Annotated in this window: 58 protein-coding genes (1 of these 58 running past the window's edge); 27 read left to right on the top strand and 31 right to left on the bottom strand. The window is 66.9% G+C overall.

Features of this window, described 5'->3' with window-relative positions; all coding sequences use genetic code 11:
• Nucleotides 1–250: 250 nt before the first annotated feature.
• Complete coding sequence (locus tag WJU27_RS15980) at nucleotides 251–1,042, bottom strand: hypothetical protein (RefSeq protein WP_341422720.1); 792 nt, start codon at nucleotides 1,040–1,042, stop codon at nucleotides 251–253.
• Between the two features lie 288 nt (nucleotides 1,043–1,330).
• On the opposite strand from WJU27_RS15980, the gene proC reads away from it, so the two are divergent.
• Complete coding sequence (gene proC, locus WJU27_RS15985; protein WP_296807758.1) at nucleotides 1,331–2,143, top strand: pyrroline-5-carboxylate reductase; 813 nt, start codon at nucleotides 1,331–1,333, stop codon at nucleotides 2,141–2,143.
• A 52-nt stretch (nucleotides 2,144–2,195) separates the two neighbouring features.
• Nucleotides 2,196–2,762: a YggT family protein gene (locus WJU27_RS15990; protein ID WP_020162964.1), complete on the top strand. Its 567-nt coding sequence runs from the start codon at nucleotides 2,196–2,198 to the stop codon at nucleotides 2,760–2,762.
• A gap of 28 nt (nucleotides 2,763–2,790) precedes the next feature.
• Here the strand turns inward: WJU27_RS15990 and WJU27_RS15995 are convergent, their stop codons facing one another.
• From WJU27_RS15995 to metG, 4 genes are all read right to left on the bottom strand, one after another.
• Nucleotides 2,791–3,837 (bottom strand): hypothetical protein, encoded by a 1,047-nt coding sequence (locus WJU27_RS15995; protein ID WP_341422721.1) that lies wholly within the window; start codon nucleotides 3,835–3,837, stop codon nucleotides 2,791–2,793.
• Between the two features lie 325 nt (nucleotides 3,838–4,162).
• Nucleotides 4,163–4,609 (bottom strand): hypothetical protein, encoded by a 447-nt coding sequence (locus tag WJU27_RS16000; RefSeq protein ID WP_341422722.1) that lies wholly within the window; start codon nucleotides 4,607–4,609, stop codon nucleotides 4,163–4,165.
• A gap of 146 nt (nucleotides 4,610–4,755) precedes the next feature.
• Nucleotides 4,756–5,049 carry an acylphosphatase gene (locus WJU27_RS16005; protein WP_020162961.1) on the bottom strand — a complete coding sequence of 98 codons (294 nt, stop codon included), beginning with the start codon at nucleotides 5,047–5,049 and terminating at the stop codon, nucleotides 4,756–4,758.
• A 13-nt stretch (nucleotides 5,050–5,062) separates the two neighbouring features.
• On the bottom strand, nucleotides 5,063–7,213 hold the full coding sequence (gene metG, locus WJU27_RS16010; protein ID WP_341422723.1) for a methionine--tRNA ligase: 2,151 nt from the start codon (nucleotides 7,211–7,213) through the stop codon (nucleotides 5,063–5,065).
• Nucleotides 7,214–7,383: 170 nt separating this feature from the next.
• Between metG and apbC the strand changes: the two genes are divergently transcribed.
• Together apbC and WJU27_RS16020 are read left to right on the top strand one after the other, a co-directional pair.
• Nucleotides 7,384–8,472: an iron-sulfur cluster carrier protein ApbC gene (apbC, locus tag WJU27_RS16015; protein WP_341422724.1), complete on the top strand. Its 1,089-nt coding sequence runs from the start codon at nucleotides 7,384–7,386 to the stop codon at nucleotides 8,470–8,472.
• A 38-nt stretch (nucleotides 8,473–8,510) separates the two neighbouring features.
• Nucleotides 8,511–8,816 (top strand): hypothetical protein, encoded by a 306-nt coding sequence (locus WJU27_RS16020; protein WP_341422725.1) that lies wholly within the window; start codon nucleotides 8,511–8,513, stop codon nucleotides 8,814–8,816.
• Nucleotides 8,817–8,822: 6 nt separating this feature from the next.
• Here WJU27_RS16020 and WJU27_RS16025 read toward each other — a convergent pair whose 3' ends face one another.
• From WJU27_RS16025 to WJU27_RS16075, 11 genes are all read right to left on the bottom strand, one after another.
• Nucleotides 8,823–9,449, bottom strand: a complete 627-nt coding sequence (locus WJU27_RS16025) for a class I SAM-dependent methyltransferase (RefSeq protein WP_341422726.1) — start codon at nucleotides 9,447–9,449, stop codon at nucleotides 8,823–8,825.
• On the bottom strand, nucleotides 9,446–9,931 hold the full coding sequence (locus WJU27_RS16030; RefSeq protein WP_341422727.1) for a thioredoxin fold domain-containing protein: 486 nt from the start codon (nucleotides 9,929–9,931) through the stop codon (nucleotides 9,446–9,448). The genes WJU27_RS16025 and WJU27_RS16030 overlap by 4 nt, the downstream gene beginning before the upstream one ends.
• Entirely contained in the window at nucleotides 9,928–10,809 is an 882-nt protein-coding gene (locus WJU27_RS16035) for an MBL fold metallo-hydrolase (RefSeq protein ID WP_341422728.1), read from the bottom strand. Before WJU27_RS16035 ends, WJU27_RS16030 begins: the two co-directional genes overlap by 4 nt.
• Before the next feature lie 95 nt (nucleotides 10,810–10,904).
• Nucleotides 10,905–12,629 (bottom strand): thiosulfohydrolase SoxB, encoded by a 1,725-nt coding sequence (gene soxB / locus WJU27_RS16040; protein ID WP_341422729.1) that lies wholly within the window; start codon nucleotides 12,627–12,629, stop codon nucleotides 10,905–10,907.
• Nucleotides 12,630–12,636: 7 nt separating this feature from the next.
• Nucleotides 12,637–13,275, bottom strand: coding sequence for a sulfur oxidation c-type cytochrome SoxX (gene soxX / locus WJU27_RS16045; protein ID WP_341422730.1), 639 nt, complete (start codon nucleotides 13,273–13,275; stop codon nucleotides 12,637–12,639).
• Between the two features lie 11 nt (nucleotides 13,276–13,286).
• Nucleotides 13,287–14,102, bottom strand: a complete 816-nt coding sequence (gene soxA / locus WJU27_RS16050; protein ID WP_020162953.1) for a sulfur oxidation c-type cytochrome SoxA — start codon at nucleotides 14,100–14,102, stop codon at nucleotides 13,287–13,289.
• A gap of 112 nt (nucleotides 14,103–14,214) precedes the next feature.
• Nucleotides 14,215–14,529 carry a thiosulfate oxidation carrier complex protein SoxZ gene (soxZ, locus tag WJU27_RS16055; RefSeq protein WP_020162952.1) on the bottom strand — a complete coding sequence of 105 codons (315 nt, stop codon included), beginning with the start codon at nucleotides 14,527–14,529 and terminating at the stop codon, nucleotides 14,215–14,217.
• A gap of 43 nt (nucleotides 14,530–14,572) precedes the next feature.
• Nucleotides 14,573–15,040 carry a thiosulfate oxidation carrier protein SoxY gene (gene soxY / locus WJU27_RS16060; protein WP_020162951.1) on the bottom strand — a complete coding sequence of 156 codons (468 nt, stop codon included), beginning with the start codon at nucleotides 15,038–15,040 and terminating at the stop codon, nucleotides 14,573–14,575.
• A gap of 11 nt (nucleotides 15,041–15,051) precedes the next feature.
• A complete protein-coding gene (locus WJU27_RS16065; protein WP_020162950.1) occupies nucleotides 15,052–16,071 on the bottom strand; it encodes a c-type cytochrome in 1,020 nt (339 codons plus the stop codon).
• Nucleotides 16,055–17,386, bottom strand: a complete 1,332-nt coding sequence (gene soxC, locus WJU27_RS16070) for a sulfite dehydrogenase (RefSeq protein ID WP_341422731.1) — start codon at nucleotides 17,384–17,386, stop codon at nucleotides 16,055–16,057. Before soxC ends, WJU27_RS16065 begins: the two co-directional genes overlap by 17 nt.
• Nucleotides 17,387–17,399: 13 nt before the next feature.
• On the bottom strand, nucleotides 17,400–17,777 hold the full coding sequence (locus WJU27_RS16075) for an ArsR/SmtB family transcription factor (protein ID WP_019915880.1): 378 nt from the start codon (nucleotides 17,775–17,777) through the stop codon (nucleotides 17,400–17,402).
• A 187-nt stretch (nucleotides 17,778–17,964) separates the two neighbouring features.
• Here WJU27_RS16075 and WJU27_RS16080 point away from each other — a divergent pair, with 187 nt between their 5' ends.
• The 6 genes from WJU27_RS16080 (at nucleotide 17,965) to WJU27_RS16105 (ending at nucleotide 22,367) form a co-directional block, all read left to right on the top strand.
• The gene (locus WJU27_RS16080) at nucleotides 17,965–18,285 is read left to right on the top strand and encodes a c-type cytochrome (protein ID WP_020162948.1); all 321 of its coding nucleotides are present in this window, start codon (nucleotides 17,965–17,967) and stop codon (nucleotides 18,283–18,285) included.
• Nucleotides 18,282–19,553, top strand: a complete 1,272-nt coding sequence (locus tag WJU27_RS16085; protein ID WP_020162947.1) for an NAD(P)/FAD-dependent oxidoreductase — start codon at nucleotides 18,282–18,284, stop codon at nucleotides 19,551–19,553. Before WJU27_RS16080 ends, WJU27_RS16085 begins: the two co-directional genes overlap by 4 nt.
• A gap of 247 nt (nucleotides 19,554–19,800) precedes the next feature.
• Nucleotides 19,801–20,397 (top strand): OmpW/AlkL family protein, encoded by a 597-nt coding sequence (locus tag WJU27_RS16090; RefSeq protein WP_341422732.1) that lies wholly within the window; start codon nucleotides 19,801–19,803, stop codon nucleotides 20,395–20,397.
• Nucleotides 20,398–20,412: 15 nt separating this feature from the next.
• On the top strand, nucleotides 20,413–20,670 hold the full coding sequence (locus tag WJU27_RS16095; RefSeq protein ID WP_341422733.1) for a sulfurtransferase TusA family protein: 258 nt from the start codon (nucleotides 20,413–20,415) through the stop codon (nucleotides 20,668–20,670).
• A 24-nt stretch (nucleotides 20,671–20,694) separates the two neighbouring features.
• Complete coding sequence (locus WJU27_RS16100; RefSeq protein ID WP_341422734.1) at nucleotides 20,695–21,828, top strand: NAD(P)/FAD-dependent oxidoreductase; 1,134 nt, start codon at nucleotides 20,695–20,697, stop codon at nucleotides 21,826–21,828.
• A complete protein-coding gene (locus tag WJU27_RS16105) occupies nucleotides 21,825–22,367 on the top strand; it encodes a hypothetical protein (protein ID WP_341422735.1) in 543 nt (180 codons plus the stop codon). Before WJU27_RS16100 ends, WJU27_RS16105 begins: the two co-directional genes overlap by 4 nt.
• A 2-nt stretch (nucleotides 22,368–22,369) precedes the next feature.
• Here the strand turns inward: WJU27_RS16105 and WJU27_RS16110 are convergent, their stop codons facing one another.
• The 3 genes from WJU27_RS16110 to WJU27_RS16120 all read right to left on the bottom strand — a co-directional run bounded on the left by WJU27_RS16110 (nucleotide 22,370) and on the right by WJU27_RS16120 (nucleotide 25,272).
• Nucleotides 22,370–22,975 carry a TetR/AcrR family transcriptional regulator gene (locus tag WJU27_RS16110; RefSeq protein ID WP_341422736.1) on the bottom strand — a complete coding sequence of 202 codons (606 nt, stop codon included), beginning with the start codon at nucleotides 22,973–22,975 and terminating at the stop codon, nucleotides 22,370–22,372.
• A gap of 301 nt (nucleotides 22,976–23,276) precedes the next feature.
• Entirely contained in the window at nucleotides 23,277–23,999 is a 723-nt protein-coding gene (locus tag WJU27_RS16115) for a response regulator transcription factor (RefSeq protein ID WP_341422737.1), read from the bottom strand.
• Nucleotides 23,965–25,272 (bottom strand): two-component system sensor histidine kinase NtrB, encoded by a 1,308-nt coding sequence (locus WJU27_RS16120; RefSeq protein WP_341422738.1) that lies wholly within the window; start codon nucleotides 25,270–25,272, stop codon nucleotides 23,965–23,967. Before WJU27_RS16120 ends, WJU27_RS16115 begins: the two co-directional genes overlap by 35 nt.
• A 355-nt stretch (nucleotides 25,273–25,627) precedes the next feature.
• On the opposite strand from WJU27_RS16120, the gene WJU27_RS16125 reads away from it, so the two are divergent.
• From WJU27_RS16125 to WJU27_RS16150, 6 genes are all read left to right on the top strand, one after another.
• A complete protein-coding gene (locus WJU27_RS16125) occupies nucleotides 25,628–26,959 on the top strand; it encodes a selenium-binding protein SBP56-related protein (RefSeq protein WP_341422739.1) in 1,332 nt (443 codons plus the stop codon).
• A gap of 14 nt (nucleotides 26,960–26,973) precedes the next feature.
• On the top strand, nucleotides 26,974–27,675 hold the full coding sequence (locus WJU27_RS16130) for an SCO family protein (RefSeq protein ID WP_341422740.1): 702 nt from the start codon (nucleotides 26,974–26,976) through the stop codon (nucleotides 27,673–27,675).
• Entirely contained in the window at nucleotides 27,632–28,858 is a 1,227-nt protein-coding gene (locus WJU27_RS16135; RefSeq protein WP_341422741.1) for a cytochrome-c peroxidase, read from the top strand. The genes WJU27_RS16130 and WJU27_RS16135 overlap by 44 nt, the downstream gene beginning before the upstream one ends.
• 123 nt (nucleotides 28,859–28,981) lie before the next feature.
• Nucleotides 28,982–29,548, top strand: a complete 567-nt coding sequence (gene dcd, locus WJU27_RS16140) for a dCTP deaminase (protein WP_019915891.1) — start codon at nucleotides 28,982–28,984, stop codon at nucleotides 29,546–29,548.
• Nucleotides 29,549–29,742: 194 nt separating this feature from the next.
• A complete protein-coding gene (locus tag WJU27_RS16145) occupies nucleotides 29,743–30,408 on the top strand; it encodes a PEP-CTERM sorting domain-containing protein (protein WP_341422742.1) in 666 nt (221 codons plus the stop codon).
• Between the two features lie 160 nt (nucleotides 30,409–30,568).
• Nucleotides 30,569–32,821, top strand: coding sequence for an arginine/lysine/ornithine decarboxylase (locus WJU27_RS16150; RefSeq protein WP_341422743.1), 2,253 nt, complete (start codon nucleotides 30,569–30,571; stop codon nucleotides 32,819–32,821).
• A gap of 41 nt (nucleotides 32,822–32,862) precedes the next feature.
• Here the strand turns inward: WJU27_RS16150 and WJU27_RS16155 are convergent, their stop codons facing one another.
• Both WJU27_RS16155 and WJU27_RS16160 read right to left on the bottom strand, forming a co-directional pair.
• Nucleotides 32,863–33,366 carry a dihydrofolate reductase gene (locus WJU27_RS16155; protein WP_341422744.1) on the bottom strand — a complete coding sequence of 168 codons (504 nt, stop codon included), beginning with the start codon at nucleotides 33,364–33,366 and terminating at the stop codon, nucleotides 32,863–32,865.
• Nucleotides 33,363–34,157, bottom strand: coding sequence for a thymidylate synthase (locus tag WJU27_RS16160; RefSeq protein WP_020162935.1), 795 nt, complete (start codon nucleotides 34,155–34,157; stop codon nucleotides 33,363–33,365). Before WJU27_RS16160 ends, WJU27_RS16155 begins: the two co-directional genes overlap by 4 nt.
• A gap of 156 nt (nucleotides 34,158–34,313) precedes the next feature.
• On the opposite strand from WJU27_RS16160, the gene WJU27_RS16165 reads away from it, so the two are divergent.
• The gene (locus WJU27_RS16165) at nucleotides 34,314–35,783 is read left to right on the top strand and encodes a hypothetical protein (RefSeq protein WP_020162934.1); all 1,470 of its coding nucleotides are present in this window, start codon (nucleotides 34,314–34,316) and stop codon (nucleotides 35,781–35,783) included.
• 17 nt (nucleotides 35,784–35,800) lie between these two features.
• Here WJU27_RS16165 and WJU27_RS16170 read toward each other — a convergent pair whose 3' ends face one another.
• Together WJU27_RS16170 and WJU27_RS16175 are read right to left on the bottom strand one after the other, a co-directional pair.
• The gene (locus WJU27_RS16170; protein ID WP_020162933.1) at nucleotides 35,801–36,379 is read right to left on the bottom strand and encodes a YqiA/YcfP family alpha/beta fold hydrolase; all 579 of its coding nucleotides are present in this window, start codon (nucleotides 36,377–36,379) and stop codon (nucleotides 35,801–35,803) included.
• The gene (locus WJU27_RS16175) at nucleotides 36,379–37,200 is read right to left on the bottom strand and encodes an undecaprenyl-diphosphate phosphatase (RefSeq protein WP_020162932.1); all 822 of its coding nucleotides are present in this window, start codon (nucleotides 37,198–37,200) and stop codon (nucleotides 36,379–36,381) included. Before WJU27_RS16175 ends, WJU27_RS16170 begins: the two co-directional genes overlap by 1 nt.
• Nucleotides 37,201–37,406: 206 nt before the next feature.
• On the opposite strand from WJU27_RS16175, the gene WJU27_RS16180 reads away from it, so the two are divergent.
• From WJU27_RS16180 to mtgA, 3 genes are read left to right on the top strand one after another with little or no spacing between them, the layout of a single operon-like run.
• Entirely contained in the window at nucleotides 37,407–38,282 is an 876-nt protein-coding gene (locus WJU27_RS16180; protein WP_341422793.1) for an energy transducer TonB, read from the top strand.
• 6 nt (nucleotides 38,283–38,288) lie between these two features.
• A complete protein-coding gene (aroE, locus tag WJU27_RS16185; RefSeq protein ID WP_341422745.1) occupies nucleotides 38,289–39,122 on the top strand; it encodes a shikimate dehydrogenase in 834 nt (277 codons plus the stop codon).
• A 13-nt stretch (nucleotides 39,123–39,135) separates the two neighbouring features.
• Nucleotides 39,136–39,828 carry a monofunctional biosynthetic peptidoglycan transglycosylase gene (gene mtgA, locus WJU27_RS16190; RefSeq protein WP_341422746.1) on the top strand — a complete coding sequence of 231 codons (693 nt, stop codon included), beginning with the start codon at nucleotides 39,136–39,138 and terminating at the stop codon, nucleotides 39,826–39,828.
• Between the two features lie 7 nt (nucleotides 39,829–39,835).
• Here mtgA and WJU27_RS16195 read toward each other — a convergent pair whose 3' ends face one another.
• A complete protein-coding gene (locus WJU27_RS16195; protein WP_020162928.1) occupies nucleotides 39,836–40,846 on the bottom strand; it encodes a serine/threonine protein kinase in 1,011 nt (336 codons plus the stop codon).
• Nucleotides 40,847–40,909: 63 nt separating this feature from the next.
• Between WJU27_RS16195 and queE the strand changes: the two genes are divergently transcribed.
• The 3 genes from queE (at nucleotide 40,910) to WJU27_RS16210 (ending at nucleotide 44,062) form a co-directional block, all read left to right on the top strand.
• Nucleotides 40,910–41,539 (top strand): 7-carboxy-7-deazaguanine synthase, encoded by a 630-nt coding sequence (gene queE, locus WJU27_RS16200; RefSeq protein WP_296807686.1) that lies wholly within the window; start codon nucleotides 40,910–40,912, stop codon nucleotides 41,537–41,539.
• Between the two features lie 75 nt (nucleotides 41,540–41,614).
• Complete coding sequence (locus WJU27_RS16205) at nucleotides 41,615–41,980, top strand: 6-pyruvoyl trahydropterin synthase family protein (RefSeq protein WP_020162926.1); 366 nt, start codon at nucleotides 41,615–41,617, stop codon at nucleotides 41,978–41,980.
• A gap of 27 nt (nucleotides 41,981–42,007) precedes the next feature.
• Complete coding sequence (locus WJU27_RS16210; RefSeq protein ID WP_341422747.1) at nucleotides 42,008–44,062, top strand: transglycosylase domain-containing protein; 2,055 nt, start codon at nucleotides 42,008–42,010, stop codon at nucleotides 44,060–44,062.
• Here WJU27_RS16210 and WJU27_RS16215 read toward each other — a convergent pair.
• Genes WJU27_RS16215 through WJU27_RS16235 form a run of 5 tightly spaced genes read right to left on the bottom strand, consistent with a single transcriptional unit; the run spans nucleotide 44,007 to nucleotide 47,759 of the window.
• Entirely contained in the window at nucleotides 44,007–45,293 is a 1,287-nt protein-coding gene (locus WJU27_RS16215; RefSeq protein WP_341422748.1) for a dihydroorotase, read from the bottom strand. The genes WJU27_RS16210 and WJU27_RS16215 overlap by 56 nt on opposite strands.
• Nucleotides 45,290–46,258 (bottom strand): aspartate carbamoyltransferase catalytic subunit, encoded by a 969-nt coding sequence (locus WJU27_RS16220; protein ID WP_341422749.1) that lies wholly within the window; start codon nucleotides 46,256–46,258, stop codon nucleotides 45,290–45,292. Before WJU27_RS16220 ends, WJU27_RS16215 begins: the two co-directional genes overlap by 4 nt.
• Before the next feature lie 2 nt (nucleotides 46,259–46,260).
• Nucleotides 46,261–46,758 carry a bifunctional pyr operon transcriptional regulator/uracil phosphoribosyltransferase PyrR gene (pyrR, locus tag WJU27_RS16225; RefSeq protein WP_341422750.1) on the bottom strand — a complete coding sequence of 166 codons (498 nt, stop codon included), beginning with the start codon at nucleotides 46,756–46,758 and terminating at the stop codon, nucleotides 46,261–46,263.
• The gene (gene ruvX / locus WJU27_RS16230; RefSeq protein WP_341422751.1) at nucleotides 46,745–47,188 is read right to left on the bottom strand and encodes a Holliday junction resolvase RuvX; all 444 of its coding nucleotides are present in this window, start codon (nucleotides 47,186–47,188) and stop codon (nucleotides 46,745–46,747) included. Before ruvX ends, pyrR begins: the two co-directional genes overlap by 14 nt.
• On the bottom strand, nucleotides 47,181–47,759 hold the full coding sequence (locus WJU27_RS16235) for a YqgE/AlgH family protein (protein WP_020162921.1): 579 nt from the start codon (nucleotides 47,757–47,759) through the stop codon (nucleotides 47,181–47,183). Before WJU27_RS16235 ends, ruvX begins: the two co-directional genes overlap by 8 nt.
• 87 nt (nucleotides 47,760–47,846) lie before the next feature.
• On the opposite strand from WJU27_RS16235, the gene WJU27_RS16240 reads away from it, so the two are divergent.
• Nucleotides 47,847–49,304 carry a cryptochrome/photolyase family protein gene (locus WJU27_RS16240; RefSeq protein ID WP_341422752.1) on the top strand — a complete coding sequence of 486 codons (1,458 nt, stop codon included), beginning with the start codon at nucleotides 47,847–47,849 and terminating at the stop codon, nucleotides 49,302–49,304.
• Here WJU27_RS16240 and WJU27_RS16245 read toward each other — a convergent pair whose 3' ends face one another.
• Nucleotides 49,305–50,081, bottom strand: a complete 777-nt coding sequence (locus tag WJU27_RS16245; RefSeq protein ID WP_341422753.1) for a BPSS1780 family membrane protein — start codon at nucleotides 50,079–50,081, stop codon at nucleotides 49,305–49,307.
• Nucleotides 50,082–50,252: 171 nt separating this feature from the next.
• Between WJU27_RS16245 and WJU27_RS16250 the strand changes: the two genes are divergently transcribed.
• The 3 genes from WJU27_RS16250 (at nucleotide 50,253) to WJU27_RS16260 (ending at nucleotide 52,200) form a co-directional block, all read left to right on the top strand.
• Nucleotides 50,253–50,609, top strand: coding sequence for a hypothetical protein (locus WJU27_RS16250; protein ID WP_029143462.1), 357 nt, complete (start codon nucleotides 50,253–50,255; stop codon nucleotides 50,607–50,609).
• 71 nt (nucleotides 50,610–50,680) lie between these two features.
• Complete coding sequence (locus tag WJU27_RS16255) at nucleotides 50,681–51,190, top strand: acyl-CoA thioesterase (protein ID WP_020162917.1); 510 nt, start codon at nucleotides 50,681–50,683, stop codon at nucleotides 51,188–51,190.
• Between the two features lie 71 nt (nucleotides 51,191–51,261).
• A complete protein-coding gene (locus tag WJU27_RS16260; RefSeq protein WP_341422754.1) occupies nucleotides 51,262–52,200 on the top strand; it encodes an MBL fold metallo-hydrolase in 939 nt (312 codons plus the stop codon).
• 57 nt (nucleotides 52,201–52,257) lie between these two features.
• Here the strand turns inward: WJU27_RS16260 and WJU27_RS16265 are convergent, their stop codons facing one another.
• Nucleotides 52,258–54,266: the 3' portion of a DNA topoisomerase III gene (locus WJU27_RS16265; RefSeq protein WP_020162915.1), read on the bottom strand. It continues 622 nt past the right edge of the window; the window shows 2,009 of its 2,631 coding nt (coding positions 623–2,631); the start codon falls outside the window, past its right edge; its stop codon occupies nucleotides 52,258–52,260.

Here is a 54,266-nt window from a genome sequence, read left to right on the forward strand (position 1 = left end):
CAGGAGCGGTCTTCTGACCGCGACTGCGGCCCGTGACCTCGCGCAGTGCTCCATTAAACCGCCGCGTCGCGGTCAGAAGACCGCTCCTACAAAACCTCGGCTCCGATGACGGATCGCGAGCGATCCTTGCGGAAGCGGCCTTGGCCGCAACAGGACCGCGGCGAGCCGCAGGCCTCGACCCTGTCGATCATCGCGGGCAAGCTCGCGCCCACCGCTCACGGCAGTACCCGCAGGCCTGCCGCATCTCCGCTCAGCCTTTCGGCCCCACGCCAAAGAAGCTACGAAAACGGTCCCAGCGGCGCTTGATCCAGGCCCGGGGGGTGTCCTGCACGTAGTAGGTGAGCATGATGGACACACGCTCGCCGTCGGCTTCGGTGGTCTGACGCACGCTGTGCCAGCTCTCCTTCTCGACGACGGCGAAGGCGTAGCCGCTGGCCGGCATGAAATCCATTGCCACGGTCCGCTCAGCGTCCGGCCCGCTCCTGCCGTGGTGGAACACGGTGCCGAGGTGGCGCTGCGCGCCGTCGCCGGGAAGATAGAACTGCACCGTAATCGCCTTGGCCGGAACGTCGGCGTGAATGCCGATGCGGTAGCCCGGCTGATCACGGACCAGGATGGGAATCGGGTAGAAATCCAGCTGGTCGATGGAGCGGCCGAAACGGCCTTCGAGCGAACGCCGGAACTTCCGCTTGAACGCCTCCTGCAATGCGCCGGAGCGCAGCGTGCGCGATACGGCGGTCCACATTGCGCGCTGTTCGGCCGGCAAGCGCCACAGCTGTTCCGGATACAGGTACATGCGCAGTCGCGCGCTGCTGCCGTCGGCGCGCATTGCGTCCTTGTGACGCAGGTCGTGAAAGCGTTCGCGCGCCGGCATCGACGCAAGCAGCCGGGCGTAGAAGTCGGGGGAGAACACGTCGCGCATGTAAGCATGTTCACAAGGGACGATCGCGAGCGCGCTGTCGTGGACGGCCGCGAGCATTCGTTCATCAGGCCCTTCGCTTGAAGCGTCGGCTACTGGTGTGACTGCACTCCGGATATGCATGGGACAAGGCCCTCAACACAGGGACAAGTTAAAAAGCATAGCGCGGTTGTGGCCCGCAGGCACGGGCATAGCCCCCGGGGGAGCGGTCACGGTCAGCAGACGTCCGTCTCCGCGACACTCGCGAACTGCGCCGCGCCGGCCGGACTATCCGTACAAGAACGCGGCTGGGCGGCTTCGCACACGACGAACCACTTCGCGCATCGCACACATCCACGTCGGCAAGGCGTGCGCGGTTACCATAGCGCCCTGCGACCCGACGTGCGGGTCAACTTTCTGTGGGGCAGTCTGATGCGGATCACTTTCATCGGCGGCGGCAATATGGCCAGTGCGCTGATCGGCGGCATGTTGAAACGCGGCGCCATTGCCGCCGACATCGCCGTGGTCGAACTCCAGGCCGACGGCCGCGACCGGCTGGCGCGCGAATTCGGTGTGCGTGCGGTCGAGGCGCTGGATGCCAGTGCGGCAGGCTGTGACCTCATGGTGCTGGCGGTCAAGCCGCAGCAGATGCGCGAAGTATGCGCCAGCATCGCGCCCTTGATCGACGGGCAGACCGTGCTCAGCATCGCCGCCGGCCTGCGCGCGAGCGACATCGGGCGCTGGCTCGGTGGCCGCGCGCGCATGGTGCGTGCGATGCCGAATACGCCAGCACTGATCGGTCGCGGCGTGACCGGTCTGTATGCCGATGCCTCGGTCGGCGCTGCCGAGCGTGCCCGCGCCGAAGAACTGCTGTCGGCGGTCGGTCGTACGGTGTGGGTGGACGACGAGAAGCTGATCGACGCGGTCACCGCGGTATCCGGCAGCGGCCCGGCCTACGTGTTCTATTTCATCGAGGCGATGGTGCGCGGCGGCGAGGCACTGGGGCTCACCGCAGATCAGGCGCGCGAACTGGCCATCGCCACTTTCACCGGCGCGTCGGCGCTGGCGGCACAAAGCCCGGAATCGCCGGCCACGCTGCGTGAGCGGGTCACGTCGAAGGGCGGCACCACCGAGGCGGCGCTGAAGTCGATGAATGCCGACGCGGTCGGCGACGCCATCGTGCGTGCGCTGGCAGCCGCCGCCGCGCGCGGCGCGGAACTGGGCGACCAGCTCGGCGCCGCCTGAACCGCCGCCCGGCCAACACTGTCTTCACGCGATACGACAACGACACGAACCCATGCTGACCGACCTGACCCTGCTCGTCCTCAACGCCGTCGCCAGTTTCATCACCACGCTGCTGCTGGCCCGCTTCTACATGCAGTGGGCGCGTGTGAGCTTCCGCAACCAGATCGGTGCCTTCGTGATACAGACCACCGACTGGGCGGTACTGCCGGCTCGGCGCGTGATACCGGCCATGTTCGGACTGGACATGGCGACACTGGTGGTCGCCTGGCTGATCCAGGTGGCGCTGATCCTGGTAGGCGCGCTGCTGCACGGCAGCATCGGCGCCGACGGTCTGATACCGCTCGCGCTGCTGCGCGGCGTGATCGAGATAGCGCGGCTGTCGGTGTGGTTCCTGATCATCGTGCTCATCATTTCCGCGGTGATGAGCTGGGTGTCGCCGGGCAATCCGATCGGCGGCATGATGAATGCGCTGACCCGCCCCTTCCTGCAGCCGATTCAGCGCGTGATGCCGCCTATCGCCAACGTCGACCTGTCGCCGCTGGTGCTCATCCTCATCCTGCAGATCGTTCTGTACCTGATCGACGCCGTGTCTCGGCAGCTGTTCGGCCTGCTGGTCTGACGCCGCCGCCGGTCGTTCAGGCGCTCATTCAGACGCTCAGATCGACCTGGCTGACGCTACCTGTGCTGCCGTCCTCGCGCAGGTAGATGCCGGTCGCGCGCATTTCGCCCAGCGTCTCGTTGGCGGCGTTGCGCAGGCTGAATGGCGTGTCGACGCGGCCGAGGTAGAAAGCACCGGCGTTGGCCTGTTTCATCGTCTGCAAGGTGCCGGCGCCTTCGGCGTCCGGCCGCCACAGCCGCAGCTGCGCGAAGCCGCTGTCGGCTTCATCGATCCAGCCGTTACCGTCCTCGTCCAGCGCGGCCAGTTCCTCGAAGCCGTTGCCGGTGGTCGGTCCGAACAGTTCGCGGCCGTCGTCGATGCGACCGTTGCCATTGCGGTCGAACGCAAGCATGCCGCGTCCGCCGGCCAGCGGCACCTGCTCCTTGCTGCCGTCGGCATCGAGATCGAAGGCGAAGCGGACGTCGGACAGCGCCGCCGCCGGACCGGCGAAGTCCAGCATCAGCGGGTCTTTCAGCACGGCGTCGCCGGCACGGAAGGATTCGCTGACGCTCATGCTGAAGCTGCGCGACATCTCGCTTTCGAGCTTGAAGGCGATCTCCCGCCCGTCGGCGGTGCGCACCGTGCCCTCGGCGGCGAAGCGGGTGGTTTCCGATTCGCTGTATTCGGCGCGGTAGTCGTATTCGATCCCCCAGCCGACCCGCTGCGGCGCCTGGGACTGCGCCGATGCCGCGGCGCCGGACGAGGCGGGCGGCGCCTCGGTCGGCATGTCCGCGCTGCGCAGCCAGCGCACGGGCTGACCGGTGATCTTCTCTATCATCATGATGAGCAGCGACAGGCGGGGATCGTTGCGCACGGCCTCCTCGATCCCGTCCGGCGCCTCGACCGGATCGGCCTGCTGTGCGGCCAGCGCCGCCGGCGACAGGCTGACGCGCGCCTCGCTGCGTGACGGCGGCGGGCTGTCGGTGGCCGGGCGGCGACGCTCGCCGGTCCACATTTCAAGCCGTTCGGATACCTGCAGACGCCGTGATTCGGCGTGCGAGGACTCAAGCTGTACGGTGCTGGCGGCGACCTTCACGGTTCTGTGCCTCCTGGGTTCTGACCTCGGTGAGCCACCCGGAAAGTGAAGCGCGCGCACGTGCCCACGTGCAATCGGCGACGCATGCAGGCGGGCCAGCATGCGTCCGTACCGACCATCGGGCGGCTTGGCAGCGTCGCACCTGACAGCGAGTCGGGCGGTGTCGCCGCACCCTGCGCGAGGCAGGGCGTCAGCCGCGCGTGCGCTTCACTTTCCGGGCGGATGTACAGGTTTACGACGCGGAAAGAGGTGTTCCACAGGGTTAGACGCCATGCAGGGCGGATGGGCACCCGCTGCCGGACGACACGCGGCGGAAGCCGCGCGTTCAGTGGGTCAGCGCGGGGGCTGCAATGAAGGTGTTGCTGCCGCGGCTGAGGTCCAGCGTGCCGCGGGCGAGGCGACGGCTGTCGCCGTCGATGTCGTTGGCGACCCAGGTTTCGCGGTTTTTGGATACCAGATAGATGAGCACCACATCGCGCGTGACCGGCGGCGCCTCAGGCGTGTCGTCGTCGAACTCGGCCAGCCGCAGCACGCAGCTCAGGCCGATCACATCGATGCCCGGCTCGGCGATGGTTTCCTGCACGAAACGCACCACCGACGCCTCGTCCAGCATGTCCATGCGGGCCAGCGCGGCGTCGGTGATGCGCCCGTGATCCAGCTGCGCCATCAGCGCAGTCGGTCGCGGCGGGCTGCCGCACGCGAGCATCGCGTCGGCGTGATCCTGGCAGGCGCGCAACACAGCGCGGAAACACGCTTCCTCCGTTGGCAGCATGGTTGTCTCCTCCACATGTGTGGGTCGCGTCCATGTGCGCGCCTGATGTGAAAGCTAGACCTGTGCGGAAAGGAAGTCATGACGCGCTGCCATGGCGGCAGTGCACCAAGTGGCGCGGGTTTGCCGGGTGGTTTGCGGGCGAAAGCTCAGGCCGTGGCGGCTTGCGTGAAGTCGTGCAGTGCGGCGTCGGCCTCCGCCGGCGACACGATGCATGCGTCGACGCGGGCGGCCGGCGGGCCGGTCTCGGCCCAGGCCACCAGCGCATCGAGTGCCGCCGGACGACCGACGGCATAAGCCTCGACCGAGCCGTCGCGGCGATTGCGCACCCAGCCGGTCAGTCCGAGGCGACGCGCTTCCTCGACCATGGACGCGCGGAAGAACACGCCTTGCACGCGACCGCTGATCGCAAAATGCAGCGCTTCGACCTCGCTCTCGTCCATCGCCACGCGCTTCTTACTTGACGCGCATGCCCGGCTGCGCGCCGGAATCCGGCGACAGGATGAACAGGCCCGGCACCTCGCCCTTGTCGTCGGAGGCGGCCAGCACCATGCCTTCCGACATGCCGAACTTCATCTTGCGCGGTGCGAGGTTGGCCACCATGACGGTCAGCCGACCGACAAGCAGCGCCGGGTCGTAGGCCGACTTGATGCCGGCGAACACCTGACGCGGGCGTTCTTCGCCGATGTCCAGTTGCAGGCGCAGCAGCTTGTCCGCGCCCTCGACGTGGTCGGCGGCGACGATTTTCGCGATGCGCAGTTCGACCTTGGAGAAATCGTCGATCGAAATGTGGGCACCGGCATCGGCGGCCGGGATTTCAACCTTCTTCGGTGCTTCGGTCTTGGCCGGCACGGCGGCAGGGGCTTGAGTGCTCACCAGGGATTCCTTGTTGGCGTCGACCAGCGCGACCACCTGCTTGGGGTCGATGCGGGTCATCAGGTGCTTGTATTCGTTGATGGTGTGGCCGGCCTTGAGGGTCGATCCGAAGTCGTCCCAGCCGAGCGGCGCGATGTTCAGGAAGCGCTCGACCTCGGCGACCAGATGCGGCAGCACCGGCTTGAGCAGCACCGACAGCTGGCGGAACAGTTCGAGCGCGGTGCTGCACACCGACTGCAGCTTCTCCTCCTGACCGTCCTGCTTGGCGAGCACCCAGGGCGCGTGGTCATTCACGAACACGTTTGCCTGGTCGGCGCAGGCCATCACCTCGCGCAGCGCACGCGCGTAGTCGCGCGACTCGTAGGCGTCGCGGATCGACGCCTCGTGCCAGTGGAAGGGCACGGTCGGTGCCGACAGCGTGCCGCCGAAGCGCTTGCTGATGAAGCCGGCGCAACGGCTGGCGATGTTGATGTACTTGCCGACCAGATCGGAATTCACCCGCGCGACGAAGTCGTCGAGGTTCAGATCGATGTCTTCCATCGAGCCGTTCAGCTTGGCGGCGTAGTAGTAGCGCAGCCACTCCGGATTCAGGCCGAGATCGAGGTAGCTCTGCGCGGTGATGAAGGTGCCGCGGCTCTTGCTCATCTTCTCGCCGTTCACGGTCAGGAAGCCGTGCGCGTTGATCTGGGTCGGCGTGCGGTAGCCCGAGTGCTCCAGCATGGCCGGCCAGAACAGCGCGTGGAAATACAGGATGTCCTTGCCGATGAAATGGACCATTTCGGTGCCGGCCGCTTTTGCGCCCGCGGCATCGAGGAAGTCCGCTTCGCTGATGTCGTGGCCGAGCGCCTTCTGCTTCGCGACGTAGTTGCGGAAGCTGCCAAAGTAGCCGACCGGCGCGTCCAGCCAGACGTAAAAGAACTTGTTGTCGGTGCCCGGAATGCGGAAGCCGAAGTAGGGCGCGTCGCGCGAGATGTCCCAGTCGGACAGGCGGTTGTCGCCCGGCTCGCCCAGCCATTCCTTCATCTTGTTCGCCGCTTCCGGCTGCAGCCGGTTCGAGCCCTGGGTGAAGTCACGCAGGAAGTTCTCGCACTGCGGTGCCGACAGCCGGAAGAAGCAGTGCTCGCTGGCGCGCCGCTCCGGCGCCGCGCCCGACACCACCGAATAGGCGTTCTTCAGTTCGGTCGGCGCATAGGTGGCACCGCACACCTCGCAGGAGTCGCCGTACTGGTCCTTGGCCGAACACTTCGGGCACTCGCCCTTGATGAAGCGGTCCGGCAGGAACATTTCCTTGACCGGGTCGTAGAACTGCTCGACCGAGCGCTGGGCGATCAGGTCGCCCGCCTTCAGCTTGGCGTAGATGTCTTCGCAGAAGGCGCGGTTCTCGTCGGAATCGGTCTGGTGGTAGTTGTCGAAACTGACCAGGAAGCCGCCCAGTTCGCCGGCGCCCTTCTTCCACGCGGTCTGCACGTCGAGGCCGCCGAAAAAGTCGCGGGCGTGTTCGTGCAGCACGCGCTCGACCAGCTGGCGCGGCGTGATGCCCTCCTTCTCGGCGCGCAGCATGATGGGCGTGCCGTGCTGGTCGTCGGCGCCGACGTAATGCACCTCGTGCCCGCGCATGCGCTGGAAGCGCACCCAGATATCGGTCTGGATGTATTCGACCAGGTGGCCGAGGTGGATGGCGCCGTTGGCGTAAGGCAGGGCGCTGGTGACGAGCAGGCGGCGGCGGGACATGATGGAGGGCGAAGTGACAGCCAAAGCGGGGAAACCCGCAATTCTACTGCCCGCACGCGGCTGCGCCACGGTGCGCGGGTGTATCGGTTATACTTTAGTAAATTGATCGGGTATTCCGCGACAGGCGCGCACGAGGCGCGGCGGCGGCTGCCCAGCGTACGGAGTTGTCCATGTCCATCACCGAAGCCCAGGTCCAGAGTGCGCTCAAGGAACTGATAGACCCGAATACCGGCAAGGATTTCGTCAGCACGCGCAGTGCGCGGAACATCCGCATCGATGGCGCCGACGTGTCGGTCGATATCGAACTGGGCTATCCGGCGAAGAGCCAGATGGACCACCTGCGCCGCCTCGCCATCGCCTGTCTGCGCGCGATTCCGGGTGTTGGCAACGTGAGCGTCAGCGTGACGCAGAAGATCGTGTCGCACGCGGTGCAGCGCGGCGTGAAGCTGCTGCCCGGCGTCAAGAACATCATCGCCGTCGCCTCCGGCAAGGGTGGCGTCGGCAAGAGCACGACCGCAGTCAACCTGGCGCTGGCGCTGGCCGCCGAAGGAGCCACCGTCGGCCTGCTCGACGCCGACATTTACGGCCCGTCGCAGCCGCAGATGCTGGGCATCACCGGCCGCCCGGAATCGCCGGACGGCAAGTCGCTGGCGCCGATGACCGCCTACGGCATACAGGCGATGTCGATCGGCTTCCTGATCGACGTCGAGACGCCCATGGTGTGGCGCGGCCCGATGGTGACCTCGGCGCTGGAACAGCTGCTGACCGAAACCCGCTGGGACGACGTTGACTACCTGGTGATCGACATGCCGCCGGGCACCGGCGACATCCAGCTCACGCTGGCGCAGAAGGTGCCGGTCACCGGTGCGGTCATCGTCACGACGCCGCAGGACATCGCGCTGCTCGACGCGCGCAAGGGCTTAAAGATGTTCGAGAAGGTAGGCATCCCCATCCTCGGCATCGTCGAGAACATGAGCCTGCACACCTGTTCCAAGTGCGGCCACGAAGAGCACATCTTCGGTGAGGGCGGCGGCGCACGCATGGCGGCCGACTACGATCTGGAGGTGCTCGGTTCGCTGCCGCTGGCGATGCAGATCCGCGAACAGGCCGATTCCGGCAAGCCGACCGTAGTGTCGGACCCGGATGGCCGCGTTGCCGAGATCTATCGCGACATCGCGCGCAAGGTTGCCGTGAAGATCGCCGACAAGGCGAAGGACATGACGGCTAAGTTCCCGAGCATCGTCGTGCAGAACACCTGATCGAGCCGCCCGCCGGGCGGTCGCGTGGGAGAGTCCGGATGAAGCTGCTGAAACTGTGTGTACTTGCATCCTGTTGCGCGCTGCCCGCCTCTCTGCAGGCAGCCGACCCGGTCAAGGGCGGGGAACTGATGACCGAAGCGCAGTGCGAGAGCTGCCACGACGATCGCTATGGCGGCGGCGACGGAACCCAGATCTATCTGCGCAGCGACCGCCGCGTCAATTCACTGGCGCAGCTGGCCACCCAGGTCAGCGTATGCAATTCGCAACTCAATACCGGCTGGTTTCCGGAAGACGAGGCGCACGTCGTCGCCTATCTGAACAAGCGCTTCTACAAGTTCAGGTAGGGTCAGTCAGCTCGCCGAGCGCCGGCAGTAGCAATAGACGAACTGCTGCACGGCGCCGCCCGGCGTATGGTGCGTTTCGCGGCTGTGTTCCAGCAGTTCGAAGGGCGCGCCGAACTCCGCGTGCAGCGCGTCGGCGCCGTAGCGCATGACCGGCAGCCCGCTGCAGCGATCCGGCCCGTCTTTTGCGAAGGTGGCGACGATGACGTGACCGCCCGGCTTCACCGACTGCAGCACCCGTTCGACATAGGCGTGTCGCTGTGCCGCATCAGTGAGGAAGTGGAAGACCGCGCGGTCGTGCCACAGGTCGTAGCGCTGGCGCGGCAGATCGACCGCGGTAATGTCCGCCTCGACCCAGCTCACCCGTCGCGCGTCGTCGCCAAGCCGCGCCTGCGCCGCAGCCAGCGCGACAGCGGACAGATCGAGTACGGTGAGGTCGTGATAGCCACGCGCCAGCAAATCGTCGACCAGCGTCGATGCGCCGCCGCCGACGTCGATGATCGCCGCTTCGCGCGCAAGGCCAGTGCGAGCGATCAGCTCCAGCGAGTGTTCGGCATGCGGCTGGAACCAGCTCACGCTGTCTGGCGCCCGCTGGGCATACACAGCTTCCCAGTGAGTCTTTGCCTGGCCGTTCATCGCGCGGCAGCCTTCAAACCGGTGGCGATCGCATCGTCCAGGTAGGCGCCGTAGAAATCCGCCTTGCCGGCGCCGATCAGCGGCGAAGCGACCTGCTGGCCCCGCGCGTCGAGGAACAGCACGGTGGGGGCAAACTGCACCTTGAGCCGTCTGGCAAAGGCCGCCTGCGTGGTCGAGGTGCCATCGAAATCCGTCAGCACGCGTGTGCTGCTCAGGTCGATCTCGCGCACCACCAGCCGGCCACGATTGGCCGCGTCGCGCGCCAGCGGCGCCAGGTAGTGGCTGCGCACCTCTTCGCAGTAGTGGCAGCCGGGCAAGGAGAACAGTACGACGAACACCACGCCCGGGTTGGCCGCCTCGCGCGCGTCGTTTGCCGCGTGCACCAGCACCGGCAGCGCCGCGCCGGCGGTACGCGCCGGCTTGGCGGCCAGCGCCGGGCAGACGACCAGTGCAGCCACGGCGATGAGGGCGCGCCAGTTCATTTGCCGAGCGCCTCCTGTTCCATGCGCAGAAAGGTGCCGTAGGCATTGATGCGGTTGGCGGCATCGAAGGCCGGCATCTTTTCCCAGCGGCTCCAGTCGGTGCGCGTGTAGGCCTCGTCGAAGGGCATGAACTCGGCGACGGCGCGGCCCATCTGCTCGCGCAGGTAGCCAATGTAGTCGCGGGTCATGCCGAGATCGCGCGACGGGTCGGTCGAGGCCGGGCCGTGGCCGGTCACCAGCGTGCCCGGCTTCATCGCCAGCAGCTGCTCCATCGTGACCAGCCAGCGCTTGCTGTCGGCGTCGCCGACGAAGGGGATGCGGCCGATGAACAGGATGTCGCCCGAGTAGATGACACGGTCCTCGCGCACGACGATGACCATGTCGTCCGGTGCGTGCGCAGGGCCGAGATAGACCAGCTCGAAGGTGATGTCGCCCATGCGGAAGCTGGTGTCGCCCTCCAGCCACACATCGGCGCCGACCAGCCGCGTGTTGGCGTCTACCCACGGGTCAAGGTCGCGCCGCCGCTGTTCGAGGCGTGCGCGCCCCTCTTCGCCTTCGATGTACTCGCGCCCTGCGCGGTGCGCCCACACATCGGCGCCGACCGCCTTGAATGCCTGCAGGCCGTAGAAATGATCGGCGTGATAGTGGGTGACCAGCACGCGGCGGATCGGCTGGTCCGTTACCGTGCGGATCGCGGCGATCAGCGCCTCGCCGAGTGCCGGCGTGCCGAGCGCGTCGATCACCACGACGCCGCCGCCCGTGACGACGAAGCCGGCATTCGAGTTGAACGCCTCGTTGGCCAGGCTGGCCGGGCCGGATTCGCCCTGCACGAACCAGCTGTGCGGGCCGACCTGCACCGGCTTAAGCGGTGCGCGCAAGGCGGGTGCGTCGCCCGCTGCCGCGAACTGCGCGAGGAGGAGTGCGCAGGCTGCAAGCAGCTGCCGGAGCGGCGGGCGACGCAGTGGGCGCATGGTCAGGCCATCCCTGGGTTGCCGGCTACGCCCTGCAGTTCGGGCAGGTTGAGCTTGATCGGCTTCACCGTCTTCACGTCCTTCAGATAGCGTGCCATCAGGTCCCAGATCGGTTCGCCGCCAGCGTTCCGCGCCTCTTCCGACACCGGCGCCCAACCGGCGACGCGGTAGGTCTTCGACGCTTCGAGCGGCTTGCCGTTGAGCGTCATGCCGCTGATGCGGCTGCCCATCTTCGCGGTCGGATCGCAGCGGTACTGCAGGCCGCCTACGCGCACCATGTCGCCGCCCTGCTGGTAATAGGGATCGGGGTTGAACAGGTTGTCGCAGACGTCTTCCAGCACCGTCTTGATGAATTCCCCGGTCATCGGCGTCAGCGTCGTGTACGGATAGGTGATGGCCGTCTGGTCAAGCAGATTTTCCATGGTGATGGCATCGCCCGGCAGCAGGCTGGTGCCCCAGCGGAAGCCCGGCGAGAATGCGATCTCGGCGTCCTTCATCTTCATCAGCCCGTCGAGGATGAGCTGATCGAAACTGCCGTTGAAGTTGCCGCGGCGGTACAGCAGACCTTCGGTCACCGCCAGCTTCTCGCCCAGCTTCGCCTCATGCGGCGCGCGCATCTTCGTCACCAGTGCCGTCATGTCGGCGTCGGCCGGAATCAGGTTGGAGAACACTGGCAGCAGGTGGTAGCGGAACTCGCTCACCTTGCCGCCCTTGACGTCGAAATCCAGCACGCCAAGGAACTTGCCATTGGAGCCGGCGTTGGTCACCAGCGTCTGGCCGCCGCCGTTCTTCACGATGACCGGTGCCGGCACACCGTCGTGCGTGTGGCCGCCCATGATGGCGTCGATGCCGCGCACGCGCGAAGCCATCTTGATGTCGACGTCCATGCCGTTGTGCGACAGCACGACCACCACCTGCGCGCCCTTCGCGCGGGCGGCGTCGACGTGTTCCTGCATCGACTCGTCGTTGATGCCGAAGCTCCATTCCGGCGTGAAGTAGCGCGGATTGGCGATCGGCGTGTAGGGGAAGGCCTGGCCGACGATGGCCACCGGTACGCCGTTGATCTGCCGGATCACGAAGGGCTGGAACACCTGATCGCCGAAGTCGGTGGTCTTCACGTTCTGCGCGACGAAGTCGATCTTGCCGGCGAAATCGCCATCGACGATCTGCTTCACGCGCTCGGCGCCATAGGTGAATTCCCAGTGGCCGGTCATCACGTCGACACCGAGCAGCTTGCAGGCGTCGACCATGTCCTGCCCCTTCGTCCACAGCGAAAGACCGGATCCCTGCCAGGTGTCGCCGCCGTCGAGCAGCAGTGCACCGGGCCGGCTGGCCTTCATGCGCTTGACCAGGGTGGCGAGGTGGGCGAAGCCGCCGACCTTGCCGTAGGTCTTCGCCGCCTGGGCGAAGTCGAGATAGGTGAAGGCGTGCGCCTGCGGCGTGCCCGGCGCGATGCCGAACTGCTTCAGCAATTTCTCGCCGACCAGATGCGGCGCGCGACCGGCCATGTCGCCGATGCCCAGATTCACGTCCGGCTCGCGGAAGTAGATCGGCATCAGCTGCGCATGGCAGTCGGTCATGTGCAGCAGGCTCACGTTGCCGAAGCGCGGCAGTTCGTACATCTGCCCGGCCGCTGCCGCGGCGCGGGCAAAGTCGCTGTGCAGGGTCATTCCGCCGGCGCCGGCCAGCGCCAGCAGCTGCAGGAACTCGCGGCGGTGCATGCTCATCGGCGCATCACTCCGCGTTGACCGGCGACTTCGGGTCGAGCAGCAGGGCCACGATGTGGCGGATCTGCTTCTCGTCGAGGATGGCGTGCGCGCCGAAACGCGGCATGTTGGTGCAGGCGGTGTAGGCGTTCGGATTCCAGATCTTGCCCCACACGTACTTCTGCGTCGCCTCGGTGTTGCCGTGCAGCTTGCCGTACTGGTAGAGGCTGGGGCCGATAGTGCCGAAGGAAATTTCCTTCTTCGTGATGCGGTGGCAGTTGTAGCAGTTGCCGCCGTTCGGATCGCCCGCCTTGTCGCTCCAGGTCAGGCCGCGACCGCTCTGCGCGATCTTCTCGCCTTCCTTCCAGTCGCCGAGATAGTTGCCGTCGGACGGCCACTTGATGGCGGCCATCGCGCTTTCCTGGATACGGTCGCGCAGATCGTCGTCGATGTGATGGCCGTGCTTGGAGCAGGCGGTCATCACATCGTCCTGCTGCAGGCGGTCGGTCTTGACGATGCCCTGTTCGCGGAACGAACGTGCCATCACTTCGGCGGTGTCTCGGTCATACGCCGCCTGCTGTTCGGCGCTCGGGCGGCCACCGGCACAGCCGGCGACGGTAGCGAGGGTGCCCAGTGCGAGTGCGGTGTTGCGCAAGGTCGTGTTCATGTGTCCTCTCCTCAGCGCTTGATCGAAGGCGCGGTGCTTTCGCCGGCACCGTTGGCGGTCACACCCAGATAGGCCGACAGCGCGATGGTCACGTCGGACCCGTACAGCGGGTAAGGGAAACGCTGCTGGCGGAAGCAGTCGTTCAGGCGCCGCTGCATGCTCCACAGTTCGCCGCTGGATACGCGGTAGGCCGGCCATGCGCCGAAGCCGCGCGCGGCGTCCGGGCCCTTGGTCAGGTTGGGCAGATCCTGCAGGCGGATGCGCTTGCCGTCCTCGCCATGACAGGTGACGCAACCGAAATCGTGCGTGCCGCCGCGGTAGTTGAAGGCGCGCTTGCCGATCTCATACATGCGCTTCTCTTCCGGGTGCGAGGTCGGCACGTTGAACTTCATGCCGCGCGACTCGGCGGAAATCCACGCCACCAGCGCCTCGATGCTCTTCTGCTCGCCCTTGCCGAAGGGCGTCTTCGCGACCTCGTCGGCCGGAATGCCCTGCAGCGTTTCCATGCAGGTGAGCAGGCGCGATTCGAGGTCCTGCACCCGCTTGGTGTCGGCGAAGTAGCGCGGCAGCGTGACGAAGGCGCCCTTCACCACGCCCGGGCCCTGGCCCAGGTCGCACTTCTCCAGCGAGGCGTTCTTCGGGCCGCGCGCGGTGCGCCACAGTTCCTCGCCCTGCATTTCCCACAGTTCGGCGGGATTGCCGTCAGCCAGTGCCTCGCGGTACTTGGCAATGCCTTCGGCGGTCGCGTCGGCGCCTGCCGGCATCGCCGGCAGCATCAGCGCCAAGGCCGATGCGGCAACGCATGCGGCGTATCGGGTGCCATTCATATCTCTTCCTCCAGTCCTGCGTGTGATGACTCGACTGTGTGCGGGACTGACCTTCGTGAGGTCGTCCTGTCTCTTTGGTGGAGTGCTCCAGCGCTGCACGCCGGCCGGGGCGTCAGGACACGACGACTTCGTCGGTGCGCTTCTCGCCCTTGTTGTCCACCCAGCTCACGCTCACCTTGTCGCCCTTGGCACCGCCCTTGAACTTGAACTGCAGATAGGGGTTCTTCGATACCGCCGGGCCGAACTGGCCGGCCAGCACGACGCGGCCATTGTGGGTGGCGGTGATTTCGGTGATGTGGTGCGCCGGGATCAGGGCACCGGACGCGTCCTTGCGCTGGCCGGTTTCCATGTCGTGGCTCATCAGGATCTTCACTTCGGTTTCGGTGCCATTGCTGGCGGCGCGGATGCGCATCGGACCTGCTGCCATGTCTTGCTCCTTGAATGTACGGGTGTCGGGGAAGTCCGGGGGCTCAGCCGCCGCAGCCGCCCAGCGTCACCTTGATTTCCTTGGTGGTCATGTAGAAGCTGCCACCGGCCTTGACCAGCGCGAACACGTTCGAGGTCTGACCCATCTTGACGCGCGTGCTGACGTCGGCGGCCGTGCCCTCGGGCAGCGTGAAACTGGCGGCCAGCATGCTCGGGTTCTTCTCGATCAGGATGGCGATGAACTCGGTGCCCGGCAGCGTGCTCTTGACGGCGACCGGCACGACGGCGCCGTTCTCGGCGATGTCGGGCGCATTGATCTGCACGTCCTTCGAGTCGGCCGGTTTGCCTGCGCCGAGCGCCTTGAGCGCGTCGTCCATCGTCTTGGCGTCGAATGCCGCCTTGTCCCATGCTGCCTGCGCCACTTCCGGCGTGATCAGGCCCGCGGCAACCAGCACGCCGAACAGGCCCAGTGCGCCCCCGGACTTCAGGGCTTCTCTTCGCTGCGAGTTCATCTACTTCCTCCTCAGTTTTCGGGCGAACCCGACAAGATCCATTTCACCAACGCGCTGACGTCGGCATCGCTGACCTGCGCTTGCGGCGGCATCGGGACGTCGCCCCAGGCGCCGCTGCCGCCATTCCTGATGCGGGCGGCGAGACCGGATTCTGCACCCTTGTCGTCCTTGTAGCGCTGCGCAACGTCGCGGAAGGCTGGGCCGAGTATCTTGCTGCCGACACCGTGGCAGCCGCTGCAGCCGTGCTTCTTCATCAGCTCGAGCGCCGGATGCGGCTTGGCGGCGGGCGCTGCAGCAGCGCCAGTCTTCTGGCCGCGCACCGGGCCGACCACACGGTTCTGCTCGGCCAGATTGCCGTGCGCATCGCGGGCGTAGTCGGGCAGGCTGGAACCCAGAGTGATCTGCGTCTTGCAGTTCTTCATGCAGGCGACGTTCTTCACGTCCGGCTTGCCTTTGACGTCCCACAGCCCGTGCTTCGTCGTCATGCCGTTGCGGTTGGGCATGCGCTTCTGTACGTCGGCGATGTTCTTGTCCGACAGCACATAATCGGCCGGCACGATCTCACCCAGATTCAGGATGTAGGCGAGCACGGCGTAGGTGTCATCGGCGCTGAGCGACTTCGGTGCATTCCACGGCATCGCACGGTGAATGTAATCCCACAGCGTGGATACGGTGGCCACTTTCATCAGCGTCGTGCGCTGCGGCGCGTCACCGCGGATATAGGCGCCGACGCGGCCCTTCTCGATGTCTTCCTTCGTCGTACCGCCGACGATGGGCGTGAACACCTCGTTGCTCTCGCCGAAGGTACCGTGACAGGAGGCGCACTTGCTCTCCCACACCTCCATGCCACGATCGACCGAGCCGGAACCGGGCGGCAGACCAGTGAAGTCGGGGCGTACGTCGATATCCCAGGCCTTCACCTCGGCCGGCGTAGCGCTGCGACCGATGCCTTCGTACTTGCCGGCGGCAAGGGTGGCGCCCGCGCTCAGTGCGAGTGCGGCAGCGAGGGCGAGTTCAGTAAACCTGGACATTGCTCACGTCTCCGCTTTCCGCCAGCTTCCACGACTGGATGGCGTTGTTGTGATAGATCGAGCGCGTGCCGCGCACCTCGCGCAGTTGCGCGTAGTTCGGCTGCACATAGCCGGTGTCGTCCATCGCGCGCGACTGCAGAATGGCCGGACTGCCGTCCCACACCCAGTCGATGTTGAAGCGGGTGAGCGCCTTCGACAGCACCGGTGTTTCCAGCCGGGCGGTGCGCCAGTTGCGGCCACCGTCGGTCGATACATCCACCCGCTTGATCTTGCCGCGGCCCGACCAGGCGAGGCCGGAGATGTTGTGGAAGCCACGGTCGAGCAGGGTCTGTCCGCCCGACGGCGTGGTGATGACCGACTTGCACTCCTGGATCGACGTGTACTGGCGGTGGGTGCCATCCGGCAGCAGGTCGATGTAGTGGATGGCTTCGTCCTTCGCCGCCCACGGCTTGTCGCCGACCTCGATGCGACGCAGCCACTTCACCCAGGACACGCCCTGTATGCCCGGCACCACCAGGCGCAGCGGGTAGCCGTTCTCCGGACGCAGCATTTCGCCGTTCTGACCCCATGCGACGAGCACATCGTCGAGCGCGCGGTCGAGCGGGATGGTGCGCGTCATGCTCGAACCGTCGGCGCCTTCGGCCAGCACGAACTTCGCACGCTTCATGTCGATGCCGCAGTCGTCGAGCAGCACCGACAGCGGCACACCGGTGAATTCCGAACAGGACAGCATGCCGTGCGTGTACTGCACGGTGGGCACCGCAACATTGCCCCATTCCATGCCGGTATTGGCACCGCACTCGATGAAGTGGATGCGCGACACCGAGGGCAGGCGCATCAGGTCGTCCATCGTGTAGACGCGGGCTTCCTTCACCAGACCATTCACCATCAGGCGGTGACGGGCCGGGTCGATGTCGTGCCAGCCCTGATGGTGGCGCTCGAAGTGCAGGCCGGACGGCGTGATGATGCCGAACAGGCCCTGCAGCGGCGCGAACGACACCGAGGCGGCGGCGACCCGGGTCAGGCCCGGGCTCTCGCGGCGCTTCAACCCGGACTCATACTGCGACGGTGTGCCGTAAGGCCGCTCGGCCACCGGGCGGCCCAGCGTGGTGCTGTGCTCGGGTAGCGTCAGGATGGCCGGGTCGCCCTCGGCGGCGCGCGCGACTGCGGTGCCGGCCGCCACCGCAGTCGCGGCGACGAACGCGTTGCGCAGGAAATCGCGCCGACCGGCGGCGACCTCGCCTATCTGTTCAGGTGTAAGAAAGCCTTCGGGTGCGCGACGGATGCGCCCCGGACGGACGGGTGGCTGGGACATGTCTTCTCCGTGACTATTCGGACGCGATTTCGAGCGCGCGGCCGACCTTCTTCAGCGAGGCCTTGCTGGGTTTGCTGGGCAGATTGAGCGCGCTGCCCGACGCGATCTGAATGCAGACGGTGCGGCAGATCGACGGGAAGTTGGGGTCGATCAGCTTGTAGAAGACCATGCTGCCGTCCTTGCGGCGGCCGACGATGCCGGCGCGGTACAGCATGTTGAGATGGCGGGACGTGTTGGTCTGGCTCAGACCGGACTGGCTGACGACGTCGGCGACAGAGCGCTCGCCATCGCACAGGCAGTGCAGGATTTTCAGCCTTGCCGGCTCGGCCAGCAGTCCGAAGTAATCGGCCACCGACTCGAATACCTTGTCCAGCTCCGGATCGTGTTCCATCGCTGCTCCTCATATCGTTTGAATTGAGCATATGCGCGATTGCGCATATCTGCAAGAAAAAATTTATCGATCTTTTGACTTGAGGGTGCGCGTTTTTTTGTCTAGCGTGTCGATAGTCCGCAACGAGCGCCTGCGCCAGAACGGACGCAATGGAACCCCAGTGCAGATACCGAGGAGGAAAAGAATCTTGAACAAGACATTGCCAGGGCTGACTCTGGCACTGCTGTCGCTGAGCGCGACGGCGGTGTACGCGGCGGATCCGAATCTCGGCCGCAATCTTGCGGCAACCTGTGCCAACTGCCACGGCACCGACGGCAACAGCGTCGGTGGCATGGAAGTGCTGGCGGGCATGCCCAAGGGCAAGATGCTCAATTCGCTGAAGGCTTTCCGCAACGGCGAGAAGCCGGCAACCATCATGCACCAGATCTCGAAGGGCTATACCGAGGCTCAGCTCGAACTGATCGCGGACTATTTCTCGTCGCGCACGCCGACCGGAGGTGGCAAATGAGCATCGGACGTCGCGGTTTCATACAGGGCACGCTGGGCGTGTCGGCCATGGCGGCGCTCTACGGTTGCGCCGGTGCCGGCAAGGGCAAGGGTCACGTGGTGGTGGTCGGTGGCGGCTACGGCGGCGCCACTGCAGCCAAGTACATTTCGATGTGGAGCAATGGCGGCATCCGCGTGACGCTGGTCGAGCGCAACGCCGCCTTCGTTTCGTGCCCGATCTCCAATCTGGTGCTGGCTGGCGAGAAGCAGCTGTCGGACATCACGGTGGGCTACGAAGGTCTGGCCAAGTACGGCATCAAGGTGGTGCAGGACGAAGTGACCGCGGTCGATGCCGACAAGCGCGTGGTCAAGCTCGCCAAGGGCGGCGACCTCGCTTACGATAGGCTGGTGCTGTCGCCGGGCGTGGACTTCATGTACGACGGGCTCCCCGGGCTGCAGTCGGCCGCAGCGCAGCAGGCCATCCTGCACGCCTGGAAGGCCGGTCCGCAGACGGTGGCGCTGCGCAAGCAGCTCGAAGCGATGCCGGATGGTGGCGTGTTCGCGATGACCATTCCGAAGGCGCCCTATCGCTGCCCGCCCGGACCGTACGAGCGAGCCTGCATGGTGGCGCACTACTTCAAGACGAAGAAGCCGAAGTCCAAGGTGCTGGTGCTCGATGCCAACGAGGAGATCGTGTCGAAGAAGGGCCTGTTCCTGAAGGCCTGGGCCGACAACTACAAGGACATCATCGAGTACCGCCCGCAGAGCGAGCTGCGCGACGTCGATGCCGGCAACCGTACGGCCATCCTCGAGTTCGATCAGGTGAAGGCGGACGTGCTCAACGTGGTGCCGCCGCAGCGCGCCGGCGACATCGCCGCGAAATCGGGGCTGAAGCTGATCAACAACCGCTGGGTGGACATCAACTGGCTGACGATGGAATCGACCAGCACGCCGAACATCCACGTGCTCGGCGACGCCATCTTCCCGGCGCCGACCATGCCGAAGTCGGGCCATATGGCGAACCAGCACGCGAAGCTGGCTGCCGCCGCCATCGTGAACCTGATGGCCGGTCAGCCGCCGTCGGACTCGCCACTGGTGATGAACACCTGCTACAGCTTCGTCGATGCGACCAACGTCGTACACGTGGCGTCGGTGCACGCCTACGACCCGGCCACCAAGCAGGTGCAGCCAGTCAAGGGCGCCGGCGGCCTGTCCGCGGGCCCGACCGAGATGGAAGGCAAGTTCGCGCTTGCCTGGGCGAAGAACATCTGGGCCGACATGCTGGTCTGATTGCGCCGTCTTCTCCGCCCAGGGCGGCTCTCCGACAAGGGGAGCCGCCCTTTTTTCATGTCTGCGCGTCGGCCCCGACCCCGCTATTGACCGGGTAGAAACCCTCGATACCGGCCGTGCTCGTCCGGATTTTCCCCGCCCTCCTCGCCGCGTAGAACTGTCGCTGTCATGCGATGCGCCCGCAGCGGTGCACGCACGACGGACAACAAGGCAGTCATGCCCACAACAAGGACAAGGAGGAAGAAGGATGAGCCGTGTACTCAAGCGGACGGTGACGGTATTCGCACTTGCGCTGCCGGTGGCGGTGCAGGCGGCGGCAGGTGACTGGGAGCTCAGTCTGGGACTGATGTCGGTCAACGCGGACATGGATTCACCGGTGCTGGGCGTCGACGCATCGGACCGGGTGACGCCGGTGATCAACGCAAGCTATTTCCTGACCCGTCAGATCGCGCTGAATACCGCGGCCGGCATTGCGCGTCACCGCTTCAGCCTCGGCGGTGCCACGCTGGGCCGGGCTTCGATGGCGCCGCTGAACCTGGTGACGCAATGGCATTTCCTGCCTGAAGGGCGCTTCCGTCCCTATGTCGGCGTCGGCGTCCACCACACGCTGTTCTTCGACCAGGAAGGACCGGTCTTCGACCAGCTCGCCCGCTTCAAGTCCGATACCGGTCTCGTGCTGCAGGCAGGTGTCAGCTGGTCGGTGTCGGAGCGCTGGTTCATCAACCTGGACTACAAGAAGTTCTACCTCGAAACCGACGTGCGCTTCTCCGGAGCGCCCGCCCGTGTGGAACGCATCGGTCTCGATCCCGACGTGTTCAGCCTTGCATTCGGCATGCGCTTCTAAGCGGCGACGGCGGCCATGCAGGATGACCTTCCAGTGCCTGATGGCGTGGCCGTCGTCGTCGATGCGCGCGGCAGCCATTGCCCGGGCGCGCTGATGGAACTGATCGTGGCGCTCAAGCACGCGCGGCGCGGAGAGTTCCTGCTGGTGCTGGCAGACGACCCCGGTTCGGCTCGGGAAATTCCCGAGTGGCTGGCCAAGGTGGGTCAGCGTCACGTGTCTACCCGCAACGAGCAGGGGGTTCTGCACATCATGGTCGAGAAGACGCGTGGCTAGGCCCATGCCGGAGGAGCGGACATCATGCGCATCATGATCGTCGGCGCCGGCATCGGTGGCACGATACTGGCCAACAGGCTGGCAAGGCTGCTAGCACCGGAGCTGCAGCGCGGCGAGGTGGACGTGGTGGTGCTCTCGGCGTCTCCCAGACATCTCTACCAACCGGGACTGCTGCATCTCGCGCTCGGACAGACCACCGTGGATGCCTTGTATCGCGACCAGCGCACGCTGCTCGATCCGCGCATCGCGCTGCTGATCGACGAAGTGGTCGCCTTTGCGCCGGACTCGAAGCAGGTGCGCGGAGCCAGCGGCAATGCCTACAGCTATGACTGGCTGGTCATCGCCACCGGCTCGCGGGTCACGCCTGAAGAGGTGCCAGGCCTGGCCGAAAATGCGCACGGCTTCTACACCGAGGCGGCGGCACTCAGGCTGGCACAGGCACTGCAGGCCTTCGACGGTGGCCGCGTCGTCGTCACCACCGGCGTCCCACACAAATGCCCGATGGCACCGCTGGAACTGACCTTCCTGCTGCAGGACCTGTTCGTGCGACGTGGCATCGCGCCGCGCGTCGATCTGCTCTACACCTATCCGATCGGCCGCCTGCATTCGATCGAGGCCGTGGCCGAGTGGGCGCGCATCGAGTTCGCCCGCCGCGGCGTACGCAGCGCGACCTACTTCAATATCGCGTCGGTCAATGGCGCTACGCGCACGGTGCACAGCGAGGAGGGGCTGAGCGTCGACTACGATCTGCTGATCGCCATTCCGCCGCACCGTGGCGCCGAGGCGATCGAACGCAGCGGTCTGGGTCCGCGCGGCTGGGTGCCGACGCATCGGCGGCTGCTCTCCATGCAGGGGCGCGACGATGTGTTCGTGCTCGGCGACACCACCAATCTGTCGGTGAGCAAGGCGGGCTCGACGGCTCGTTTCCAGGCCGAGGTGATCGCCGCGAACCTGGCCTCCCGCGTACGCGGCGGCGGCGACACCCATGGCTATGACGGCAAGGTGTTGTGCTTCATCGAAACCAGCCGTGACCGCGCCACCTACGCCGCCTTCAACTACGCCGAACCGCCGCGCCCGCACGCGCCCAGCCGCGCGATACACATGGCGAAGACCTTCTATCACCGTCTCTACTGGTCGTCGCTGAGAGGTTTTCCGTGACGGCCCGCGCAGAGGACTGGCGTGCGCTGGAGGACTGGTGCGAACGCGCCGGACTGACCGAGGCGCCGTGCGTGCTGGCGGATATGGCACGAAGCGGCGCGCTCGATCGCCTGGTCGCAGACGCGATCCGCGCCTGGCGGCAGCACGATGCGCGGCATACCGGCGCCTACGAGCCGGCCGCGCCGGAGGCAGTCGGCCTGCAGCGGCTATTCGAACTGTTCGAGGACGGCTTCACGCCCGACATGGTCTCCGACGCTGCCGATCTGGCGGGCGGTGCGCTGCGCCTGCTGCGTCTGCTGAACAGTCCGGGCGTGGCCCGTCTGCTCGATCGTCTTGAGCGCGCGGCATCGCGCGACGACGGGCTGGAGTGCTCCGCTCTGCTGACGCTGCTTCAGGCCCTGAACGACGGGTCGGCGCGCGCCGCCGGCGCTGCATCGCCCGGTGGAGCGGCATCGCTTTTTCGCCTGCTGATGCGCCCGGACACTCAGGATGCGCTGCACTGGCTGGCCGCGGTGGCGCGCAGTGCGCGCGGCGGCTGAACTCAGCGCCCGTCGAGCCCGAGCGCGGCTTCGGCGTAAGACCGGAACTGCGCCAGCGCCCGCGCGATCGCGACGGCGGGGTCGCGGACGCGGCCCATGACCAGCGCGCCCTCGATCACCACGAGCAGGTGCTCGGCCAGATCTTCGGCACGCACCGGAGGTGGAGTTTCCAGCAGCGCGATGATCTGCGCGAACTGCGCGCGGGCGCCCTCCATCCAGCGTTCCAGCGCGGCGGCGCAGGCCCGCCGCAGCGGAGAGGACGGATCGGACGACTCGTAGGCGAGGATGGCGAACAGGCAGCCTTCGCGAAAGCGCGCGTCTTCGCCGTACATGTCGCCGAGCAGGTCGAGGTAGGCGTGCAGCTGGCTGCGTGCGCTGCGCTTGCGCAGCGGAAGATGGGCCTGCATGCGCAGCCGGCCCTCCTGTTCGAAATGGTCGAGCAGGGCCAGGCCGAACCCTTCCTTGTCGCTGAAGTGATGGAAGAAGGCGCCCTTCGTCATCTGCGACAGCGTGCAGATCTCATCCACCGACGTCGCCGAGAAGCCCTTGCGCATGACAAGGTCGCGAGCAGTGTCGAGCAGTTCGTTCTTGCGGGAAGGGCGGCTCATGCGGGCGGCGCGGACGGAGTAGACAGCCGCTTTCTAGCACGAGGCGCGACTGCGTGGCGGGGTCCGTCGCACGACAGATGCCGCGGTGAAAACAGGGGCGTGCGCCATCGGAGGCGATATGGCGCACGCGCCGCGGAAGTTTCCCCTTCTTCCCGGTCGAGATGCGACACCACGCGGGGGCTGCGCGGTGCGCGATGCGGTGCGGTCGACCGGCAGGTGCGGGCACGCACGCACCGGAGCCGCGACTCTTGTGCCCGCGACCGGCGCGGAGGGCCGGGCGCTCGGTCGCGGGATGTCGCCACTATGGCCGAGCGGCACGGGAGGCGGAAATCCGGTCGATTCCCTGTTCCGCCAAGGGGTTTCCCGCGCGGCCGTGCGGCATGCTCGTGCCGGTGCCGATCCAGCCGGAGTCCGGCGACTGGATGCACAGCGACTGCTTCACCAGTTCGGTCAGCGAGCGCGCAGCCATCTTTTCCATCACGTGCGCGCGGTGCGCCTCCACCGTCTTGCTCGACAGGCCGAGCACCTGCGCGATCACCTTGTTCGGCCGGCCCTCGACCACCAGATCCATCACCTCGCGCTCGCGTGGCGTCAGGCTGGCGTAGCGGTCGAGCAGCGCTGCGCGGGCGCTGCGGCAACGGCGCGCTTCACTGTTGAGCCCGATCGCCTGCTGTACGCGGTCGAGCAGGGTCTGGTCGTCGAAGGGCTTCTCCAGGAAGTCGAAAGCGCCGGCCTTGATCGCCTTCACCGCGTTGGCCACGCCACCGTGACCGGTGATGAAGATGACCGGCAGTCCGACATCGCGATCGCGCAGCCGCTGCTGCAGCTCGAGGCCACTCATGCCAGGCATGCGTACATCGAGCACCAGACAGCCCCACGGATCGGCGTCCATCGCGGCGATGAAGTCGAGCGCGTTGCGGTAGGTCCGGACGCGGAGCCCGATGGACTCCAGCAACCAGGACAGCGACGACGACACCGCGTCGTCGTCGTCAACCACGTAGACCGTCGGTTCCGTTCCGTCCATGCAGTGTCTCCCCCGTTTGCAGCGTGAACCGGAAGGTCGCGCCGTCGTTGTCGTTCTTTGCGAGCCAGAGTTGTCCGCCGTGTGCTTCGATGATGGAGCGGCTGATCGGCAGACCCATGCCCATGCCTTCGTCCTTGCTGGTGAAGAAGGGCTGGAAGATGCGCGACGGGTCGGCGCCGTCGATGCCGGGCCCGGAGTCGGCGATGTCCACGAAGGCGTAGCCGTCGTGTCCGTGCCCGGTGGATACGCGGATCTCGCGGCAAGGGGATGCGGCGGTCGTCATCGCCTCGATCGCGTTGCGCATCAGGTTCAGCAGCACCTGCTCCACCTCGATGCGCGATCCGCGCGCCGGCGGCAGGTCGGCGGCCGGCGAGAACAGGATGCTCACGCCGTGCGCGCGCGCTTCCGAGCCGATCAGCGCGCTGGTGGCCTGCACGATGTCGTTGAGGTCGAGCGCGGTGAGCGCCGGTTCGCGTTTGCCGAGGAAGGTACGCAGATTGCGGATGATGCCGGCGGCACGCTCCGCCTGCGTGCACACGTGTTCGAGCGATTCGAGCACCTCCGGTGCGGCGGCGGCCTGAGCGCGCAGGCGACGCAGCGACCCGCGCGTGTAATTGACGATGGCCGCCAGCGGCTGGTTCAGCTCGTGCGCGAGATTGGTCGCCATCTCGCCCATGGTGCAGGTGCGCACCACGTGGGCGAGCGCGGACAGGTGCTGTCGGTCCTGTTCCTCGGCGGCGCGCCTTTCGGTCATGTCGCGGGTGACGCCGAGCAGCGCGATGATGTGGCCATGTTCGTCGCGCAGCGGTGCCGCACTGGTTTCCATCCAGCGCAGACGCCCCTGCAGGCTGGTCAGGCGGAATTCCAGTCGCCCGCTCTCGCCGCGGAACACGCGCTCGGTCAGTTCGATATAGGGCTGGCGATGCTCTTCGGCGATGAAGGAGAAGATGGAGCGACCGATCACCTGCTCCGTCGACCGCGCGTCCATCATGGCAAGACCGGCCGGGTTCATTTCCAGCACGCTGCCATCGCAGGTATGCAGCTTCACGCACTCCGGCTCGGATTCGAGCAGCAGACGCAGCCGCTGCTCGCTCGCCGTCAGGCGCGCCTCGGCCTCGCCGTGCGCGGTCACCAGCGCATCGCGCTCCGATTGCAGTGTCCGTATCGTCTGCGCCGCCTCCGCCAGTCGCTGCCGGTGCGTGCGCAGCGCCCATATCGACGAGGTGGCCAGCGCGAGCGTGGCGAGCAGACCGATGCCGGTCAGCGCATTCATGCCTGATGCACCGTGCATTCGACACCGGCTAAGGGAAATCCCTCGGCTGCGCCGGAGTTCGTCCGGATGGTGGCGCTGCCGTGCCGGCGGTAGCGTTGAGGCCGTTCCGGAGTACAGACCCGGGCCGGCGAGCCAGAAGGCATGTCGGAACGATGAGCGGCAGTCTTCACGATGGCTGATCCAGTGCTCCGGGCTGCTGCGTTGCAGCGACAAGAATGGCGGCGCAATGCCTCCGCGTTACGACTATAAACATACCAAACGGTACGTCAACCGGTTTGCATGCGCAGCCCGGAGACGGTGTCGGACCGCACCCGGTGCGGCCGGCACGACCGACAACCAGAGGAAGGAAATCCTGATGAGCAAGCTGAAAGTCACCGCCCTTGCATTCGCCCTGATTGCTTCGTTCGGCGGCACGCTGCCGGTACAGGCCGACGAAACCTGCAATTCGCCCTACACGACGAAGCTGATCAAGGGGCAGGAGGATTTCGTCCACGTGTGGACGCTGGGCGTGAAGGGCATGGGTGACGAGTCGGACAAGCTGGTCACCGTGGACGTGAATCCGAAATCGAAGGACTACGGCAAGGTGGTCCATTCGGTCACCGTCGGCGGCCGCGGCGAGGCGCACCACACCGGCTTCACCGACGACCGCCGATTCCTGTGGGCCGGCCGGCTCGACGACAACCGCATCTTCGTATTCGACATCGGCAGCGACCCGGCGAAGCCGAAACTGGTGCACACGATTACCGACTTCACGCAGAAGACGGGCTATGTCGGCCCGCACACCTTCTACGCACTGCCCGGCCGGATGATGGTGCAGGCCCTGTCCAACGACAAGGATCACGGTGGCCGCACCGGGCTGGTCGTCTACAACAACAAGGGCGAGTTCGTAGAGAAGTACGACATGCCGACCGGCCGGCACGGCGACGTGATGGCCGACGGCTACGGCTACGACATCGGCATCAATCCGCAGAAGAATGCGCTGCTCACCTCCAGCTTCACCGGCTGGAACAACTACATGATGGATTTCGGCAAGATGGTGAAGGACGCCGATGCGATGAAGCACTTCGGCAACACCATGGTCATGTGGGACCTGAAGTCGATGAAGCCGCAGAAGGTGATGAACGTGCCCGGCGCACCGCTGGAAATCCGCTGGTCGCTGAAGAGCGGCGACAACTGGGCCTACACGGCCACCGCGCTCACTTCGAAACTGGTGCTGATCAAGCAGGACGCGAAGGGCGAGTGGCAGGCGAAGGAGGTCGGTACCGTGGGTGACCCGTCCAAGGTTCCGCTGCCGGTCGACATTTCGATCACCGCCGATGCGAAGGGGCTGTGGGTGAACACCTTCCTCGACGGCACCGCGCGCTACTTCGACATTTCCGATCCGGAGGCGCCGAAGGAGGTCTACCAGAAGGTGATCGGTTCGCAGGTCAACATGGTGAGCCAGAGCTGGGACGGCAAGCGGGTCTACTTCACCACCAGCCTGCTCGGCAACTGGGACAAGAAGGGCGGCGACGACCAGCAGTTCCTGAAGCTGTTCCACTGGGACGGCAAGGCGCTCAGCGAGAAGTTCTCGATCGACTTCTATGCGCTCAAGCTGGGTCGTGCGCATCACATGAAGTTCTCGGCGAAGCCGGTGAACACCGCCGGGCTGAAGGAGCGCGTCGCCGAACTTGCCTCGAACCGCTGAGTCGAGGCGAACACATGCCGATCTTCCGCCGCGTCCGCACGGCGGCGACGGCGCTGGTGCTGGGCGCCCTGCTGGCCGATGGCTCGCAGGGCGCATCCAACGCCGAACTCGCGCCCAGTACGCCGCATCAGGATTTCGTCGCGCCCGCCGCGGGCAGCTACCGCTTGCCGCCGATACAGCGCTCGCCCAACGGGCGGGTGGTGGACATCGACGGTCGTACCTACGGGCTCGCCCGCTATACGCGGGAGCGCATCACGCTGCTGTCCTTCATGTACACCTACTGCGTGGACCCGGTGGGCTGTCCGCTTGCCTACGCGACGCTGACGCAGTTGCGCGAGCGCCTGCTGCGCCGGCCCGACATGGCGCGCCAGGTCAGGCTGGTCAGCCTGTCCTTCGATCCGTCGCACGACGATGCCGCATCGATGCGCATGTACGCCGGCGCTCTGGCCGATCCGAAGAGCCCGGTGCGCTGGCACTTCCTCACCACGCGCTCGGTCGCCGATCTGAAACCCATGCTCGACGACCTCGGTCAGGACGTGTCGGTCGAACTGGACACCAAGGGGCGGCCGACGCGGGTGCTCAACCACATGCTCAAGCTCTTCCTGATCGATCGCGACGGCCGGGTCCGCGAGATCTATACAACCGCTTTCCTGATGCCTGAGGTCATGTTCAATGACATTGAAACACTCCTGCTCGAAACGCCGCGTGCGCCCTGAATGCGTAGTGGCGCTCGCGCTCGCGCTGACCGGCTGTGCCGGCGAGGTGGCGCACGATACGGCCACGGCGGCCATCGCTGTGCCGCTCGGCCTGCCCGTCATGCCGCACCCGCCGGACAACCCGCCCACGGCTGCACGCATCGAACTGGGACGCAAGCTCTTCTTCGATCGCCGGCTGTCGTTCAACGGCACCATGTCGTGCGGCATGTGCCATGTGCCCGACCACGGTTTCACCGCCAACGAGCTGCGCATGGCGATCGGCAACGAGGGCGCCACGGTAAGACGCAACGCCCCCACGGTGCTCAACGTGGGCTACCACCCGCGCCTGTTCCACGACGGCCGCGAGGGGGAACTGGAAGCCCAGGTGTGGGGCCCCTTCCTTGCGCACAACGAAATGGCCAACCCGTCGATCGGCCACGTACTGGACAAGCTGCGCACGCTGCCCGACTACCAGGGCGCGTTCGAGCGGGCCTTCGCCGGTCGCGGACCGACGGTCGAGACGGTGGGCCAGGCCCTGGCCAGCTATCAGCGTTCGCTGGTATCCGCCAATTCCCGCTTCGACCGCTACCGCTACGGCGGCGACGAGACGGCGCTGACCGCGCAGGAGCGGCAGGGGTTGGAGGTGTTCGCCGGCAAGGGACGCTGCACCACCTGTCACACGATCGGCGAGCAGTCGGCGCTGTTCTCGGATTTCCGCTACCACAACACAGGCATCGGCTGGTTGCGCGGCTTGCCGCGGCCGCTGGTCGAAGTGCAGTTGGTGCCGGGATTGCAGACGACGATGACGGCCGAGCGCATCGATTCGATCGGCGAGAAGGTGCCGAACGACGTTGGCCGCTTCGAAATCACGCTCGACCCGGACGACCGCTGGGCCTACAAGACACCGATGCTGCGGAACGTGGCGCTGACCGCGCCCTACATGCACGACGGCTCGCTATCGACGCTCGAGGCGGTGGTGGACTTCTACGACCGAGGCGGCGGTGGCGCGCCGGATCAGAGCCCCCTGATCGTGCCGCTGCGTCTGGACGACGACGAGAAGGCCGCGCTGGTGGCCTTCCTGAAGACGCTGACCGGTGAACACCAGCGCTGGGTCGACGAAGGCCTGCGCCAATCGACCTTCATGACCACGCTGAACCCGATCACCGACTCCGGCCCGACGGAGACGGCCCCGCACGGGCGCTGAACCGCGCCCTGCCCCGCGCGATCCGGCGGGGCAGGCAGCGCGTGCTTTTCGGCGCCGAACTTGCAACAATTGCGTCCTTTTGCGGCGCCTTCCGGGGCCGCGCACGCAATCGAGGGCACGCAGATGAGCATCAAGTCCGACCGCTGGATACGCCGCATGGCGCAGGAGCACCACATGATCGACCCCTTCGAGCCGGGTCAGGTGCGCCATATCGACGGCCGGCGCATCGTGTCCTACGGCACGTCGAGCTATGGCTACGACGTGCGCTGCGCATCGGAATTCAAGGTGTTCACCAATATCAACTCGACCATCGTCGACCCGAAAACCTTCGACCCGAACTCCTTCGTCGAGATGGACGCCGAGTCCTGCATCATCCCGCCGAATTCGTTCGCACTGGCGCGCACGGTCGAGTACTTCCGCATTCCGCGCAACGTGCTGGTCGTCTGTCTGGGCAAGAGCACCTATGCGCGCTGCGGCATCATCGTGAACGTGACGCCGCTGGAACCGGAATGGGAAGGCCACGTGACGCTCGAGTTCTCCAACACGACGCCGTTGCCGGCGCGCATCTACGCCAACGAGGGCGTCGCGCAGATGCTGTTCTTCGAGTCGGACGAGCCGTGCGAAACCTCGTACAAGGACCGCGGCGGCAAGTACCAGGGCCAGACCGGGGTTACGTTGCCGAAGATCTGACTGTTAAGGATTGTCTCGATCGACCGCGCCCGCGGTCTGCAAAAATCGGTCAAGTCCTGCGCTTTCAAGGGCTTGTGTGCATAGCAGCAAAGAGCGTCCGCCAGGGCCCGGCAAAAGCGTGACTTTATGAACGGTCGTGCACCTCGCCGCTGCCTACACTCCGCCTCACTTTCAGATTTCAGGCGGAGATTCACATGTTCAAGAGCATTCTCGTGGCGTCGGGCATCGCGCTGGCGTCCTTCAGCGCAGCCGCGGTCGAGTCGAACCAGATCGACGGGCTCTACAACACCGGCGCCGGCCTAGCCTCCGGCAAGATCGACACCCATTACAGCTTCGAAGCGATCAGCGGGACGGCAGTCGGTACCGACGGCCACGGCGTGACCACCCGCCAGACCGGCCTGAACTCGATGTTCTACGCCTGGCTCGACAACACGGCCGACTCGAAGTGGCTGACGCCGACCATCAACGCCCGTCAGAGCTACGATCCGACCGAGCCGGGCCTGTACAAGTGGTCGATCTCCTTCGACCTGACCGGCCTGGACATCACCTCCGCCTGGATCACCGGTCGCTGGGCTGCCGACAACAACGGCTACATCCAGCTGAACGGCACGACGATTTCGAGCGGCTCGGCGCTGGATTCCTGGACCTCGTTCTCGGCCACCGCCGGCTTCCTGTCCGGCGTGAACACGCTGGACTTCTTCGTCAGCAACGTTGCGCAGAAGGTCGGCAACGCCACCGGCGTGCGCGTCGAATTCCTCGACAGCTACGCGGTCGCGGCCGTGCCGGAACCCGAGTCGTGGGCGCTCATCGTCGCCGGTCTGGCGGTGGTCGGTGCAATCTCGCGTCGCCGCCTCGGCTGACCGCCTCTTACACCCTGTTTCACCCTGCGGGGCCGCCTTGTGCGGCCCCGATTGTTTTGCCATCTCGAACTGATACCATCGCGCGCTTCAAGCCTGCAGTCCTGCTGCAGTCCGGGGGCGCCGAGTCGGGTGCCCTCTTTTACTTTGAAGGTTGGGTGCCATGCGCTTCGAGTTTCCGATCATCATCATCGACGAGGACTTCCGCTCGGAAAACGCCTCCGGTCTGGGCATACGCGCACTGGCCGAAGCGATCGAGAAGGAAGGTCCGGGCGTGCTGGGCGTCACCAGCTACGGTGATCTGACTTCGTTCGCGCAGCAGCAGAGCCGGGCCTCGACCTTCATCCTGTCGATCGACGACGAGGAATTCGGCAGCGGCAGCGAAGCCGAGATCGAGGCGGTGCTGACCAATCTGCGCGATTTCGTCGCCGAAATCCGCCGCCGCAACGCGGACATCCCGATCTTCCTGTACGGCGAGACGCGCACCACGCGCCACATCCCGAACGACATCCTGCGCGAACTGCACGGCTTCATCCACATGTTCGAGGACACGCCGGAGTTCGTCGCCCGCTACATCGTGCGCGAGGCGCGCGCCTACCTCGATTCGCTGCCGCCGCCGTTCTTCCGTGCGCTCGTGCATTACGCGCAGGACGGTTCCTACTCGTGGCACTGCCCCGGCCACTCCGGCGGCGTGGCCTTCCTGAAGAGCCCGGTCGGCCGCATGTTCCACCAGTTCTTCGGCGAGAACATGCTGCGCGCCGACGTCTGCAACGCGGTCGAGGAACTGGGTCAGCTGCTCGACCATACCGGCCCGGTCGCGGCGTCGGAGCGCAACGCGGCGCGCATCTTCCATTCCGACCATCTGTACTTCGTCACCAATGGCACGTCGACGTCGAACAAGATGGTGTGGCACTCGACCGTGGCGCCGGGCGACATCGTCGTGGTGGACCGCAACTGCCACAAGTCCATCCTGCACTCGATCATCATGACCGGCGCCATTCCGGTCTTCCTGACGCCGACGCGCAACCACTACGGCATCATCGGTCCGATCCCGCAGTCAGAGTTCAGCCCCGACGTGATCCGCGCCAAGATCGAAGCCAATCCGTTCGCGCGCGAGGCGGTGAACAAGAAGCCGCGCATCCTGACCATCACGCAATCGACCTACGACGGCGTGCTGTACAACGTCGAGGCGATCAAGGATGTGCTGGACGGCGAGATCGACACCCTGCACTTCGACGAAGCCTGGCTGCCGCACGCCGCCTTCCACGACTTCTACGGCGACTACCACGCGATCGGCGAAGGCCGGCCGCGCTGCAAGGAGTCGATGATTTTCTCGACGCAGTCGACGCACAAGCTGCTGGCCGGCCTGTCGCAGGCTTCGCAGATCCTGGTGCAGGACTCGCAGACCCGTTCGCTCGACCGCGACGTGTTCAACGAGGCCTACCTGATGCACACCTCGACCAGCCCGCAGTACGCCATCATCGCCTCGTGCGACGTGGCGGCGGCGATGATGGAGCCGCCGGGCGGCACCGCGCTGGTCGAGGAGTCGCTGGCCGAGGCGGTCGAGTTCCGCCGCGCGATGCGCAAGGTCGATGCCGAATTCGGCGCCGACTGGTGGTTCAAGGTATGGGGCCCCGACCATCTGGCCGACGAGGGCCTGGGCACGCGCGAGGACTGGACGCTGCGCGCCGGCGAGCGCTGGCACGGCTTCGGCGACCTGGCCGACGGCTTCAACATGCTGGACCCGATCAAGGCCACGGTGATCACCCCGGGCCTGGACGTCGATGGCGACTTCGCCGACTGGGGCATCCCGGCCGGCATCCTGACGCGCTACCTGTCAGAGCACGGCATCATCGTCGAGAAGACCGGTCTGTACAGCTTCTTCATCATGTTCACGATCGGCATCACCAAGGGCCGCTGGAACACCATGGTGACCGAGCTGCAGCAGTTCAAGGACGACTACGACAACAACCAGCCGCTTTGGCGCGTGATGCCCGAGTTCGTCGCCGCCCACCCGCGCTACGAGCGGGTCGGCCTGCGCGACCTGTGCGTGCGTATCCACGAGATGTACAAGAAGCACGACATCGCGCGTCTGACCACCGAAATGTATCTGTCGCCGATGGAACCGGCGATGAAGCCGGCCGACGCCTGGGCGCGCATGGCGCACCGCGAGATCGACCGCGTGGCCATCGACGAGCTGGAAGGCCGCATCACCAGCGTGCTGCTGACGCCCTATCCGCCGGGCATTCCGCTGCTGATTCCGGGTGAGCGCTTCAACCGCACCATCGTCAACTACCTGCGCTTCGCACGTGAATTCAACCGCGCCTTCCCCGGCTTCGAGACCGACATCCACGGTCTGGTCGGCACCGGCGAAGGCGAAGCGCTGGATTACGCGGTCGACTGCGTACGCGACTGAAGCAGGCCGGCGGGGCCGGCAAGCAACGCCGACGCGCGCGCCTAGCGAGGCTGCGCCGCGCGTCGCGTGTAGTCGACGAAGGCGTAGCGCAGGCCGCCGGCGCTGACCGCCTCTTCGCGTGCCGTTTCCTGCCAGGCGCTGCGGTCATAGTCGGGGAAACGCGTGTCGCCGTCGAAAGCGTCGGCGATTTCGGTCAGCAGCAGGCGATCGACCCGCGGCAGCGCCAGCGCGTAGAGCTGCGCGCCGCCGATCACAAAAGCTTCGTCGCCGCCCTCAAGCGTTGCCGCCAGTTCGACTGCGGCGTCCAGCGACGGCACCACCCGTGCGCCGGCGATGTCCAGCCCGTCCTGCCGGCTCACCACGATGCTGGTGCGCCCGGGCAGCGGCCGGCCCAGCGAATCCCAGGTCTTGCGCCCCATGATGATGGGGTGACCCATGGTCAGGGCGCGGAAGCGCTTCAGGTCTTCCGGCAGATGCCAGGGCATGCCGTTGTCGCGACCTATCATGCCGTTGGCGGCCAGGGCGGCGATCAGCGACAGCTTCATACCGCCACCTTTGCAGGAATGTGCGGCCACGGATCGTAGCCGTCGAGCCGGAAATCTTCCGGGCGGAAGGCGAACAGGTCGGTCACCTCCGGGTTGATCCACATCGTCGGCAGCGGCCGCGGCGCCCGTGTCAGCTGCAGCTGCGCCTGTTCCAGGTGGTTCGAGTACAGGTGGGCGTCGCCCAGCGTATGCACGAATTCGCCCGGCTCGAGGCCGCACACCTGCGCCACCATCATCGTCAGCAGCGCGTAACTGGCGATATTGAAAGGCACTCCGAGAAATATGTCTGCGCTGCGCTGGTACAGCTGGCAGGACAATCGCCCGTCCGCAACGTAGAACTGGAACAGTGCGTGGCAGGGCGGCAGCTTCATCGACGGGATTTCCGCCGGATTCCAGGCACTGACGATGTGGCGGCGCGAATCGGGGTTGTTGCGCAGGCCGACCAGCAGTTCGCTGATCTGGTCGATGTGGCGTCCATCCGGCGTCGGCCAGCTGCGCCACTGGGCGCCGTAGACCGGGCCGAGGTCGCCGTTCTCGTCGGCCCATTCGTCCCAGATGCTGACGCCGTGTTCCTTCAGCCAGGCGATATTGGTGTCGCCGCGCAGGAACCACAGCAGTTCGACGATGATGGAACGCAGGTGCAGTTTCTTGGTGGTCAGTACCGGAAAGCCCTGCGCGAGGTCGAACCGCATCTGCCAGCCGAACACCGAACGGGTGCCGGTGCCGGTGCGGTCGGTCTTGACCGTGCCGTGTTCCAGCACGTGTCGCATGAGATCGAGATATTGCTGCATGGCAAAGTTTGCGCAGTCGCGTTACGCTACAGGGTCGGGATTCTAGACCACTACGGTCGACCATCCCGCGACGCGGCGGCAGCGGATCGCCGCGCGGCACAAAACATTCATACAGGTGTCAGTCAGGTACAGCCCTGAGTGGCGGAGGTGGCAGGTATGTTCGGCGTGTTCTCTTCATCCCCGGCAAGCGTGCTCGGCAATCCGGCCGAGCTTCGTCGCGTGCTGGCCGAAATCGCCGCCGCCCAGCCGGATCTGGCCATCAATGAACTGACCGGCTGGGTCGAATCGGTCGGCGACGCCACCAATATCGACCTGGCGCACCACGTCAATCTGCTTTACCAGTTTGATTCCAGCGCCCAGCCTCATCTGCGCAAACTCGACCAGATCTACGCCGACGACCCGGAAGGCAAGGACGTGGTGTGGCGCACCGGCCGCGACTTCTGGTCCATCCTGTCGTCCGCCTACGAGGTGGCGCTCGATCGCTACATTTCCGACCCGACGCACGCGTCGGTGCTGAGCGGCCTGTCGCGGCTCGCTTCGCGCACGGTGCGCGCCTGCCGCCAGCGCTTCAAGTGGGACGTCTATCACAACGGTCCGGTCGACGCCGGCCTGTGGCAGGTGGCCGGTCAGGCCTATCTGCTGGCGCAGGCCTCTGGCGCCGAGGCACGCGAGGTGGTCAATGCGGCCGACGAGGTGCCGACCTCGGTCGAACGCGAATACCTGCGACTGATCGCGCTGCACGTCGCCGCGCCTGAAGGTCTGGTGCCTGACAGCGTCCGTCTGGCCGAACAGCTGACCGGCTATTTCGCGGCGCGTTACTCGATGTCGCCATCGATCGAGCGCGGCAGCACGCATTGGCTGGACGCCAACCAGCCGGCGCCGCCGCTGCGTCTGGTGCGTGCGCCGCAGCAGGTCGATGGCATCCGCTTCTTCTCAGGCATCGCCGCCGCCGACGCGGCGCTGGCGCTGGCCCGTCGCGTCGAAGGCGGCGACCTGCCGGACGCGCTCAGTCTCGACGACATGCCGGAGCGTGACCAGCTGGCCAAGCTGCTGCGCCATCTGGCGATGAACTGGGCGCTCGACCCGCCGACCCGCCAGTACCGTCGGCATTCGCTCGGCGGCGCGCTGGCGGTGGCCAATGGCATCAAGCACCTGCACCATGTTCTGCGTGGCGCGCGCGACGAGGCGGTGATCTACCGCTGGGAAATGTCGGACGCCAGCCTCGGCGGCATCGGCGCCACCGCGCCCACCGCCAGTGCGGAATGGGTGCGCGTCGGTTCGCTGGTCGGCATGCAACCCTCGGGCGGCGACAACTGGCTGGTCGGTGTCGTGCGCCGTTACCTGCGCGGGCGCGATGCGCGCGGCACGGTGGGCATCGAAACGCTGTCGACGACCGCACGTCCGCTCGAAGTGTTCTCGGAAAGACAGAGTGGCGAAGCCGTGGCGCTCGATGATCCGGTCAGCGGCGCGGTGGTGCGCCTGGCCATTAACGGCACCGGCTATTCCGCCGAATACCCGCTGCACGCGTCGATCAACGGCCGCCATGTGCGACTCGACCCGGTCGAACTGATCGAGCGCGGCACCAACTTCGACCTCGCCCGCTTCCGCGTCAGCGACTTCCGCTGACCCGCGTCGCTGCCCGGCTAGGGCAGCAGGAAGTCGGTGATGCGCGGCAGTTCCATCGCAAAGCTCTGCAGGCTGTGATCGCCGCCGGCATGAACAATCATGTTGGCGCCGCGCAGCTTGAGCACCGCCTGCCACCAGTCCAGCACCTCGTCGCCGGTTTCCAGCAGCAGCAGATAGCGCTCCGGCCGCGTCACCGCGGCAACGTCGAGTGCGCGCAGTTCATCGACGTGGCGCTGTTCGAAACGGAAGCTGTCGCCTGTATACATATGCGTGTGCTCGCCGACGTAGTCGCCAAGCGACAGCGGTGCCACCACGGCCGGATTGATCAGCGCGGCGCGCAGGCCGTATTTCTCCGCCAGATGCAGCGCGTAGAAGCCGCCCAGCGACGAGCCGGCCAGCGCCACCTCGGTCCCGGCGTCGAGCGCGGGCTGCAGAACACTTTCGATCAGCGCGATCGCGTCCAGCGGCCCCGGCGGCAGCTGTTCGCACCACAGATCGCCGGCCCGCCCCTGTCGGGCCAGATGGGCGCGCAACTGCTGCGCCTTGACCGACTGCGGTCCGGAACGGAAGCCGTGGAAGTACAGCAGCTTCTGCATCAGTGATCGGCCCAGTCCACCCAGCCGAACCAGGCGCTCGCCAGTACGAACAGGCCGAACACGATGCGGTACCAGGCGAACAGTTCGAAGGTGTGGCTGGAAATGTAGCGCAGCAGCCAGCGCACGCTGAAGAAGGCGGCGAGGAAGGAGGCGACGAAGCCGGCGGCGAACACCGGCAGGTCCTCGACGCGCAGCAGCGCCCAGTTCTTGTACACGTCGTAAGCCGTCGCCGCGATCATGGTCGGGATGGCGAGGAAGAAGCTGAATTCGGTGGCGGCGCGGCGCGACAGGCCGAATACCAGACCGCCCATGATGGTCGCCCCCGAGCGCGACACACCGGGGAACATCGCGATGGCCTGCGCGAAACCCACCTTCAGCGCAGCCCGCCAGTCGAGGTCATCGGTCGTTTGGTAGCGCGGCGTGTGATTGCGCCGCTCGATCACCAGAATGATGACGCCGCCGACGATCAGCGCGCCGGCCACGGTGAGCGGGTTGAACAGATAGGTCTTGATGATGCCGTGGAACAGGAAGCCCAGCACGGCGGCCGGCAGGAAGGCGACCAGCACGTGCAGCACGAAGCGGTTGGCGGCCGGTTCGCGCCCCAGACCGGCAGTCACGTCGATCAGCTTGCGCCGGTACTCCCAGCAGATCGCCAGGATGGCGGCGAGCTGGATGACGATCTTGAACACCCGGCTGGTTTCGTCGGTGTAGCCGAGCAGGCTGCCGGCGATGATGAGGTGGCCGGTGCTCGAGATCGGCAGGAATTCGGTGAGTCCTTCGAGAATGCCGAGAATGACGGCCTTGATCAGCAGCAGATCCATGAAGTTGCAGTGCAGCGAAACAGGTCAGGCGCCCGAGTATAGGCGACGTCGATGACGGCTCCGGTCCGCCTTCGGCGCAGATTCGCGCGCGGGCGGCGGTATTTCACCGCCCACCTGTAAAATCCCGCGCCATGTCGAAGAAAAGCGCTGCCGTCCGTTTCCGCACCCATGCTGCCGCTGCTTCCGCACCATCGGGCGCCAGCGCCGTGGTGTCGGCGGCGCCGGCCGGCGTTCCGCCGCTGGCCCTGGGCATCGCGCTGTCCATCCTGATCCACGCCTTCGTGCTGGCGATCAACTTCGCGCCCGACCTGAAACCGAAGCAGAAGGCGAAGGACCAGCCGCTCGAAGTGGTGCTGGTCAATGCGCGCAGCAAGCAGAAACCGGTCGATCCGCAGGCGCTGGCGCAGGCCAATCTCGACGGCGGCGGCAACACCGACCAGAACCGTCGTGCGAAGACGCCGCTGCCGGCCAGCCGGCGCGACAAGGCCGGCGACCAGCTGGTCGAGACGCAGCGTCGCGTGCAGGAGATGGAGGCGCAGCAGCAGAAGCTGCTGGCCGACCTGCAGGCGAAGACCGAACTGCGTCCGGAAGAACGGCGGCTGGAGCAGCCCGACCCGTCGCCACAGCCGCTGCAGGCCTTGAGTGGCGCCGACCTCGCCGCCAGGGCAATGGCGATGGCGCGGATGGAGGCGGAGATCGCACGCGACGTCGACGACTACAACAAGCGGCCGCGCAAGAAATTCGTCGGCGCACGAACACAGGAATACCGCTTCGCGCAGTACATCGAGGACTGGCGGCAGAAGGTCGAACGCATCGGCAACCTGAACTACCCGTCTGCGGCGCGCGGCAAGCTCTACGGCAACCTGACGCTGACGGTGGAAATCCGCGCCGACGGCGAGATCGAGAAGATCGACCTGAACCGCTCGTCCGGCCAGAAGGTGCTCGACGACGCCGCCATCCGCATCGTGCGCATGGCCGCCCCCTACGCCGCCTTCCCGCCGGACATCCGGCGCGAATACGAAATCCTGTCCATCACCCGCACCTGGAGCTTCACCCAGGGCGACCAGCTCGAATCACGCTGATACCCCATGACCGACCGCTACGCCGTCATCGGCAACCCGATCGCACACAGCAAGTCGCCGGCCATCCACGCCGCCTTTGCCGCGCAGACCGCGCAGGACCTGAGCTACGAGGCCCTGCTGGCACCGCTCGACGGCTTCGCCGACGCGGTTGCCGCGTTCCGGGCGAGCGGCGGGCGCGGCATGAACATCACGGTGCCGTTCAAGGAAGAGGCCTGGCGTCTGGCCGACCGCCTGACCGAGCGGGCGCGGCTGGCCGGCGCGGTAAACACCTTCGTGTTCGGCGACGACGTGCTGGGCGACAACACCGACGGCGCCGGGCTGGTGGGCGACCTCGAAACGCTGGGCTGCCGCCTTCCCGGCGCGCGCCTGCTGCTGCTGGGCGCCGGCGGCGCGGCGCGCGGCGTCATCCTGCCCTTGCTCGACGCCGGCATCGCCCGACTGTTCATCGCCAACCGCACCGCCGACAAGGCGCGCGCGCTGCAGGCGCAGTTCGCCAGCCACGACGTGCGCGGCGCGCTTGGCGCTGGCGGCTGGGCGGACGCCGCCGACGCGCCCTACGACGTGGTGGTCAACGCCACCAGCGCCAGCCTTAGCGACGAAGCGCCGCCGCTGCCCTCCGGCCTGTACGCGCCTGGCAGCCTGGCTTACGACATGGTGTATGGCCGTGGCCTCACCGCATATCTGAAACAGGCGCGCGAGCAGGGCGCGGCACGGCTGGCCGACGGTCTGGGCATGCTGGTCGAACAGGCGGCCGAGGCCTTCGCGCTGTGGCGCGGCGTGCGTCCGGACACCGCCGCCGTGCGCGCGACGCTGCGCGCCGCGCTGCCGCCGCTGGCCTGAGACGGAGCGTCTGATGCGTCGTGTGCTGCGTACGCTGAAGTGGCTGCTCGCCGGTGCGGTACTGCTGGTGCTCGCCTACCAGCTGTGGGTGTTCGGCCATCTGCTTTGGTGGACACAGTTCAATCCGTCGCAGACCCGCTTCATGTCGCTGCGCCTCGATGAAATGCGGGAGCGCAAGCCGGACGCGCAGCTGCGCCACCAGTGGGTGCCGTACGAGCGCATCTCGGTGCACCTGAAGCGCGCCGTCATCGCCGCCGAGGACGACGCTTTCGTCGATCACGAGGGCTTCGACTGGGAAGGCATCCAGAAGGCGATGGAAAAGAACCGCAAGAAGGGCCGCGCGGTGGCCGGCGGTTCGACCATCAGCCAGCAGCTGGCGAAGAACCTCTTCCTCAGCCCCAGCCGCAGCTATGTGCGCAAGGCGCAGGAAGCCGCCATCACCTTCATGATGGAGGCGGTGATGGACAAGCGGCGCATCCTGGAAATCTATCTGAACGTGGTCGAGTGGGGCGACGGCGTGTTTGGCGCCGAGGCGGCGGCGCAGCGCTACTACCGCATCCCGGCGGCGAAGCTGGGCCCCGAGCAGGCGGCGCGGCTGGCCGTCATGCTGCCCAACCCGCGCAAGTACGAAAAGACCTTCGGCCCGCGGCTGGCCGCGCACGCGGCGCGCATCGCCGGGCGCATGCATTATTCGCAGGTGCCTTGAGGCCCGCTCAGCGCATGCCCGGCGCCAGCCACAGCGGCGCTTCGTCCATCACCGCGATCTGTTCGCGCAGTTCGAGGATGCGCGCCTCCCAGTAGCGCGGCGTATCGAACCACGGGAAGGCCGCCGGGAAGGCCGGGTCCTGCCAGCGGCGGGCGATCCAGCCGCTGTGGTGGATCAGCCGCAGCGTGCGCAGCGCTTCGATCAGATGCAGTTCGCGCAGATCGAAGTCGCAGAATTCCTCGTAGCCGGCCAGCACGTCGCCCAGCTGGCGCGCGCGGTCGGCGCGGTCGCCCGACAGCAGCATCCACAGATCCTGGATGGCCGGCGCCATCCGGCTGTCGTCGAAATCGACGAAGTGCGGCCCCTGGCCATCGACCCACAGCATGTTGCCGACGTGGCAGTCGCCGTGCGTGCGGATGCGCGTCACCTCGCCGGCGCGTTCGAACGCGGCGCGCACACCGTCAAGCGCCTGCGCGACCACGCCGCGATACACCTTCTCCAGTTCGGGGGGTACGAATCCGCCATCGAGCACATAGGCGGCCGGCTCGTCGCCGAAACTGGCAATGTCCAGCGTGGGCCGGTGCAGATAAGGCTTCACCGCACCGAGCGCGTGGATGCGGCCCATGAAGCGGCCTATCCATTCCAGCGTGTCGCTGCGGTCCAGCTCCGGCGCCCGGCCGCCGCGGCGCGGAAACACGGCGAACCGGTAGCCGGCATGCCGGGCCAGCGTGCCGCCGCCCGGCAGTTCCAGCGGCGCAACGACCGGAATTTCATGCTCGGCCAGCTCGCGGCAGAAAGCGTGTTCTTCGGCGATCGCTTCGTCGCTCCAGCGCGCCGGCCGGTAGAACTTGGCGATCACCGGCGGACCGTCGTCCACACCGACCTGATAGACGCGGTTCTCGAAACTGTTCAGCGCCAGCAGGCGGCCATCGACCACGAAACCGGCCGCTTCGAGTGCATCGAGCACGGTGTCCGGGTTCAGATCGGCGTAGGGCTGCTGGGTGGTGAGGTCGCTCATCAGGTGGAAAAATCCTTCAAACGCGATACCCTAGCGTGTTTTTCGCCGCTTCTGGCATCTGTCGTGGCTTATCAGGTCAAGGAAATCTTCTACACGCTGCAGGGCGAGGGGCTGAACGCCGGTCGCGCCGCCGTGTTCTGCCGCTTCGCCGGCTGCAACCTGTGGAGCGGTCGCGAACAGGATCGCGCGACCGCGCAGTGCCGCTTCTGCGACACCGACTTCGTCGGCACCGACGGCACGCTGGGCGGCCGCTACGAAGCCGACGCCCTGGCCGATGCCATCGCCGCGAGCTGGACCGGCGCCGGCGGCGCCCGCTTCGTCGTGCTGACCGGCGGCGAACCGCTGCTGCAGGTCGATGCCCCGCTGATCGACGCACTGCACGCACGCGGATTCGAGATCGCGGTCGAAACCAATGGCACGCTGACCGCACCGGCCGGACTGGACTGGATCTGCGTCAGCCCGAAGGCCGGTAACGCGGTGGTGCAGCGCCGCGGTCAGGAACTGAAAGTGGTCGTGCCGCAGGACGGCCTCGATCTCGCCGCGATGGAAGGCTGGGATTTCGAGCACTTCCTGGTGCAGCCGATGGACAATGCCGCGGCGGCCGACAACGCCCGCTGGGCGATCGAATGGTGCATGCAGCACCCGCGCTGGCGGCTCAGCTTCCAGACGCACAAGGCGGTCGGCATACGCTGACCGTCGCAGATTCCGGGGCGGCGCGCACTGCATGACGTGGCCGCCCCTTTTTGAAGTATCGATGGACGTATCGAGATGGTTGTTGAACTGAGCCAGCGCTTCTTCTTCGAAGCCGCCCACACCCTGCGCCGCAAGGTGGAAACCGAATCCAGCCTGCGCATCCACGGCCATACCTATCACGCCGAGGTGACGCTGCGCGGCGAGCCGGACCCGGCCAGCGGCATGCTGCTCGATCTGGCGGTGTTCCGCGCCGCACTGGCCGAAGTCCGGGAGAAACTGGACCACCGCTTCCTCGACGAGGTCGAGGGCATCGGCCCAGCCACGCTGGAGAACCTCTGCCACTACCTGTGGCGGCAGCTCGCCCCGCAGCTGCCTCAGCTGGCGCGCGTGACGGTCGAGCGCCAGGCTTCGGGCGACAAATGCACGCTGAGTGCGTGTTGAGCTGACGCGCGCGTGCATCGTCGGCCGATGAACGCGGGCACGGGCAAGCGCGCACGCACTGCGCTGGCCTGTCTCGTACTGCTCGGCACCCCCGCAGCCCAGGCTCAGGCCCCCTCGTTCGACACCGTGCGCGACAGCTGGCGCTCGTCGGAAGCGCGTCTGCTCGACCGCTACGGCCAGCCGCTCGCCGAGGTGCGCGTCGATTTCGACGAGCGCCGGCTCGACTGGGTCGGCGCGCGCACGCTGTCGCCACCGCTGGTGCGCGCGCTGCTGGTGGCCGAGGACAAGCGCTTTCTCGAACATTCGGGCGTCGACTGGACGGCGCTCGCCGGCGCCACCTGGGACAATCTGTGGCGCACGCTGGAAGGGCGCCGTCCGCGCGGCGCATCGACGCTGACGATGCAGCTGGCCGGCCTGATCGATCCGGCGCTGCGCCTGCAGGGCACGCGCCGCAGCGTCGGCCAGAAATGGGACCAGGCCGCCGCCGCGCGCGAAATCGAGCGCCGCTGGAACAAGGCGCAGATCCTCGAAGCGTATTTCAACCTCGCCCCCTTCCGCGGCGAACTGCGCGGCATTTCGGCCGCCACCCGCGGCCTGTTCGGTAAGGATCCGGACGCGGTCGATGCGCGCGAGGCGCTGCTGCTGGCGGCGCTGCTGCGCGGCCCGAACGCACCGGCCGAGCGGGTTGCGCAGCGTGCCTGCGCGGTGGCGCTGAAGCTGAAACCGGCGCCCGCCTGCGCCGAACTGCGTACCCTCGCCAATCAGGTTCTCACCCAGCGCTACCGGCTGGAACCGCGCTGGACCGAAGCACAGCCGCTAGCCCGCCGCCTGCTGCGCGAGCCGGGCGAGCAGCGCGCCACCACGCTCGACGCACGGCTGCAGCGGCGCACGCTGGACGCGCTCGGCCGCGAGCGCGCCGACGTCGCCGTCGTGGTACTCGACAACGCGAGCGGCGAAGCGCTGGTATGGGCCGGCGGTCCGGACGACACCGACGCTGCGGTGCGCCGCCTCCCGGCCGGCAGCACGCTGCATGCGTTCGCCTACGGACTGGCCCTCGAGCAACGCTGGATCAGCGCCGCGTCGGTGTTCGACGACAGCCCGAACTTCGTCACCCGGGCGCTGCCGCCCGGCCTGCAGGGCAGCGGCCAGCCGCTCAGCACACGGGCGGCGCTGACGCAGGCGGCCGAGATTCCGGCGCTGCGCGTGCGCGCGCTGATCGGCGACGACGCGCTGACCGCCACGCTGCGTGCGCACGGCATCGACGCGTCGGCGACCAACGGCAGCCGTGCCAGCCTGCCCGAGATGGCCAACGCCTTCCGCACGCTGGCCAACGACGGCATCTGGACGCCGTGGGCGCTGGAGGCGGCGCAATGGCGCGGCGTGGATCGCAGCGGCAAGCGACTGTGGGCGTCGCCGGTGGCGTGGCTGGTCGGCGACCTGCTGTCCACACGCACGACGCCGGACGCGCACGACTGGCACGCGGTGATGCACGGGCGCTCGAGCGACCGCGCGACGCACTGGTCGGTCGGCTGGACGCGCCGCTACACGATCGCGCTGCGCGCGGCGCGACCGGTGGCGGCCACCTGGCTGTCGGTCGCCGCGGCCATCGACCCGATTCCGGCCGAAGCGGCCCCGCCGCCGCCCGGACTCGAAGGCGTGCGCCTGCGTTTCGAACCGGAAATCGAAGCCGAACGGGAAGAGTATTTCCTGCCCGGCATGCAGCAGGCCTTCGCCGACGCGACCGTGCGCGACCTGTTCGGCCGGCCGCGCATCGTGCAGCCGACGACAGGCGTCAAACTGGTCAGCGCCAGCCTGCCGGCCGGCCGCCAGGCCATGCTGCTGGAGGCTCGACCCGGCTGGCCGGGCCTGCAGTGGGTGATCAACGACGAGCGCCTGCCGGCGATCGAGGGGCGCGCGCTGTGGAGCCCGCGCCCCGGCCGTCACCGGCTGGCGCTGGAAGACGCGCACGGCCTGCAGCTGCAGTCAATCGAATTCGAGGTACGGCTCGACGCCGCACCCGAAACCTTCAATGGCGGGCCGGCGCCTCGTACACCACCTGGCCCGACACCAGCGTCGCGCTGACACGGCCCGGCAGCTCGCGGCCCAGATAGGGCGTGTTCTTACCCTGGCTGCGCAACGATTCGCGACTGATGCGCACCGGCGCCTCCGGATCGAAGATGCACACGTCGGCCGCACCGCCGACCCGCAGGTGGCCGGCGTTCAGACCGAGCACGCGTGCGGCGTCGGCCGTGATGCGCGCCAGCGCAACCTTGAGCGGCAGCCGCATTTCGCGCGCCCAGGCCAGCGTCAGCGGCAGCAGCAGTTCGAGGCCGGTGGTGCCCGGCTCGGCTTCGGCGAAGGGCACCTGCTTGGCGTCGTCGTCGACCGGCGTGTGGTCCGAACACAGCGCGTCGATACGGCCGTCGGCCAGCGCTGCGCGCAGTGCCTCGCGGTCGAACTGCGCACGCAGCGGCGGCACCGTGCGGCACTGCGGATCGAAATAGCCGATGTCGACATCGCACAGGTGCAGCGCGTGGATGGCCACGTCGCAGCTCACCTGCATGTCGTCGAGTCGTGCCTGGTCGATCAGCATCAGCCCGGCACGACTGGAAATGCGCGCCAGATGCAGCTTGCATCCGGTGGCGCGCGCCAGCTGCAGCATCTGGCCGATGGCCAGCGTTTCCGCCAGCACCGGAATGCCGGTCAGACCCAGCCGCGCCGCCACTTCGCCTTCGTGCGCAACACCGCCGGCCGCCAGATGCATGTCGGTCGGCTGCAGCCACACCGTGTAGCCGAAGGTGGCCGCGTACTGCATCGCGCGGAACAGCACCTGGGTGTCGGCCACCGGAACGTTGGCCTGCGAGAAAGCGATGCAGCCGGCATCGTGCAGTTCGCCCATCTCGGTCAGACGTTCGCCCTTGAGGCCGGCGGTCAGCGCACCGTGCGGATAGACGTGGGCGAGATTCAGCATGCGCGCGCGGTGCTTCAGCATTTCGACCAGGCCGGGCTCGTCGAGCACCGGATCGGTGTCCGGCGGGCAGGCCAGACTGGTGACGCCACCGGCGACTGCGGCCGCGACTTCCGACTCCAGCGTCGCGCGGTATTCGAGGCCGGGCTCGCGCAGCCGCGCGCTGAGCTCGATCAGACCCGGTGCGACGACCAGACCGCTGGCGTCGATGACGCGGTTGGCGTGAAAGCCGTCGGGCGCAGCGCCCAGCGCCACCACCTTGCCGGCGGCGATGTAGACGTCGGTCGGTGCGTCGATGTCCTGCGCCGGATCGATCAGCCGGCCGCCCTTGATGTGGATCTTCATGCGTTTCCTCCGGCCAGCATGGCCATCACTGCCATGCGCACCGCAATGCCGAAGGTGACCTGCGGCAGGATGACCGCCTGGCGACCGTCGGCCACCGCCGAGTCGATCTCGACGCCGCGGTTCATCGGCCCCGGGTGCAGCACGATGGCATCGGGCTTGGCCACGGCGAGCTTGTCCTCGGTCAGGCCGAAGAACTTGAAATACTCCTGTGCGCTGGGCAGCAGCGAACCCTGCATGCGTTCGTTCTGCAGGCGCAGCATCATCACCACGTCGACGCCGCGCAGGCCTTCGCGCATGTCGTTGAAGACGCGACAGCCGAGCCGTTCGATGTCGTGCGGCAGCAGCGTCTTCGGCGCGATGGCGCGCAGATCGGGCACGCCCAGCGTCGTCAGCGCGTGGATCTGGCTGCGCGCCACGCGCGAATGCAGGATGTCGCCGACGATGGCCACCGACAGCTGCGTGAAGTCACGCTTGTAGTGGCGGATGGTGTACATGTCGAGCAGACCCTGCGTCGGGTGCGCGTGGCGTCCGTCGCCAGCGTTGACGACGTGGATGTGGTCGCGCCCGGTCGCTTCGAGGTGCTGCGCGATCAGGTAGGGCGCGCCGCTGGAAGCATGGCGCACGACGAACATGTCGGCCTGCATGGCCGCCAGGTTGTCCACCGTGTCGAGCAGGGTTTCGCCCTTGTTGGTCGAGCTGGTCGCGATGTTCAGGTTGATCACGTCGGCCGACAGGCGCTTGGCGGCGATTTCGAACGTGGTGCGCGTGCGTGTGCTGTTCTCGAAGAACAGGTTGAACACGCTCTTGCCGCGCAGCAGCGGTACCTTCTTCACCTCGCGTTCGGCGACACCGGCGAAGGGCTCGGCGGTGTCGAGGATGCGGGTGATCACGTCGCGCGGCAGGCCCTCGGTGGTGAGCAGGTGCTGCAGCTCGCCGTTCTTGTTCAGTTGCGGATTGCGGGCCATGGTCACTCCTGCTCCTGCAGCAGACGCAGCGCCAGCCGCTCGCCGTCCTGCGCCAGCTTCACCCGCGTGCCTTCGGCCAGGTCGAGCCGCGTCGCGCAGTAGGTTGGCGCCACCGGCAGCTGACGGCCGCCGCGGTCGATCAGCACCGCCAGTTCGACCTTGGCCGGGCGGCCGTAGTCGAACAGCTCGTTCAGTGCGGCGCGTATCGTGCGGCCGGTGTGCAGCACGTCGTCGACCAGGATGAGGTGCCGCCCCTCGACGTCGAAGGGCAGGGCGGACGAACGCGTGTCGCGCGACAGCCCGCGCTGGGCGTAGTCGTCGCGGTAGAAGCTCACGTCGAGCGAGCCGGCCGGCTGGGTCAGGCCGAGCAGCGCATGCAGGCGCTGCGCCAGCCATACGCCACCGGTGTGCAGGCCGACCAGCGCGGTGTCCGGCGTGACATGGAGGCGCATCTGCGCCGCCAGGTCGGCCAGCAGTTGTTCTGCGTCAGGCAGTGACATCGAAATAGTCCTTCAGGATGAGCTGGGCCGCGTGTGCGTCCAGGTGCTTCTTGCGTTCCCGCCAGTCCCGCTGTCCGCCGTCGCGCAGCTGCGTGTCGGCCTCGGCCGAGGTAAAGCGTTCGTCCTGCAGCGCGACCGGCAGCCGGTAGCGGCCTTCGAGCTGGCGGGCGAAGCGTTGAGCGCGGGCAGTCATGTCGTGCGCCTCGCCGTCCGGCGACAGCGGCAGACCGACCACCAGCAATGCGGGTTTCCATTCGTCGAGCAGGCGGCCGATCGCCGCCCAGCGGGCGTCGTTGGTTTCGGCATCGAAGGTGGTCAGTGCGGAGGCGCTGCGCAGTTCGCATTCACCGACGGCGACGCCGATGCGCTTTTCGCCGAAATCGAAAGCCAGCACGGTGCCGCGCGCGGGCAGCGCGACCGGCTCAGGCATGCCCGGCCACGTCGGACAGCGACGCGAAGTCGACGCCGAGCAGCTGCATCGCGGCGATCAGGCGCTCTTCCGGCGGCAGGCCGAAGATGATTTCGGGGTCGGCGCGCACCGTGAGCCAGGCGTTCTGCGCCAGTTCCCACTCGATCTGGCCGGCCTGCCAGCCGGCGTAACCGAGCGTGACCAGCACGTCGTCCGGCTCGTTGTCGTGGCCGAGCGACTGCAGCACGTCGCGCGACGAGGTCAGCGCGAGGCCGTTGCCGACATCGATGCTGGACTGCCAGTCGCCGACCGGACGATGCAGCACGAAGCCGCGGTCGGTCTGCACCGGACCGCCGAAATACACCGGCTGGCCCTGGAAGCGCGGCGATTCGAGCGACATGTCGATGCGCTCGAACAGGTCTTCGAGCGACATGTCGATCGGCCGGTTGACGATGACACCGAGCGCGCCCTGTTCGTTGTGTTCGCACACCAGCGTCAGCGTGCGTGCGAAATTCTTGTCCGCCATGGCGGGCATGGCGATCAGGAAATGGCCGGTCAGGTCGACCGAAGGGGTCATGGCGTGTGCGGACATGGGATGATTTTATCCGTGTTGGACGCCGGCCGCGAACCGCGGCGCGACATCACGCTCAAAGCGCCGACTTTCTGACGGAAATCCCGCATGCCCGACCGTCCTTCATCCCGCCTGGTGTGGTTCCGCCGCGACCTGCGCATCGACGACCACGCCGCCCTCTACGACGCGCTGCGCGCCGGCGGCCCGGTGTGGTGCGTGTTCGTATTCGACACCGACATCCTCGACGAACTGCTGGCCGAAGGCCTGAGCGCCGACCGCCGGGTCGAGTTCATCCATGCCTCGGTCACCGAGCTGGACGCTGCGCTGCGCGCGCTCGGAGGCGGGCTCATCGTGCGCCACGGCCGCGCCCGCGAGGTCGTCCCGCAACTGGCGCGTGAACTGGGCGTGGCAGGCGTGGTCGCCAACCGCGACTACGAACCCGCCGCATTTGCGCGCGACCGCGCGGTGCACGACGCGCTGGCGCGCGACGGCATCGCCTTCGACACGTTCAAGGACCAGGTCGTCTTCGAGTGCGACGAGGTGCTGACCCAGGGCGGCAAGCCGTTCTCGGTGTTCACGCCGTACAAGAACGCGTGGCTGAAGAAGCTGACGCCCTTCCATCTGAAGGCCTATCCGGTGCGCACCTACGCGGACGCGCTGGCGGCGGTGGCGGCAGGCGACATTCCGTCACTGGCCGACATGGGTTTCCGGTCGACCAATCTGGCGACGCTGAAGCTGCCGGCAGGCATGTCCGGCGCCGACACGCTGTTCGACGCCTTCCTCGACCGCATCGACCGTTACAAGGTGCTGCGCGACTTTCCGGCCGCCAAGGGCCCGAGCTATCTGTCGGTGCATCTGCGTTTCGGCACGATATCGATCCGCCGGCTGGCGCGCGAAGCGCACGCGCGCGGCGGCGCTGGCGCCGAAACCTGGCTGTCGGAACTGATCTGGCGCGATTTCTACTTCCAGATCCTGTGGCACAACCCGCATGTGGTCGGCGCCAGCTTCCGGCCGGAATATGATGCGGTACGCTGGGTAGACGACGAGGAGAAGTTCCGCGCCTGGTGCGAAGGCCGCACCGGCTATCCGCTGGTGGACGCGGCGCAGCGCCAGCTGGCGCAGACCGGCTACATGCACAACCGGCTGCGCATGGTGAGCGCCTCCTTCCTGACCAAGGACCTGGGCATTGACTGGCGCCGCGGCGAACACTGGTTCGCCCGCCAGCTCAACGATTTCGACCTGGCGGCCAACAACGGTGGCTGGCAGTGGGCCGCCTCGACCGGCTGCGACGCCCAGCCCTGGTTCCGCATCTTCAATCCGGTCACGCAGTCGGAAAAGTTCGACGCCGACGGCCAGTTCATCCGCCGCTACTGCCCGGAACTGGCGAAATTCGACAGGAAGCGCATCCACGCGCCCTGGCTGGCGACGCCGCTGGAACAGAAGATGGCCGGCTGCGTGATCGGCAGCGACTACCCGGCACCCATCGTCGATCATGCCGCCGCGCGCGAGGCGACGCTGGCGCGCTTCAAGGTGGTGAAGGGGGCAGGCGAGGCGCTGGAGGGTTGATCAGCGCTGCTCGAACACGTCGCGGTAACTGGCGTACATCGCACCGAAGGTGACCGGCAGCAACAACAGCCAGCCCAGCATGGCGGGGATCGAGGCCAGCACGGCCAGCACGACGTAGAGCAGCGCGAACACGACGAAGGCCGGCGCGTTGCGCAGGCTGGCGACGAAGCTGGAGCGCATCGCATCCAGCGCCTTCATGTCGTGGAACACGACCAGGGCCGGTGCGAACCAGACCGCCATCAGCACCGGCGCCATCAGCATGACGGCAATGATGAGCATGGCCGGAATGGCCGCCATCAGCACCGCCAGACCCGCCACCGCGGCAACGCCGGCCAGACCGGCACTGATCGCCGACAACAGCACGACCAGCATGCCGATGGCGAGCGAAGCCAGCAGATACCAGCCGCCCAGCGCCAGCAACGGATTGATGCGCTCGCCGAAACCCGCCCACAGATGGGCGACGCCGAAGGGCTCGCCGCGCGACAGCGCACGACAGCCGGTCATCAGTCCGCCCACCGTCACCATCGCCAGCAGCGTGGCGGCGATCATGCCGAACAGCGGCACCAGATTCAGCACCACGACGGCGATCACCCACAGCAGCGTGATCACCACCCAGACGCCGGGCGCGGCCATAAAGGCCTGCCAGCCCTGGCGCAGCCACTCGACGCCCTGGCCGGCCGCCACGCTGCGCGAATCGGGTTCCGCCGCGCCGGGCGGCGTTGGGCCACTATCCGGCGGCGGAGCGGCTTCGAAGGGATTGCGGTCGTCGGTCGTCATGGCTGCATCATTCCACAAGCTGGCACCGTGTTCACAGCGGCGTCGCAGGCTGTGGCGTCCAATCCACACTCCGTCACGATGTACCGGGCCGTGTCGGGCTGCGCGCTGCGCCGCGGCGCTTTCGCACTACACTCGAACTATCCAGTCATGTCGCAGGACCGGGAGGTCGCCATGAATATCCGCACCCTGTTCGCACTGTCCGCGCTGCTCGCCTCGCCCATCGCACTGGGTGGCGGCAGCGGTCACGTACCGGTGTCGCCGATCGGCGGCAATCCATACGGCCAGGGCATCGGCGCCAGCCCCGGCGGCATGATAGGACAGCACCCGCGCGAGCTGATCCGGCCCAACGCGCGCAGCCGCACAACCGACGTCTACCCGACCTTGCGCGGCACCCAGATCCGGGACTACTCCAGACCCGGCGTACGCATCGAGGAAGATGCGTACGGTACCAGCGTCTATCCGACCATGCCCTACAGCAACGTCCGCGACTACGACAGACCGGGCTGGCGCATCGAACGGCGCGAGTGATCGTCACGAAAGGTCGCGGGCACCGACGGACATCCCCCCGCGCCGGCCTCGCCGGCGCACGGTAGACAACGATGAACGAACTGCCCAAACACCAGCTCACCATGACGGTGCTGATGACGCCCGACATGGCCAACTTTTCCGGCAATGTGCATGGCGGCGCCCTGCTCAAGCTGCTCGACCAGGTCGCCTACGCCTGCGCGGCGCGCTACGCGCAGTCCTACGTGGTGACGCTGTCGGTCGACCAGGTCATCTTCCGCTGCCCCATCCACGTCGGCGAGCTGGTCACCTTCTTCGCCTCGGTCAACTACACCGGCACCACGTCGATGGAAGTCGGCGTCAAGGTGGTGACCGAGAACATCCGCGAACACACGACGCGCCACACCAACACCTGCTACCTGACCATGGTGGCGATGGACGCCGACCGCCGGCCCTGCCCGGTGCCGACGCTGATACCGTCGACGCCGGATGAGCAGAGGCGCCACACCGCCGCTCAGGTGCGGCGCCAGCTGCGCAGGGAATTCGATGCCCGCTTCGAGGAACTGATGCAGGAAGAACAGGCCAAGGCGGGCCGCGGCGCGTAGCAAGCCCGGCAGGCGGAAGCGCCTGCCGCAGTGCGTCATACTGTGCACCGAGTCCACCCGGAGCGCGCTGCATGATCGACTACGAGCACGACATTTCGGCCATCGACGCCGACCTGATCCGCCACGGCATGGCGGCCATCCACCTCGTCCGCGCCGGCGACCAGGCGGCGCTGGTCGATTGTGGCACCGGCCATTCGCTGCGCAATGTACAGGCCGCGCTGGCGCAGAAGGGCATCGCGCCGGAAGCGCTGCGCTACATCATCCTGACCCACGTGCACCTGGACCACGCCAGCGGCGCCGGCGCGGCGATGCGTGCCTTCCCGAACGCGCAGCTGGTGGTGCACCCGCGGGGCGCGCGTCACATGATCGACCCGTCGAAGCTGATCGCCGGCGCCACCGCGGTCTATGGCGAACAGGCGATGGCCGAGATGTACGGCGACATCCTGCCGGTCGACGCAGCGCGCGTGATCGAGACGCACGACGGTTTCGTGCTCGACTTCAACGGCCGCCGGCTCGAGTTCGTCGACACGCCGGGGCACGCGAAGCACCACCACTGCATCTGGGACGCGCAGTCGAAAAGCTGGTTCACCGGCGACACCTTCGGTCTGGCCTATCCGGAATGCACGGTCGATGGCCGCGCCTTCGTGTTCCCGACCACCTCGCCGGTGCAGTTCGACCCGGTCGCGATGCGCGCGTCGGTCGAACGCCTGCTGTCACGGCAGCCGGAAGCGATGTTCCTGACCCACTACGGCAAGGTGAGCGGCGTGCCGGCCCTCGGGCGTGCGCTGCTGTCGCGCATCGACGCCCACGTGGCGATCGCGAAAGCGGCGGCCAGTGCCGGCGACGGCCGCAAGCAGGCCCTGCTGGCGGCGCTGACCGCCTATCTGATGGACGAACTGCGTGCCCACGGCAGCCGGCTCACGCACGAGCAGGCGGTCGATGTATGGGGACTGGACATCGAACTGAACGCGCAGGGCCTGGAGGTGTGGCTGGACGGCGCGGTGGCCTAGGACAGGCGCCGAGGGCCACACGGGCATGAAGCCCGGGTGGCCGCCGAGCGGCCCTGATCAGGCCGACTTCTTGCGCGCCGTGGCCTTGGTGGCCGGCTTCTTTGCCGCGGCCGTCGTCTTCTTCGCCGCGGCCTTCTTCACCGGCGCCTCGGCTTCGGCCTCCGGCGCAGCATCGGCCGCCGCGGCCTTGGCCGTCTTCGCGCCCGCCTTCGGCTTGGCCGCACGCGGCTCGAACTCGAAGCCCACCTTGCCGTCCGGCTGGCGCACCAGGAAGGCCGAGAACTTGCGCTTGGTGCGCGACGACACGAAGCCCTTCAGCAGGTCGGTACGGCCCGCTTCCAGCAGCTTCTGCATCTGTTCCGGTTCGATCGGCTGCTGCAGGATGATCTTGCCGGAGCGGAAGTCACAGCTCTTTTCCGGCCCGACCGACTTCTCGCAGATATAGGACATCGGCTGTTCGAACACCCGCGCCGAACACTTCGGGCAGGGGCCGAGCGGTGTCTGCTGCGAGAAATCGACCGGCTCGGCGTTCTCGTCCTCGCGCGGCTGGCCGAAATCGAATTCCGGTTCCAGCTTGTCGTTCAGCTTGATCACCGCGTTGAACGGCCGACCCATCTTGTTGCGGAAGCCGGTCAGCGGACCGACCTGGCGCTCGCGCAGCAGCGTGTCGATCTCGTGCGTCTCGAACTGGCGGCCGGCAACGATCTTCCACAGCGAGAAGTCGCAGCTCTGGCACTGGAATTTCTTGTAGTTCTCCTTCACGACGCCGCCGCAGCGCGGGCACTTCTCGTCCAGCGTGGCGAAGTCGCCCGGAATGGTGTCGCTTTCGTAGCTCTTCGCCTGGTGCACGATGTGCTGCGTCATGTCGGCGATTTCGCGCATGAAGGCGTCACGCGACAATTCGCCGCGCTCGATCTGCGACAGCTTGTATTCCCATTCGCCGGTCAGTTCCGGCGAACTCAGTTCGTCGATCTTCAGGCCGCGCAGCGCGATCATCAGCTGGAAGCCCTTGGCCGTCGGAATCAGTTCGCGGCCCTCGCGCAGCATGTAGTTCTCGAGTATCAGGTTCTCGATGATCTGCGCACGCGTGGCCGGCGTGCCGAGGCCGCGGCCGGCCATCGCGGCGCGCAGTTCCTCGTCGTCTATGGTCTTGCCGGCACCTTCCATCGCGGTCAGCAGCGTCGCTTCCGAATACCGTGCAGGCGGCTTGGTCTGCAGCGCCTTGACGATCATGTCATTGACGCGGGCGCTTTCGCCCGGTTTGACAGGTACCAGGCTGGCGGACGCGGTTTCGCCCTTGTCCTTGCCTTCGTCGTCGGCGATCGCCGCTTCCTTGCCATACACCGCCAGCCAGCCGGCATTGACCAGCACCTTGCCTTCGGTCTTGAACGCTTCGCCCTCGACCCGCGTGATGCGCGTCGTGATGCGGTACTCGGCCGCCGGGAAGAACACCGCGAGGAAGCGGCGGGTGACCATGTCGTAGATCTTCGCTTCCGCCTCCGACAGCGATTTCGGCTCGGTGCCGGTCGGGATGATGGCGAAGTGGTCGGAAATCTTGGCGTTGTTGAAGATGCGCTTGTTCGGACGCACCCAGCCCTGCTTGACGATTTCGTTGGCGTGCGGCGCATAGGTCTGCGGCAGGCGGGCCAGCACGTCGTTCACCGTCGGCAGGTAGTCCTCCGGCAGCGCGCGCGCGTCGGTACGCGGGTAGGTCAATACCTTGTGCTTCTCGTACAGCGCCTGCGCGATCTGCAGCGTCACGCGGGCGGAAAAGCCGAAGCGGCCGTTCGCTTCGCGCTGCAGCGAGGTGAGGTCGTACAGCAGCGGCGACAGCTGGGTCGAGGGCTTGGCCTCCTCCTCCACCGTGCCGGTCTTGCCGGCGCACTTGGCCTGAATGGCCTTCGCTCTCGCCTCGTCCCACAGCCGTTCGGCGCGGGCGTGCTCGTCGCCTTCCGGCTTCTTGAACTTCTCGTCGAACCATCGCCCCGGGTACTCACCGGCGGCGACGCCGAAGCGGCCTTCGATTTCCCAGTAGTCGCGCGACTTGAAGCGGCGGATTTCCTCTT

This window comes from Methyloversatilis sp. NSM2, assembly GCF_038066675.1.
Classification (GTDB): domain Bacteria; phylum Pseudomonadota; class Gammaproteobacteria; order Burkholderiales; family Rhodocyclaceae; genus Methyloversatilis; species Methyloversatilis discipulorum_A.

Bases quoted from the DNA above. Each gene is read 5' to 3' on its own strand.
- WJU27_RS15980 (WP_341422720.1), bottom strand. From the start codon at position 1,042: ATGCATATCCGGAGTGCAGTCACACCAGTAGCCGACGCTTCAAGCGAA.
- proC (WP_296807758.1), top strand. From the start codon at position 1,331: ATGCGGATCACTTTCATCGGCGGCGGCAATATGGCCAGTGCGCTGATC.
- WJU27_RS15990 (WP_020162964.1), top strand. From the start codon at position 2,196: ATGCTGACCGACCTGACCCTGCTCGTCCTCAACGCCGTCGCCAGTTTC.
- WJU27_RS16000 (WP_341422722.1), bottom strand. From the start codon at position 4,609: ATGCTGCCAACGGAGGAAGCGTGTTTCCGCGCTGTGTTGCGCGCCTGC.
- WJU27_RS16005 (WP_020162961.1), bottom strand. From the start codon at position 5,049: ATGGACGAGAGCGAGGTCGAAGCGCTGCATTTTGCGATCAGCGGTCGC.
- metG (WP_341422723.1), bottom strand. From the start codon at position 7,213: ATGTCCCGCCGCCGCCTGCTCGTCACCAGCGCCCTGCCTTACGCCAAC.
- apbC (WP_341422724.1), top strand. From the start codon at position 7,384: ATGTCCATCACCGAAGCCCAGGTCCAGAGTGCGCTCAAGGAACTGATA.
- WJU27_RS16020 (WP_341422725.1), top strand. From the start codon at position 8,511: ATGAAGCTGCTGAAACTGTGTGTACTTGCATCCTGTTGCGCGCTGCCC.
- WJU27_RS16025 (WP_341422726.1), bottom strand. From the start codon at position 9,449: ATGAACGGCCAGGCAAAGACTCACTGGGAAGCTGTGTATGCCCAGCGG.
- WJU27_RS16030 (WP_341422727.1), bottom strand. From the start codon at position 9,931: ATGAACTGGCGCGCCCTCATCGCCGTGGCTGCACTGGTCGTCTGCCCG.
- soxB (WP_341422729.1), bottom strand. From the start codon at position 12,629: ATGAGCATGCACCGCCGCGAGTTCCTGCAGCTGCTGGCGCTGGCCGGC.
- soxX (WP_341422730.1), bottom strand. From the start codon at position 13,275: ATGAACACGACCTTGCGCAACACCGCACTCGCACTGGGCACCCTCGCT.
- soxA (WP_020162953.1), bottom strand. From the start codon at position 14,102: ATGAATGGCACCCGATACGCCGCATGCGTTGCCGCATCGGCCTTGGCG.
- soxZ (WP_020162952.1), bottom strand. From the start codon at position 14,529: ATGGCAGCAGGTCCGATGCGCATCCGCGCCGCCAGCAATGGCACCGAA.
- soxY (WP_020162951.1), bottom strand. From the start codon at position 15,040: ATGAACTCGCAGCGAAGAGAAGCCCTGAAGTCCGGGGGCGCACTGGGC.
- WJU27_RS16065 (WP_020162950.1), bottom strand. From the start codon at position 16,071: ATGTCCAGGTTTACTGAACTCGCCCTCGCTGCCGCACTCGCACTGAGC.
- soxC (WP_341422731.1), bottom strand. From the start codon at position 17,386: ATGTCCCAGCCACCCGTCCGTCCGGGGCGCATCCGTCGCGCACCCGAA.
- WJU27_RS16075 (WP_019915880.1), bottom strand. From the start codon at position 17,777: ATGGAACACGATCCGGAGCTGGACAAGGTATTCGAGTCGGTGGCCGAT.
- WJU27_RS16085 (WP_020162947.1), top strand. From the start codon at position 18,282: ATGAGCATCGGACGTCGCGGTTTCATACAGGGCACGCTGGGCGTGTCG.
- WJU27_RS16090 (WP_341422732.1), top strand. From the start codon at position 19,801: ATGAGCCGTGTACTCAAGCGGACGGTGACGGTATTCGCACTTGCGCTG.
- WJU27_RS16095 (WP_341422733.1), top strand. From the start codon at position 20,413: ATGCAGGATGACCTTCCAGTGCCTGATGGCGTGGCCGTCGTCGTCGAT.
- WJU27_RS16100 (WP_341422734.1), top strand. From the start codon at position 20,695: ATGCGCATCATGATCGTCGGCGCCGGCATCGGTGGCACGATACTGGCC.
- WJU27_RS16110 (WP_341422736.1), bottom strand. From the start codon at position 22,975: ATGAGCCGCCCTTCCCGCAAGAACGAACTGCTCGACACTGCTCGCGAC.
- WJU27_RS16115 (WP_341422737.1), bottom strand. From the start codon at position 23,999: ATGGACGGAACGGAACCGACGGTCTACGTGGTTGACGACGACGACGCG.
- WJU27_RS16120 (WP_341422738.1), bottom strand. From the start codon at position 25,272: ATGAATGCGCTGACCGGCATCGGTCTGCTCGCCACGCTCGCGCTGGCC.
- WJU27_RS16125 (WP_341422739.1), top strand. From the start codon at position 25,628: ATGAGCAAGCTGAAAGTCACCGCCCTTGCATTCGCCCTGATTGCTTCG.
- WJU27_RS16130 (WP_341422740.1), top strand. From the start codon at position 26,974: ATGCCGATCTTCCGCCGCGTCCGCACGGCGGCGACGGCGCTGGTGCTG.
- WJU27_RS16135 (WP_341422741.1), top strand. From the start codon at position 27,632: ATGACATTGAAACACTCCTGCTCGAAACGCCGCGTGCGCCCTGAATGC.
- dcd (WP_019915891.1), top strand. From the start codon at position 28,982: ATGAGCATCAAGTCCGACCGCTGGATACGCCGCATGGCGCAGGAGCAC.
- WJU27_RS16145 (WP_341422742.1), top strand. From the start codon at position 29,743: ATGTTCAAGAGCATTCTCGTGGCGTCGGGCATCGCGCTGGCGTCCTTC.
- WJU27_RS16150 (WP_341422743.1), top strand. From the start codon at position 30,569: ATGCGCTTCGAGTTTCCGATCATCATCATCGACGAGGACTTCCGCTCG.
- WJU27_RS16155 (WP_341422744.1), bottom strand. From the start codon at position 33,366: ATGAAGCTGTCGCTGATCGCCGCCCTGGCCGCCAACGGCATGATAGGT.
- WJU27_RS16160 (WP_020162935.1), bottom strand. From the start codon at position 34,157: ATGCAGCAATATCTCGATCTCATGCGACACGTGCTGGAACACGGCACG.
- WJU27_RS16165 (WP_020162934.1), top strand. From the start codon at position 34,314: ATGTTCGGCGTGTTCTCTTCATCCCCGGCAAGCGTGCTCGGCAATCCG.
- WJU27_RS16170 (WP_020162933.1), bottom strand. From the start codon at position 36,379: ATGCAGAAGCTGCTGTACTTCCACGGCTTCCGTTCCGGACCGCAGTCG.
- WJU27_RS16175 (WP_020162932.1), bottom strand. From the start codon at position 37,200: ATGGATCTGCTGCTGATCAAGGCCGTCATTCTCGGCATTCTCGAAGGA.
- aroE (WP_341422745.1), top strand. From the start codon at position 38,289: ATGACCGACCGCTACGCCGTCATCGGCAACCCGATCGCACACAGCAAG.
- mtgA (WP_341422746.1), top strand. From the start codon at position 39,136: ATGCGTCGTGTGCTGCGTACGCTGAAGTGGCTGCTCGCCGGTGCGGTA.
- WJU27_RS16195 (WP_020162928.1), bottom strand. From the start codon at position 40,846: ATGAGCGACCTCACCACCCAGCAGCCCTACGCCGATCTGAACCCGGAC.
- WJU27_RS16205 (WP_020162926.1), top strand. From the start codon at position 41,615: ATGGTTGTTGAACTGAGCCAGCGCTTCTTCTTCGAAGCCGCCCACACC.
- WJU27_RS16210 (WP_341422747.1), top strand. From the start codon at position 42,008: ATGAACGCGGGCACGGGCAAGCGCGCACGCACTGCGCTGGCCTGTCTC.
- WJU27_RS16215 (WP_341422748.1), bottom strand. From the start codon at position 45,293: ATGAAGATCCACATCAAGGGCGGCCGGCTGATCGATCCGGCGCAGGAC.
- WJU27_RS16220 (WP_341422749.1), bottom strand. From the start codon at position 46,258: ATGGCCCGCAATCCGCAACTGAACAAGAACGGCGAGCTGCAGCACCTG.
- pyrR (WP_341422750.1), bottom strand. From the start codon at position 46,758: ATGTCACTGCCTGACGCAGAACAACTGCTGGCCGACCTGGCGGCGCAG.
- ruvX (WP_341422751.1), bottom strand. From the start codon at position 47,188: ATGCCTGAGCCGGTCGCGCTGCCCGCGCGCGGCACCGTGCTGGCTTTC.
- WJU27_RS16235 (WP_020162921.1), bottom strand. From the start codon at position 47,759: ATGTCCGCACACGCCATGACCCCTTCGGTCGACCTGACCGGCCATTTC.
- WJU27_RS16240 (WP_341422752.1), top strand. From the start codon at position 47,847: ATGCCCGACCGTCCTTCATCCCGCCTGGTGTGGTTCCGCCGCGACCTG.
- WJU27_RS16245 (WP_341422753.1), bottom strand. From the start codon at position 50,081: ATGACGACCGACGACCGCAATCCCTTCGAAGCCGCTCCGCCGCCGGAT.
- WJU27_RS16250 (WP_029143462.1), top strand. From the start codon at position 50,253: ATGAATATCCGCACCCTGTTCGCACTGTCCGCGCTGCTCGCCTCGCCC.
- WJU27_RS16255 (WP_020162917.1), top strand. From the start codon at position 50,681: ATGAACGAACTGCCCAAACACCAGCTCACCATGACGGTGCTGATGACG.
- WJU27_RS16260 (WP_341422754.1), top strand. From the start codon at position 51,262: ATGATCGACTACGAGCACGACATTTCGGCCATCGACGCCGACCTGATC.